Annotated in this window: 49 protein-coding genes (1 of these 49 running past the window's edge); 19 read left to right on the forward strand and 30 right to left on the reverse strand. The window is 48.2% G+C overall.

What is annotated here, in order from left to right; all coding sequences use genetic code 11:
• Positions 1-414 precede the first annotated feature (414 nt).
• The 3 genes from MJ769_RS07605 to MJ769_RS07615 form a co-directional block, all read right to left on the reverse strand.
• Positions 415-798 carry a PH domain-containing protein gene (locus MJ769_RS07605; RefSeq protein WP_239235884.1) on the reverse strand — a complete coding sequence of 128 codons (384 nt, stop codon included), beginning with the start codon at positions 796-798 and terminating at the stop codon, positions 415-417.
• A 354-nt stretch (positions 799-1,152) separates the two neighbouring features.
• The gene (locus MJ769_RS07610) at positions 1,153-1,560 is read right to left on the reverse strand and encodes a type II toxin-antitoxin system VapC family toxin (protein ID WP_239235886.1); all 408 of its coding nucleotides are present in this window, start codon (positions 1,558-1,560) and stop codon (positions 1,153-1,155) included.
• 9 nt (positions 1,561-1,569) lie between these two features.
• Positions 1,570-1,800: a ribbon-helix-helix domain-containing protein gene (locus MJ769_RS07615; RefSeq protein ID WP_239235888.1), complete on the reverse strand. Its 231-nt coding sequence runs from the start codon at positions 1,798-1,800 to the stop codon at positions 1,570-1,572.
• 984 nt (positions 1,801-2,784) lie between these two features.
• Between MJ769_RS07615 and egtB the strand changes: the two genes are divergently transcribed.
• The 4 genes from egtB to MJ769_RS07635 all read left to right on the forward strand — a co-directional run bounded on the left by egtB (position 2,785) and on the right by MJ769_RS07635 (position 6,302).
• On the forward strand, positions 2,785-4,065 hold the full coding sequence (gene egtB, locus MJ769_RS07620; RefSeq protein WP_239235890.1) for an ergothioneine biosynthesis protein EgtB: 1,281 nt from the start codon (positions 2,785-2,787) through the stop codon (positions 4,063-4,065).
• Positions 4,065-5,030: an L-histidine N(alpha)-methyltransferase gene (egtD, locus tag MJ769_RS07625; RefSeq protein WP_239235892.1), complete on the forward strand. Its 966-nt coding sequence runs from the start codon at positions 4,065-4,067 to the stop codon at positions 5,028-5,030. Before egtB ends, egtD begins: the two co-directional genes overlap by 1 nt.
• A 66-nt stretch (positions 5,031-5,096) precedes the next feature.
• Entirely contained in the window at positions 5,097-5,324 is a 228-nt protein-coding gene (locus tag MJ769_RS07630) for a hypothetical protein (protein ID WP_239235894.1), read from the forward strand.
• A gap of 81 nt (positions 5,325-5,405) precedes the next feature.
• Entirely contained in the window at positions 5,406-6,302 is an 897-nt protein-coding gene (locus MJ769_RS07635) for a recombination-associated protein RdgC (RefSeq protein ID WP_239235895.1), read from the forward strand.
• A gap of 147 nt (positions 6,303-6,449) precedes the next feature.
• Here MJ769_RS07635 and MJ769_RS07640 read toward each other — a convergent pair whose 3' ends face one another.
• Positions 6,450-6,914, reverse strand: coding sequence for a hypothetical protein (locus MJ769_RS07640; RefSeq protein ID WP_239235897.1), 465 nt, complete (start codon positions 6,912-6,914; stop codon positions 6,450-6,452).
• 556 nt (positions 6,915-7,470) lie between these two features.
• Between MJ769_RS07640 and MJ769_RS07645 the strand changes: the two genes are divergently transcribed.
• Positions 7,471-9,000 carry an HDOD domain-containing protein gene (locus MJ769_RS07645; RefSeq protein WP_239235898.1) on the forward strand — a complete coding sequence of 510 codons (1,530 nt, stop codon included), beginning with the start codon at positions 7,471-7,473 and terminating at the stop codon, positions 8,998-9,000.
• Between the two features lie 79 nt (positions 9,001-9,079).
• On the opposite strand, the gene MJ769_RS07650 is transcribed toward MJ769_RS07645, so the two are convergent.
• The 3 genes from MJ769_RS07650 to MJ769_RS07660 form a co-directional block, all read right to left on the reverse strand.
• A complete protein-coding gene (locus MJ769_RS07650) occupies positions 9,080-10,453 on the reverse strand; it encodes a sigma 54-interacting transcriptional regulator (protein WP_239235999.1) in 1,374 nt (457 codons plus the stop codon).
• Between the two features lie 5 nt (positions 10,454-10,458).
• Positions 10,459-10,911, reverse strand: a complete 453-nt coding sequence (locus MJ769_RS07655) for a dihydrolipoamide acyltransferase (RefSeq protein WP_239235900.1) — start codon at positions 10,909-10,911, stop codon at positions 10,459-10,461.
• 125 nt (positions 10,912-11,036) lie between these two features.
• On the reverse strand, positions 11,037-12,395 hold the full coding sequence (locus tag MJ769_RS07660; protein ID WP_239235902.1) for a HAMP domain-containing sensor histidine kinase: 1,359 nt from the start codon (positions 12,393-12,395) through the stop codon (positions 11,037-11,039).
• 810 nt (positions 12,396-13,205) lie between these two features.
• On the opposite strand from MJ769_RS07660, the gene trxB reads away from it, so the two are divergent.
• The 5 genes from trxB to MJ769_RS07685 all read left to right on the forward strand — a co-directional run bounded on the left by trxB (position 13,206) and on the right by MJ769_RS07685 (position 17,215).
• Entirely contained in the window at positions 13,206-14,165 is a 960-nt protein-coding gene (trxB, locus tag MJ769_RS07665; protein ID WP_239235908.1) for a thioredoxin-disulfide reductase, read from the forward strand.
• A gap of 7 nt (positions 14,166-14,172) precedes the next feature.
• The gene (locus tag MJ769_RS07670) at positions 14,173-14,733 is read left to right on the forward strand and encodes a Smr/MutS family protein (protein ID WP_239235910.1); all 561 of its coding nucleotides are present in this window, start codon (positions 14,173-14,175) and stop codon (positions 14,731-14,733) included.
• Between the two features lie 235 nt (positions 14,734-14,968).
• On the forward strand, positions 14,969-15,289 hold the full coding sequence (gene sugE / locus MJ769_RS07675; protein ID WP_239235912.1) for a quaternary ammonium compound efflux SMR transporter SugE: 321 nt from the start codon (positions 14,969-14,971) through the stop codon (positions 15,287-15,289).
• A gap of 167 nt (positions 15,290-15,456) precedes the next feature.
• Complete coding sequence (locus MJ769_RS07680) at positions 15,457-16,524, forward strand: PQQ-dependent sugar dehydrogenase (RefSeq protein WP_239235914.1); 1,068 nt, start codon at positions 15,457-15,459, stop codon at positions 16,522-16,524.
• A 337-nt stretch (positions 16,525-16,861) separates the two neighbouring features.
• Positions 16,862-17,215, forward strand: a complete 354-nt coding sequence (locus MJ769_RS07685) for a TusE/DsrC/DsvC family sulfur relay protein (protein ID WP_239235916.1) — start codon at positions 16,862-16,864, stop codon at positions 17,213-17,215.
• A 527-nt stretch (positions 17,216-17,742) separates the two neighbouring features.
• Here the strand turns inward: MJ769_RS07685 and MJ769_RS07690 are convergent.
• The 4 genes from MJ769_RS07690 to MJ769_RS07705 all read right to left on the reverse strand — a co-directional run bounded on the left by MJ769_RS07690 (position 17,743) and on the right by MJ769_RS07705 (position 23,785).
• Positions 17,743-18,381 carry a Clp protease N-terminal domain-containing protein gene (locus MJ769_RS07690; protein ID WP_239235918.1) on the reverse strand — a complete coding sequence of 213 codons (639 nt, stop codon included), beginning with the start codon at positions 18,379-18,381 and terminating at the stop codon, positions 17,743-17,745.
• A 460-nt stretch (positions 18,382-18,841) separates the two neighbouring features.
• Positions 18,842-20,041: a hypothetical protein gene (locus MJ769_RS07695; RefSeq protein ID WP_239235919.1), complete on the reverse strand. Its 1,200-nt coding sequence runs from the start codon at positions 20,039-20,041 to the stop codon at positions 18,842-18,844.
• 2 nt (positions 20,042-20,043) lie between these two features.
• A complete protein-coding gene (locus MJ769_RS07700; RefSeq protein ID WP_239235921.1) occupies positions 20,044-21,600 on the reverse strand; it encodes an MBOAT family O-acyltransferase in 1,557 nt (518 codons plus the stop codon).
• Between the two features lie 340 nt (positions 21,601-21,940).
• A complete protein-coding gene (locus tag MJ769_RS07705; protein ID WP_239235923.1) occupies positions 21,941-23,785 on the reverse strand; it encodes an asparagine synthetase B family protein in 1,845 nt (614 codons plus the stop codon).
• Between the two features lie 297 nt (positions 23,786-24,082).
• On the opposite strand from MJ769_RS07705, the gene MJ769_RS07710 reads away from it, so the two are divergent.
• Genes MJ769_RS07710 through MJ769_RS07740 form a run of 7 tightly spaced genes read left to right on the forward strand, consistent with a single transcriptional unit; the run spans position 24,083 to position 31,617 of the window.
• Positions 24,083-25,006 carry a sulfotransferase family protein gene (locus tag MJ769_RS07710; protein WP_239235924.1) on the forward strand — a complete coding sequence of 308 codons (924 nt, stop codon included), beginning with the start codon at positions 24,083-24,085 and terminating at the stop codon, positions 25,004-25,006.
• The gene (locus MJ769_RS07715) at positions 25,003-26,025 is read left to right on the forward strand and encodes a hypothetical protein (protein ID WP_239235929.1); all 1,023 of its coding nucleotides are present in this window, start codon (positions 25,003-25,005) and stop codon (positions 26,023-26,025) included. The genes MJ769_RS07710 and MJ769_RS07715 overlap by 4 nt, the downstream gene beginning before the upstream one ends.
• On the forward strand, positions 26,022-27,461 hold the full coding sequence (locus MJ769_RS07720) for an MBOAT family O-acyltransferase (protein WP_239235931.1): 1,440 nt from the start codon (positions 26,022-26,024) through the stop codon (positions 27,459-27,461). The genes MJ769_RS07715 and MJ769_RS07720 overlap by 4 nt, the downstream gene beginning before the upstream one ends.
• A 49-nt stretch (positions 27,462-27,510) precedes the next feature.
• Entirely contained in the window at positions 27,511-28,677 is a 1,167-nt protein-coding gene (locus MJ769_RS07725) for a hypothetical protein (protein ID WP_239235933.1), read from the forward strand.
• On the forward strand, positions 28,674-29,603 hold the full coding sequence (locus MJ769_RS07730) for a glycosyltransferase family 2 protein (RefSeq protein WP_239235935.1): 930 nt from the start codon (positions 28,674-28,676) through the stop codon (positions 29,601-29,603). Before MJ769_RS07725 ends, MJ769_RS07730 begins: the two co-directional genes overlap by 4 nt.
• 2 nt (positions 29,604-29,605) lie before the next feature.
• Entirely contained in the window at positions 29,606-30,748 is a 1,143-nt protein-coding gene (locus MJ769_RS07735; protein ID WP_239235937.1) for a glycosyltransferase family 4 protein, read from the forward strand.
• A 53-nt stretch (positions 30,749-30,801) separates the two neighbouring features.
• A complete protein-coding gene (locus MJ769_RS07740; protein ID WP_239235939.1) occupies positions 30,802-31,617 on the forward strand; it encodes a tetratricopeptide repeat protein in 816 nt (271 codons plus the stop codon).
• Between the two features lie 57 nt (positions 31,618-31,674).
• Here the strand turns inward: MJ769_RS07740 and MJ769_RS07745 are convergent, their stop codons facing one another.
• The 16 genes from MJ769_RS07745 to MJ769_RS07820 all read right to left on the reverse strand — a co-directional run bounded on the left by MJ769_RS07745 (position 31,675) and on the right by MJ769_RS07820 (position 52,057).
• Positions 31,675-34,782 carry a sulfatase-like hydrolase/transferase gene (locus MJ769_RS07745; RefSeq protein WP_239235941.1) on the reverse strand — a complete coding sequence of 1,036 codons (3,108 nt, stop codon included), beginning with the start codon at positions 34,780-34,782 and terminating at the stop codon, positions 31,675-31,677.
• A 59-nt stretch (positions 34,783-34,841) separates the two neighbouring features.
• Positions 34,842-35,261, reverse strand: coding sequence for a hypothetical protein (locus tag MJ769_RS07750; protein WP_239235943.1), 420 nt, complete (start codon positions 35,259-35,261; stop codon positions 34,842-34,844).
• Positions 35,258-36,184, reverse strand: a complete 927-nt coding sequence (locus MJ769_RS07755; RefSeq protein ID WP_239235945.1) for a glycosyltransferase — start codon at positions 36,182-36,184, stop codon at positions 35,258-35,260. Before MJ769_RS07755 ends, MJ769_RS07750 begins: the two co-directional genes overlap by 4 nt.
• Before the next feature lie 480 nt (positions 36,185-36,664).
• Complete coding sequence (locus tag MJ769_RS07760; protein WP_239235947.1) at positions 36,665-37,573, reverse strand: sulfotransferase family protein; 909 nt, start codon at positions 37,571-37,573, stop codon at positions 36,665-36,667.
• A 27-nt stretch (positions 37,574-37,600) separates the two neighbouring features.
• Complete coding sequence (locus tag MJ769_RS07765) at positions 37,601-38,599, reverse strand: glycosyltransferase family 2 protein (protein ID WP_239235949.1); 999 nt, start codon at positions 38,597-38,599, stop codon at positions 37,601-37,603.
• Positions 38,596-39,726: a non-hydrolyzing UDP-N-acetylglucosamine 2-epimerase gene (gene wecB / locus MJ769_RS07770; protein ID WP_239235951.1), complete on the reverse strand. Its 1,131-nt coding sequence runs from the start codon at positions 39,724-39,726 to the stop codon at positions 38,596-38,598. The genes MJ769_RS07765 and wecB overlap by 4 nt, the downstream gene beginning before the upstream one ends.
• Positions 39,719-40,639, reverse strand: coding sequence for a prenyltransferase/squalene oxidase repeat-containing protein (locus tag MJ769_RS07775; RefSeq protein ID WP_239235953.1), 921 nt, complete (start codon positions 40,637-40,639; stop codon positions 39,719-39,721). Before MJ769_RS07775 ends, wecB begins: the two co-directional genes overlap by 8 nt.
• Before the next feature lie 42 nt (positions 40,640-40,681).
• Positions 40,682-42,643 (reverse strand): CRTAC1 family protein, encoded by a 1,962-nt coding sequence (locus MJ769_RS07780; RefSeq protein ID WP_239235955.1) that lies wholly within the window; start codon positions 42,641-42,643, stop codon positions 40,682-40,684.
• A gap of 34 nt (positions 42,644-42,677) precedes the next feature.
• Positions 42,678-43,583, reverse strand: coding sequence for a glycosyltransferase family 4 protein (locus MJ769_RS07785; RefSeq protein WP_239235957.1), 906 nt, complete (start codon positions 43,581-43,583; stop codon positions 42,678-42,680).
• Between the two features lie 275 nt (positions 43,584-43,858).
• Positions 43,859-45,067, reverse strand: coding sequence for a glycosyltransferase (locus MJ769_RS07790; protein WP_239235959.1), 1,209 nt, complete (start codon positions 45,065-45,067; stop codon positions 43,859-43,861).
• Entirely contained in the window at positions 45,064-46,182 is a 1,119-nt protein-coding gene (locus MJ769_RS07795) for a glycosyltransferase WbsX family protein (protein WP_239235961.1), read from the reverse strand. The genes MJ769_RS07790 and MJ769_RS07795 overlap by 4 nt, the downstream gene beginning before the upstream one ends.
• A gap of 307 nt (positions 46,183-46,489) precedes the next feature.
• Positions 46,490-47,524 carry a glycosyltransferase family 2 protein gene (locus MJ769_RS07800; protein WP_239235962.1) on the reverse strand — a complete coding sequence of 345 codons (1,035 nt, stop codon included), beginning with the start codon at positions 47,522-47,524 and terminating at the stop codon, positions 46,490-46,492.
• Between the two features lie 106 nt (positions 47,525-47,630).
• Positions 47,631-48,740, reverse strand: coding sequence for a glycosyltransferase family 2 protein (locus MJ769_RS07805; RefSeq protein ID WP_239235969.1), 1,110 nt, complete (start codon positions 48,738-48,740; stop codon positions 47,631-47,633).
• A 3-nt stretch (positions 48,741-48,743) separates the two neighbouring features.
• Entirely contained in the window at positions 48,744-49,856 is a 1,113-nt protein-coding gene (locus MJ769_RS07810) for a DegT/DnrJ/EryC1/StrS family aminotransferase (protein ID WP_239235971.1), read from the reverse strand.
• Positions 49,849-50,787: a WxcM-like domain-containing protein gene (locus MJ769_RS07815; protein ID WP_239235973.1), complete on the reverse strand. Its 939-nt coding sequence runs from the start codon at positions 50,785-50,787 to the stop codon at positions 49,849-49,851. The genes MJ769_RS07810 and MJ769_RS07815 overlap by 8 nt, the downstream gene beginning before the upstream one ends.
• A 16-nt stretch (positions 50,788-50,803) precedes the next feature.
• A complete protein-coding gene (locus MJ769_RS07820) occupies positions 50,804-52,057 on the reverse strand; it encodes an ABC transporter ATP-binding protein (protein WP_239235975.1) in 1,254 nt (417 codons plus the stop codon).
• A gap of 229 nt (positions 52,058-52,286) precedes the next feature.
• Between MJ769_RS07820 and MJ769_RS07825 the strand changes: the two genes are divergently transcribed.
• Together MJ769_RS07825 and MJ769_RS07830 are read left to right on the forward strand one after the other, a co-directional pair.
• Complete coding sequence (locus MJ769_RS07825; RefSeq protein ID WP_239235977.1) at positions 52,287-52,472, forward strand: hypothetical protein; 186 nt, start codon at positions 52,287-52,289, stop codon at positions 52,470-52,472.
• A gap of 44 nt (positions 52,473-52,516) precedes the next feature.
• Positions 52,517-52,693 (forward strand): hypothetical protein, encoded by a 177-nt coding sequence (locus MJ769_RS07830; protein ID WP_239235985.1) that lies wholly within the window; start codon positions 52,517-52,519, stop codon positions 52,691-52,693.
• A gap of 47 nt (positions 52,694-52,740) precedes the next feature.
• On the opposite strand, the gene MJ769_RS07835 is transcribed toward MJ769_RS07830, so the two are convergent.
• The 3 genes in view from MJ769_RS07835 to MJ769_RS07845 are tightly spaced (at most 38 nt apart) and all read right to left on the reverse strand, a layout consistent with a single transcriptional unit that may run on beyond the window.
• Complete coding sequence (locus tag MJ769_RS07835; protein WP_239235987.1) at positions 52,741-55,920, reverse strand: sulfatase-like hydrolase/transferase; 3,180 nt, start codon at positions 55,918-55,920, stop codon at positions 52,741-52,743.
• Entirely contained in the window at positions 55,917-57,335 is a 1,419-nt protein-coding gene (locus tag MJ769_RS07840; protein ID WP_239235989.1) for a CDP-glycerol glycerophosphotransferase family protein, read from the reverse strand. The genes MJ769_RS07835 and MJ769_RS07840 overlap by 4 nt, the downstream gene beginning before the upstream one ends.
• A gap of 38 nt (positions 57,336-57,373) precedes the next feature.
• Positions 57,374-57,671, reverse strand: the 3' portion of a protein-coding gene (locus tag MJ769_RS07845) for a class I SAM-dependent methyltransferase (RefSeq protein ID WP_239235991.1). Its footprint extends 302 nt past the window's final position; only the last 298 of its 600 coding nucleotides appear in the window; its start codon lies beyond the right edge, outside the window — the gene reads right to left on this strand; the stop codon is at positions 57,374-57,376.

Here is a 57,671-nt window from a genome sequence, read left to right on the forward strand (position 1 = left end):
ATAATCAACCTCAACTCGTGGATCATAGCGCCACTACCGCGAAGCGGTTTAGTCCTAGGTCGAAAAGCAGCCATTCCTTTGGGGATTAATGAGCGTCTCAATTGCTAAAGGTCGCCAAAAGCGGCACTTGATAATGGCAACAACAGTACCGAATCCTGACTATTGAATTGATAAGAACGCTTATTAATTGACTGTTTGGCGGATTTGAGTTCGAAGAGCACCAGCTAATGCTGGTTCGGTGTAGCGCATATCTATCTCGAATAATACTTCATGCGGCGATCGAGAAATAAACCAAGAAAAGCTATCTGTATGCTTTGGCTGTCGGACAGAGGTTACTCGAAAATCATATTGCAAGTTGCTTCAGGCCAACTGGTGCAAGGAGCATTTGTGCGCACTCAAGCAGTTGATGCCGCTCTATGGAAATTCAGCGTGAAGTGCTTGTTGGTACTGTTTTCTAAATACTGTAGGTGACTGGATATTGTTGAACCCTTCACTAGAGCCACCAGTACCAATTACTTCAATATTTCCGTAACCAAGAATTCGACCGAGAATGCTCTGGTCAACTTTAATTGACTCGATTTTGGGTAAGTTCATTTCAAGAGTTCTTCTGGAAATAAAACCGACTTTTGCAATAACCCGCCTATTTGTAACGGCATATTCGCTTGTGTACATTTCAATTACAGGTGCAATGAAAAGCGAAAATAACCCACGCCAAGATAAGAAGATAATCCAGTGTGGCTTCGTTTCGTAGATTATATTCTCACCAACCGTTAGATTATCTTGAACGTATTTACCCATAGGTCACCTGTAGTTTTTACTTTGATTTAAAGTTTTGCTTTTGCTGATTTTACTCCGATGATTAGCAGTCTGTCGGACCTAAAGGAAATCGACTGCAAATTAAGCTGAGCGGTGTATATTTCGCCGTTTTTTGGGTTTATAGAATGACTATATACCCTGCAAAATCGTCAAGTGGGGTAAGCAGGCATTTCTCCGCAAGGTGAAAGCTCGGAAAATATACCCTCGCTCAGCTTAATTTTCGCTGCGATTCTTTAAGTCCGACAGGCTGCTAGACCAATGGATTGAAGTAATCGTTTAATAAGCTGTTGGGCAATGCCAGTGACCATGCGTGCGCACGCACTGTACTCGCTGCGCTCATAGGGCTTCATGCCAGTTCAGCCACTGTAAGCTTTGCACACGGGAAAATTCGCGTACATTGCGCGTCACCAGCGTGGCCTGATAACGCAATGCCGTAGCGGCTATCAACGTATCGTGCGGACCGATGGATATGCCTGCGGCCTCAAGCTCGGCGCGAATGCGGGCAGCGTGTACGGCACATTCGCTGTCAAACGATAAAATCTGCATCGGTCGCAGCAAAACGGCTAATGCTGCCAGACGGGGATTGGCAGCCTCCGGCGGTAAGCGCAAAAGACCGTAACGCAGTTCGTATTCCACAATGGCGGGCACACCGATATCGGCAGGGGAAAGGGCTTGCAGGCGCGGCACCACCTGCGGGTCGCCGCGAAAGTAGTAGCTGATGGTGTTGCTATCAAGTATCAGCATGGCTGTACATCAAAAATTTAAGCGCGGCACATCCGCTGGCAGTGAAGTTGAATCTTCTTCACGCAGGGGAAAATCGGCAAAACGTCCCGCCAGCGCCAGGCAATCTTGCGGCCATTCATGGGCGGCGTATTTGCGGATCATTTCTGCCACCCAACGGCTTTTCGATAGGCCATTGGCCTGCGCGGCCTGCTCCACCAGTGCCTGCGTGGCATCGTCCAGATATAGCGTGATTTGTGACATGGCAAAACCTCCTCATAATGAGTCAGAAAAATTATACTTCCAAGTATATGCTAATTTCAATATCAAGTAGAGGGCACATCTAAAAATGCCGTCGTCCCCGCGAAGGCGGGGAACCAAATGCTTGATAGACTGGATTCCCGCCTTCGCGGGAATGACGAAATGTGAATTTTTAGAGGTGCCCTAGCAGCCTGTCGGGCTTAAAGGAAATCGGCTGAAAATTGAGCTGAACGGTGTATATTTCGCCGCTTTTTTCGGCAATAGAACAACTATTACCCTGCAAAATCATCAAGTGGGGTAAGCAGGCATTTCGCCGTAAGGCGAAAGCTCGCAAAATCTACCCTCGCTCAGCTCAATTTTCGCTGCGATTCTTTAAGTCCGACAGGCTGCTAGAGACATCGTTTATGTTTTCTTCCCATCACCCTGTTTGGGCGGCTGGGGTGGGGTGTTTGGTCGCCGTCGTCATCTTGGAATAAAACTCAAACAGCTTTTCCAGCCGCTCGGTATTGTTCTTGAAGTGGGGACAGCTAGTCTGGCACAGGGGGTGACTCAGGGGGCCATCGTTTAGGGTGTTGAGGGCGGAGGTAATGTGTTGCAGGACAGCTTGAGCATTGGCCGCTGCGAGGTACGTCTCATCTGAACGTTTTGTGAGCGATGTACCTTAGATATTCGCGGACCACCTTTACTATCGGCTCATCGATATCCCAATCGAATTTGTCCTTGGTGTTCTCATCGTTGATATAAGGCATCGGCAGGTATTTCCGCCCAACCATATGAGGAGGCCTAGCGGGTAATTGTTTCTTGTCCATGATCCACCACCAATCTATAGTAAAGTTGCGTGAACCTTATATCGGCTTCAGCAAAACTTTACTTAGCAAAATCACTAATCAGGCATCCCGATAGTAGCCGTTAGGGAATGACCGCAATGTGCGCGGGGGAAAGTGTTGCAAGCTATTATGATTTCCTGGTTTCTGATAAGGTAAATAAATGAATATTGATTCCCTCAAAAATAATTTCGATAAGCTTGATCCCCATTTATTGGGAGAGCGGCTAAGATCGGTGCGCGCACGCACGGAGTCGTTCTGCGCGCCTTTGGAAAAAGAGGATTACTGTATTCAAGGTATGCTTGATGTCAGTCCGCCCAAATGGCATTTGGCTCATACCACATGGTTTTTTGAAACCTTTGTTTTATTGCCTTTTGCAGAAAATTATCGGGTTTTTCATCAAGCCTACGGGTATCTGTTTAACTCTTATTATGAAACGGTTGGTACTTTTTTTCCCAGGTCTCAACGTGGACTCTTGTCTCGTCCAACCGTAGCAGAGGTTTATAACTATCGTTGTCACGTAAACGCCGCTCTCGATCGATTGTTGGATAATTTTACCGGGCAGAATTGGCAAGAGGTTGCTGAACGAATTTGTTTGGGGATTGAGCATGAGACTCAGCATCAAGAGCTTTTGCTTATGGATGTGAAATACAATTTTTTCATTAATCCCTTAAAGCCGGCCTATCATAGTCAGCTTCCGATTCCATGCCCGGAGCCACTACCATTGGGCTGGGTGGAATACGGTGGCGGTATTGTCGAGATTGGGCATGATGGCCAAGGTTTTTCTTTTGACAACGAAAGGCCTCGTCATAAAATTTTTCTCAGAGACTTTCGCTTGGGCACAAGGCTAATCACCAATGCAGAATATTTATCTTTTATCGCCGATAAAGGTTATCAACGAGCCGAACTTTGGCTCTCCGACGGCTGGCGCACAGTCAACGAGCAGGGATGGCAAGCCCCACTTTATTGGATAAAAGAGGAGGGTAACTGGTTGTTAACGGGGCTGGCGGGCCAGCACCTTGTCGACTTGAATGAACCCGTGGCTCACTTGAGCTACTATGAAGCCGATGCTTTTGCGCGTTGGTCTGGCAAACGGTTACCAACCGAGGGCGAATGGGAATACGCCGCCGCAAAGTTACCGATAGCGGGAAATTTCCTTGATTCTGGGCGCTTACATCCTGATAGCGCTCGAAGTTCTGGTATGACTCAACTTTATGGTGATCTTTGGGAGTGGACTCAAAGCCCATATCAACCCTATCCGGGTTTTCACTCACTTTCCGGCGCATTGGGTGAATATAACGGCAAATTCATGTGTAACCAGATGGTGCTGCGTGGTGGGTCATGTGCCACAGCAGAGGATCATATCAGGGCAAGCTATCGAAATTTCTTTCCACCAGGGAGCCGTTGGGTATTCTCCGGTTTACGTTTGGCGGAGGATTTGTAATGCAAATGGAATCTCTGAAAGCTCCAGTAGACAGTGTCGACAGTGAAGGTTTTCGGTTGGATGTTTGTGCAGGTCTGCGCCAGCAACAGCGTTCAATTCCGCCGAAATATTTTTATGATGCGCAAGGAGCAGCTCTGTTCGAGCAAATATGTGAAACTGCAGAGTATTATCCGACTCGCACTGAAACGGCCATTCTGGAGCAGTATAGTGTTGAGATGATGGGTCTCATCAGTCAGCCTTGTGCGTTTGTCGAGTTTGGGTGTGGCAGCGCAGTGAAAACACCATTGCTTATGCGTCATTTGGATGCTTCAGCAGTCTGTGTGCTCATAGATATTTGCGAGCCGCAGTTAGAGCAAACCGAGGCTCGCTTGGCTGCGCAGTTCCCTAAGATTGAAATATTAGCTGTGTGTGCGGATTACACTCAGCTAGAGGCGCTGCCTTTGCCCGTATCAAATGATTTGCGCCCCGTAATCTTCTTTCCCGGTTCTACTATCGGCAATTACACACCTGAAGAAGCGCAACATCTTTTACGCAAAGCAGCCAAATTAATCGGGCCAAATGGCTCGATGCTGATAGGCGTAGATTGCAAAAAAGATCCGGCGGTTTTCAATGCTGCCTATAACGATAAGTCAGGTTTGACCAAGGCTTTTAATCTTAATTTACTTGCACGAATGAAGCGAGAGCTGGGGGCTGAGATCGAACCGGATGGATTCACGCATTATGCCTTTTACAACCCTGTGGCAGGGCGCGTTGAAATGCACTTGGTTAGCCGCTTTGATCAAATTATCCGTATATCAGGTGAGGAATTTCGGATAGGGGCGGGGGAAACTATTCATACAGAAAATTCCTATAAATATCGGCCTGATGAATTCCAGAAACTGGCGAAAAATGCAGGCTGGCATTCAGAGATGTTTTGGACAGATGCCAATAAATTTTTCAGTATCCACCTGCTTCGAGTTTTATGAATAAATACTTGCAGCCTTCGGCTGGGGTTAGAGAGAAAAATGCGCAAATTGAGTGAGTATGTCGAAATGGCTGCAACAGAATATTTGCAGGAGACGGGAAAATCTGAATTGGATGCACATTGGATTGCTGAATTTTTCCAGGACAATGGCGTGCAGGATGATTATCCACGGCAGGATTTGATCGCCTTTTGCGCATTGGTGCAAAAAGCATTAACAATAAAATTAGAGAGAATTCGCAAACAAACGCGTTTGCAATTGGATAAAGCGATTCGCCCCATCTCAAAGCCCCATTAAATGGCTAACTCGTAAAACTCATCATGACGTTTAAATCAGGGTGGTATTTGTTTCTTATAATTAAAAAGGTGAGTGCTAAATATGTGGTTTAAGAATCTTCAGATATATCGCATTACCAACTGGAATGTCTCACCTGCTGAACTTGAAGCAGCGCTTTTAAAACATACTCTACATAGTTGTCTCAGCATGGAAATGCAAAGTCGCGGCTGGGTTTCACCCAAAGCCGAGGATGAGCCTTTTGTGCATAGTCTGGGGCAGCAAATGCTAATTGCGCTGGGTGTGGAAAAAAAATTGCTGCCCGTTTCCGTTATCAATCAATTTGCAAAACTGCGTGCTACTGAAATTGAAGAGCAACAAGGATACAAGCCGGGCCGTAAACAAATGAAGGAAATAAAGGAGTTCGTCACCGCTGAACTTCTGCCACGCGCATTCGCACTCCGTCGCAAGACCTATGCATGGATTGATCCAGTCAACGGCTGGTTTGTCATCGATACTTCCAGTGCAGTAAAGGCCGATGAGTTGATTGAGTTGTTGCATAAATCAATGGAAGGGTGTTCACTTGCCTTGGTTAAAACTAAAAAGTCACCCGCTTCAGTCATGACCGAATGGCTTGCCGGAGGTGATGTACCAGCTTTATTTACTGTTGACCGCGATTGTGAGCTATGCGGCACAGGCGATGAAAAGGCGATGGTGCGTTATGTACGGCACTCTCTCGATTCAGCAGAAATAATCAGGCATGTTAAAGAGGGCAAGAAAGCGACCAGGCTGGCCATGACATGGAGAGACAAAATATCGTTTACTTTGACTGAAAACATGCAACTTAAACGCATTGCTCCACTTGATTTTATCAAAGAACAAGTTGATGCCAGTGAAGCAGACGATGTATTTGACACCGATTTTGCAATTATGACTGGTGAGCTACCGCAATTGTTGGCTGATCTCATGGATACGCTTGGCGGTGAGGAGCGCGTTGGATAGTTGTCGGGCCAGATAGTTAATGATCTGTTAATTGTTAAAAATGAACATTTTCAAACTGTCTGGATAAGTTGTTCAGTCATCCGCCATCTAAAAAATGTTGTGGGTATTCATCACTCTTCGAACAGGCTCTGGGTAAATCAGTCCAGTTTAATTTGCTACTTTAAGCTGCCAAATTGAGTGGCAGGCGACACACTTTGTTAGTGTATTCGACAGCATCTGCAAAATCTCTGGGGCTGACGCATTATTGTCGGCAGCTTTGGCTATTTCATCCATATCGCGGTGAACACTCATGCCTAGCGATTTTAATTCCATCGGCAGCTTTGTCATCAGTGCTGGGCTTGCATCAGCAGCAACAACCATACCTGCAGCACTTGCAGCTTTGATGACGTGCTGCATGTCGCCTTGATTTACGCCCTTTAGAATTCCTTGTGTTGCAGATAGCAGGCCACGCATTTCAGATAAGATCAAGTCACGTTCACTAACTTGCAATACGACTGCAGTTCTACCATCGGTTCCGGCGGTAGTATTTCCACGAATGAAGAACCATGCGAATACGGCAATAGTAAGAACCCATAACAATAAGGCAATTATGGCCAGTTTATTGGATTTCATTTTTAGCTCCGTTTGTGATTGATGAAGCTGTGAAATATAGAGGAAATTCGTACTCGTGTCAGTACTAGCAGCCTGTCGGACTTAAAGAATCGTAGCGAAAATTGAGCTAAGCGAGGGTAGATTTTGCGAGCTTTCGCCTTACGGCGAAATGCCTGCTTACCCCACTTGATGATTTTGCAGGGTAATAGTTGTTCTATTGCCCAAAAAAGCGGCGAAATATACACCGCTCAGCTCAATTTGCAGCCGATTTCCTTTAAGTCCGACAGGCTGCTAGAAGCCACATACCCACGACATGTTTTGTTCAAATAGACCTGCGGGCAAGCCAGAAAAGCAGTCGATGCCTGTCCATTTTAGAGTCTAAAACCACGTTTGGATGTTCAGCCGTTGGACTGGCTTGCTGTTGTAAGTTCTGCAGGCGTAAAGGTTGGTACCGTTTGGCCGATGTATAAAAATGGAAGTGATGGTATTTCATTTGCTGTTTTTCACCGCAGGACGCGCGGTGGAAGATGGATTTTGCAGATGCTTTTTTTTCGGAAATGCAGCTATGTCAGTTGATATGAAACAGTCACCTTGTGATGATGCGGAAATGTGTAATGAACGCGACGCGTTTGTGCAAAAACTGAGTAGCGATGCCGGGATATTCGCTCTCGGTTCCGCAGTGTCGCGCGTTGTGCAGCTCACGGCGTCCGATGATGAAGCGGCCAATAATCTCGCGCATTGTGTGTTATCAGATGTGGCGTTGACGCAAAAAATTTTGCGTCTATCGAACACGGTATCCTACCGCCGGGCGTCAAATGCTCCCGTTACGACCATCTCACGGGCGATTTTTATGCTCGGGTTTGATTTAGTAAAAACTAGTGCGCTGGCCATGCTGCTGGTCGATAGCATATCTAACCATACGCATGCGCGAAGTATTCGTGCAGAGCTTGCCGATGCCTTATGCGCCAGCTTGTTCGGCCGCGAATTGGCGCGCCGCAGCCAGTACCACGACGCAGAAGAGGCATCGATAGCGTCCTTATTCAAAAACCTGGGCCGCTTGCTGGTGGCATCGCACGAACACGCCTCTTCAAGACAAATTGACCTGCTCGTCGCAGCAGGCAAACACAGTCCGGCAGAAGCATCAGTAAAAGTGCTTGGCTGCAGCTATGACGCTCTGACCGAGGCGGTACTGACTGAATGGGATATTCCGAAAACCATAATTTACTCGTTAAGTGCTGTGCCTGCCGGTAAGCAAATGGCGGCTGGAAATCGCCATGAATGGATGCGGCAGATTGCCTCATTTAGTGCAGAGGCATCCAAGTTGGTCTCACGCGCTGACGGCGAAGTGGAGGCGGATAAACAAAAACTGCTCGTGCGTTTTGGTGCAGCCTTGAATCTCGACACTAAAAAAATGAGCGATTTATTTACTTCGGTTGTCGAGGAAATGCGAGACCTGTCCGAAAGCTTTAAATTAGGCGAAGTAAATAAGAATGTCGCCAACACTGGAAATGACATCCCGGACGTATTGTCGATGGTGACTATGGGAGCGGATGCGAACGTTGAAGGTTTTTACCCAAGTGGCAAGCCAATCAATGCGCGCGATTTATTGTTGGCCGGTGTGCAAGATGTAATACAGATGCGGGCGTTGGGTCGCAGCAAAGTCAATGAATTGATTTTGCTGGTACTGGAAACCATGTATCGAAGTATGGGCTTTCGCTTCGCAACCATGTGTTTAAAAGATGCCCAGTCGGGTCAGTTCCGCGCCCGTGTTGCACTTGGTGAAGACCATGCCTCGCGTCAATCGCACTTTGTATTCCAAATGACACCGGAGCGGGATCTGTTCAATCTGTCCATGGAAAATAACACTGATCTGATGATATCGGATGCCAGAAGTGAGAAGATACGTGATCTCTTGCCTGCATGGCATCGCGCCTTGTTGCCCGACACGCGCAGTTTTATCGTACTGCCGTTGGTGGTGAACAAAGTTCAAATAGGCTTGTTTTATGCAGACCGTGTTTTTCCAGCGCCCGAAGGCATGCCGCCCGACGAGACCTCGCTGATCAAAGCATTGAAGAGCCAAATATTGGCTGTGCTTAGCGGCACTTGAAGAGCAGCCGACTATTATCCTGGGTGGCAGCCTCGTTGGACTTTACTATTTTTTGAGGATAAGTCAGGCGGTTTAGTATCTAATTGTGTGACTGTTTAAAAATGGAGGGGTTGAGCTGATGTCTTTGGAGTAATTTATAGAACTCGGTTCGGTTGCGTTTGGCTATACCCGCAGCTTTTGTCACATTACCTGCCGTAATTTTTAGCACACGTACCAGATAGTCTCGTTCGAAATGTTTGCGCGCATCTTCGAACGAAACTAAACCTTCCTCTTCCTCTTTTTGCATGGCATCGTATATCAGCACGGGAGAAATGAGTGGGGCAGTGCTTAAAACAACACATTGTTCGACAATATTCATCAGTTGACGCACGTTACCGGGCCAAGAGTCACGTACCAGAATTTCCATTGCATCAGGAGAAAACCCATTAATGTCTTTATCGTATTTTGTGCAAAGCAAGCTAAGGAAATGGTTTGCCAGCAAAGGGATGTCTTCACGCCGTTGCGACAATGACGGGATTGTTAGCGCTACAACTTTTAGTCGATAATAGAGATCTTCGCGAAAACTACCTGCACCGATTTCTGCCAGAAGGTCACGGTGGGTAGCAGAGATAATGCGTACATTCACCGGGATTGTTTGCGCTGATCCTACAGGGCGTACTTGTTTTTCTTGGAGAACGCGTAATAATTTGACCTGAAGCGGAAGCGGCATATCGCCAATCTCATCAAGCAGCAGTGTGCCTCCCTCAGCTAATTGAAACAAGCCCTTATTATCTCGAACAGCGCCGGTAAACGCCCCTTTGACGTGCCCAAATAATTCTGATTCCAATAACTGTTCGGGAATTGCAGCGCAATTGACGGCTACAAATGGCCGATTATGGCGTTTGGATGCATCGTGAATGGCATGGGCAAACAATTCCTTGCCAGCGCCGCTTTCTCCGTAAATAAGCACGCTTGCATCGCCTTTAGCGACGAGTTCTGCTTTAGTGAGGACATCCTCCATCACGGCGCTTTGGGTGATGATTTCTTTGCGCCACGGTGCTAGAGATTCTTCTTTCGGGAGTGTCGTGCCCGGTGTCAGTCTGAGAGCCTGAACAACCTGGGTCAGCAGAATTTTGCTATCGAAAGGTTTGGTCAGATAGCCGAATACACCTCGCTGCGTCGCGGCAACAGCATCCGGTATAGAGCCATGTGCGGTCAGGATGATTACGGGTAAAGTAGGGATGGTGCGGTGTATATGTTCGAACAGTTTCATTCCATCCATGCCGCTCATCTGCATATCGCTAATAACCAATTGCGGGCGCGACACGTCCAAATAATTAAGTGCTATCTCGGCACTTTGTGCCAATTCTGTTTTATATCCAGCGGCCGTCAAACGAATGGAAAGCAGTTCTAGCAGGTCTGTATCATCGTCGACTATGAGAATTTTTATATTAGATTCAGTTGCTTTTAGCATTGTATTCAAGGCTTATCCCTTAGGATGAGATTTCTTTCCATATTTTTGATGTTATCAATCTGATTTTCTAAAACTTCAGAGTGCTTTTGCTCTTCTTTCAACTTTTGTGATAGCTCCTTCACATTTTTCAACTGTTGCGATTGCTCATCCATATTTTTCAGCTTTTGCGATAACTCTTTCACATTGCCGTTAATAAGTTGTTGTTCAGCAAGTAGTGCGGACAGTAAATGTTTGAAGCTAAGCATGCTGGCCGACAATTTTGCATCCTTCGGAAACCCATTGAGCAGATCAAGTGCCGCGCCGGTATCACGGAAGGATGTTTTGGGCATTATAAGGAGTAGTGCCAATTCTGCTCGAGCAGTATCACTCTTGGTCAATATTAAATTTTGTTTCGCTTTGTTATGTTCTTTAACCAGTTCTGCTACGGGCGCATTTCGGATGTATTCGTAATATTGCATTAATACTTCCAGTTGGCTGGGTGGTGTTATAGCAAGAGGTCGAGATTCCAATGGTATGGTTGAACAAGCGCTCAGAGTGATCAATATCACTATTAGAAGAAAGCATGATTTTTGGGGGATAGGGCTCACGAGTAACTTTCCGGATCATGGATAGGCAAGGTAAGACTGAAGTGGGCACCTGCTTTACTTGGTTGAACTAGATCAATGCTACCACCATGAGCAAGAGCGTACTCACGCGCAATGGATAGTCCCAATCCCGTCCCCCTGATATGGCTGTCGGGCATACTTCGCCCTTGATAAAATGGCTCAAATACTTTGTCCTGATCAATTTTGTCTATGCCCGGGCCGGCATCCATAATGTCCAGCTGTACTGAATCGTCAACCTTGTTTGTCCAAATTTTGATGCGACTGCCGAGTGGAGAAAATTTAATAGCATTTGATAAAAGGTTGTCAATAATGATTCTGATTTTTTGTTCGTCACAATCGATCATCAGTTCTGTGCAAGCTAGATCGATTTTCAGGTTTTTATTCATAATGGCGAGGTTCTGATCTTGCAGTACGACACTTAAAATACCCGCTAAATTCGTTTTTTGTTTTATAAGTGCAGATTTCTCAGTTTGCAACGCGCTGAAATTCAATAAGTCTTCGATGCGTTTTTGCAATTGTATACTGTTGCTATGGAGGATATTTGCGATCTGCTGTTGTTTTACGGTCAGCTCCCCAACGACGCCTTCTGCAAGCAAGTCAGCGCCTTCACGCATTGATGTGAGGGGGGTTTTGAGTTCGTGAGAAACGTGCCTAAGAAATTTGGTTTTTTGCTCTTCTAATTTTAGCAAGCGTCGACGCATCCAATCAAGGCGTTCGCCCAAGTACATTAAATCCTGTGGGCCATCGACACGTACTATTTTTGATAACTCACCTTGTCCCATGTTGCGGATAGCTTCGTCAATTTGACGAATTGGACGTGTAATCAACAAAGAGAATCCAAGTGCCAGAAAAATCGCGAACGGGACCAAAGCAAACAACTCCCAAACCATAACAGTGTGAGCACGCTCCGCCATATTCTGCATTTCATCTATCTCGAGTCCTATTAATGCATAACCGAAGTCAGAAAAGTTGCGCGCAGAATCCAGTAGCAGCGCGAAGCTTTGGAAGCTTTGAGTCAGCTCGCGTAATTTTTCTGGAGCTTGGCTTGCAGCTGTTACCTTTTGAGAAATATCGGCTTCCAGCGATTGCAGTTGCTCTAACAACTGCTTTTGCTCAGTGTGTAATGAGAGTTGGAAAAGGTTTGCGGTTGAATTTTTGAATTTTGTGTGTGCTTGAAAATATCCCCCAAGCAAGGATTCATCACCGAGAATAAGCGTCTGCCGCACGCTTCGTTCCATTGTATTAATTTCTTTTGTTAAAGTGTGACTGGCAAGCGTGATTTGCACCGACTGATAAACAGCCTTGCGACTATGCTCTGCTAAACGGTCGATGGACACAGCACTATTAATAAGCGCAAAAATGAGCGGCAGATTAACGAGTGTAAATCCGAGCAGAATCAGCTTGCGGAAGGATTTCGGATTGTGCCAAAAGCGTCTTAAGGCGGTGGCAACAAAGCCACTTTCCGTTCCCGCAGTCTCAGCGGTTATGAATATACCCATTATTTATTCGATATCAGTAAAATAACTATAAGATGATTTAAACATATGGTCGTAGTCGGTAGAGAATGATTAGGATATCAAATTTCAGGTAGCTCATTGTTCGACACTGTTATGTCCGCCATCTATTCATGCGAATCACAAAAGAGCCAAGTCGTCGTAATCGTCAGTTATTTTACCCTGTTTGTAACAAATGAGGCTGACTGGAGAGAATGGAATCTAACGGGTAAAGTCGCTGCTGATTTCGCAAGTAGTATTGGCTGCTAGAAGCGCATCATCACCTTGGCCGACCGGCTGACAGAAACGCCCCGGAACAGTGCATGCATGATCAGGTTTTTTGTAATCCGTCACCTTGCTAATGTGATCGGCCAGTTTACCGTTAAATAAATCCTTCGTGCTTGACCGATATTTTCAGTCATTGTCAGCGGTAATGCAGGCACCCTATAGAAACTTTGGATTCTATTTTTTCTGCTTCGCACGTGAAAAAATCGAGTCCCACAGACTAAGGGCTGAGTTAAATAGGACAAGTCATATGCTACAAGTACGGACAGCTATTTGATCGATACATGTTTGTATATTGCCCTCGACATTCAGGTGCACCGCTGTTAAATTTCGATTCCCGATTGTATTTGACTGGATAATTTTATTTTTATGGAAAAACCAACTCAGCATCACCGCCTACTCATCCTTGGCTCCGGTCCTGCCGGCTATACTGCCGCCGTTTATGCTGCGCGTGCCAACCTTAAGCCTGTGTTGATAACCGGCATGGCGCAAGGTGGCCAACTAATGACTACCACCGATGTGGACAACTGGCCCGCCGATGCGATGGGTGTGCAAGGTCCTGAGCTGATGACACGCTTCCAGCAACATGCGGAACGCTTTGATACACAAATTATTTTCGACCACATCCATACCGTCAAGCTGCAACAAAAACCATTCGTTTTGATTGGTGATGCTGGTAGTTATACTTGCGATGCACTTATCATCGCCACGGGCGCTTCGGCTCAGTATCTGGGTTTGCCTTCTGAAACAAAATTCATGGGTAAGGGGGTGTCGGCTTGCGCCACCTGCGACGGTTTTTTTTATCGCGGGCAGGATGTGGCAGTAATAGGGGGCGGCAACACTGCAGTGGAAGAAGCGCTGTATCTTTCTAACATTGCGCGCCATGTCACGCTTGTGCATAGACGTGATAGCTTCCGTGCTGAACGCATCACAATAGATCACTTGATGAAGCAGGTTGAGCAAGGCAAGATTACGCTGCAATTGGATCAAGTCTTAGACGAAGTGTTAGGCGACGAAAGTGGTGTGACTGGTATGCGTCTCAAACATATGCTAACCGGTAAAACGCAAGGCATCTTGCTGGCTGGTGTATTTATCGCTATCGGCCATAAACCTAATACTGACATTTTCGCAGGTCAGTTAGAAATGGAAAATGGCTACATAATCACGCGCGGTGGACTGAATGGAAATGCTACAGCCACTAGCATTCACGGCGTATTTGCGGCAGGTGATGTACAGGACTATATTTACCGCCAAGCAGTAACCAGTGCAGCCACTGGGTGCATGGCAGCGTTGGATGCGGATAAATATTTAAGCGAACAGAGCCATTGAATGAGTAATGAAGAAAGAGAAGGAACAGCCAGCACCTATTAATGCCGAGTTATTTCAGCAGGCACTGGATGGTGTTATTCCATTGCCGCCATCCAATCGCATCTCCTTGGTTCAGCCATTACGTCGCGTACCGCCACGCAGCACTGCAATTCCCGCCAATTTAATTAAGGACACTCTCTCTGACAATGATGCCGGGGGGGATGTTCCGACCGAATTTGTTCGTGCGGGTATGTCGCGCATGGCCCTGCGCAACTTGCGGCGTGGGCGATGGCCGATGCAGGATACCTTGGATTTACACGGTCTTCACAGTGATGCGGCACGCAAGCTGTTGCTTAAATTTTTACACGGTGCGATGCAGCATAATTTACGCTTTGTGTGCGTGATACACGGCAAAGGATGGCAGCCAGGCGGTAAAGACGGTGTTCTGAAAAGCCGTGTGCGTCATTGGTTGGCCCAATATCCTGAAGTGCTGGCATTTTGCGAAGCGCCGCAAAATGCCGGTGGTAGCGGCGCGGTTTGGGTATTGCTCAAGGCAGGTGGCCAAAGCAGTATAGCCTTGGGTAAATAAAATTCGGCAGATTATAAGAATTTTAAACAAAAAATTAGCGATATTTGCGAACGTGGCTGCGCGATCCTTTTATTTTTATTAGCTTATTGGAACTAATTTTTGACTGCTCACCGTTTTTGAACAATTCGTTAGTGAGATGCATCTCAGTTTTTAGGGTGAGCATTAAATGTAAGTGAGGACGACCTCATCGCTATCACATCAATAGGGACGGCACTAGATACTGAAGGAGCGGCTGATGACTTGGGTTATTCTTATTCTTGCCGGATTATTAGAGGTGGGTTGGGCGATCGGGCTCAAATATACGGAGGGTTTCACACGTTTGTGGCCCAGTCTTGGAACAATCGCTGCCATGATTGTAAGCCTTGGTTTGCTTGGTCTTGCTTTAAAGACACTCCCAGTCGGGACAGCTTATGCAGTTTGGGTCGGAGTTGGTGCGGTTGGTACGGTCATCTTCGGGATTGTTCTGTTTGATGAGCCTGCAAGTGCTGTCAGATTGATTAGTGTTGCATTTATTATCGCAGGCATTGTTGGCCTTAAGTTGGCCACGCCGGGCTAACCAATTAAATGCATCGATCCAGTTAGCGAAAAGCAGTGTTTGAATGATGAGGGGAAATTTTGAACATCCTTATGTGCGGCTCACTGAATGCCACTTTAAAGAGTAAAGTTACACGCAGATTACTGTCCCTTTGCCTTGTTTTACTCGGATTTCCATCAAATTTAACCTTGGCCGATAGTCTGCAACTCGATAAGCTTCACCTCCCGCCTGGTTTTCAAATTGAATTGCTGACTGACGCCGTGCCGAATGCGCGTCAGATGGCCTTGGGGCGATACGCGGACGGGCAGGGTGTACTTTACGTAGGTAGTATGGCTGCCGGAAACGTCTACGCAGTTGAGCTGAAGCAGGATCGAGCTGCTGCGGTACACGTTATTGCTTCAGGTCTGGCCAAGCCCGTAGGCGTGGCTTATCGCAATGGTCAGTTATATGTATCCGCCATATCCAGAATTCTTCGCCTGGTTGGAATTGATGATCGATTAACCAGTCCGCCCAAACCCATTGTTGTCACTGATCGCTTTCCTGACGAAGCCCATCACGGCTGGAAATTCATTGCCTTCGGTCCAGATGGCTGGCTGTATGTGCCAGTCGGCGCGCCGTGCAACATCTGCAATCCAGATGAACGCTTTGCCAATATCCAGCGGATGAAACCTGATGGTAGCGCAATAGAAGTTGTGGCGCGTGGCGTGCGGAACTCAGTCGGTTTTGACTGGAGTCCGGTCGATAGTTCGTTGTGGTTCACCGATAATGGGCGGGACATGCTGGGTGATGATATACCGAGCGACGAACTCAATCATGTCTTGAAGCCCGGTCAACATTTCGGCTATCCTTACTGCCATCAAGGTGATACGCCAGACCCGGAATTTGGGACCAAGCGAAAATGTGAAGAGTTTGTGACGCCGGTAGTTAAACTTGGGGCACATGTCGCGTCTCTAGGTATGCGGTTTTACAGAGGTACGCAATTCCCGGATGTATATCATAACAACGTGTTTATCGCTGAGCACGGTTCATGGAATAGAAGCAAAAAAGTTGGCTACCAGATTGTCAGGGTGGCGTTTGATAACCAGGGTCGAGTCGTTCGCCATGAACCTTTCATTAGCGGTTGGTTGCAAAAGGATGCCACTGGCAAAGAATTGGTTTGGGGTCGTCCTGCCGATGTACTGGTCATGCCTGACGGTTCGATGCTCATTAGTGACGACTTTGCAGGGGCAATTTACCGCGTAAAGTATGCGCTTTGAATATTTACACTGTTGCGCGCTGCAGGTGCTCGGATAGACGTTCGAGGAAATCACTCGGATTTTGATCGACAGTAGGGGTTTGCAACGAGCTCCCGTTCACAATATGGAACTCGCTAAATCCGAAACTAAGAATTGACTGTTGTGGTTTGTTCTTGTATCCATCTATATAAGAAACTGTACACATTTTGAAATAGATATGTGTTTTTATTGTCTTGACTGATGGTGCCACTTTACATAGACTTCAGCGGCTTCGACGGCCTTGTTGCTATTCAGCAAAATGGCCAATGCTTGTTTTATTAATTGTTTTACTTTGAAACTGCCAAACAGGAAAAATATTATGCCCACCATCGATGTTAATGGAAAAACCTATGAAACCGACAAGGAAGGTTATCTCGTCAGTTTTGACGAATGGAACCTGGACATCGCTAAATTCATTGCACAGACCGAAGAATTGGAAATGACAGATAATCACTGGGAAATTATCCTATTCTTGCGCGCGTACTACAAACATCACAAAAGCACCCCAAATATTCGAGAATTAACTCAAGCAGTCAGCGAGGAAGTCAGCGAAGAAAAAGGCAAGAGTCCGTATTTGTATGATTTGTTTCCGTCAGGTCCGGCGGAGCAAGGATGTAAGATTGCGGGCTTGCCCAAGCTTTATGTAGATCCAAATGAACATACGGTTATTTAAGCTGTATGTTGCTCATAAAACAATGGCCGACTATGCGTGTTATAGACCCTCAGAGTTTTAGTAGTCAATTCAAAACTAATATAGTTTAGAGGATGGCTGAACCCTTGATTCAGCTGGCCAGTTGTTTTTTCGTTATATGGCTGCTACGCTTGACTAGTGAGCTTACGGGCCAAGCGTAGCCCCTACATAAATCTTATCCAGTCCAGTCTGGTAGTGTCATTGATCATCTATTTCTTGCGGCTTCCAATGATCGAAGATAGACAAATGAACTTTTAGAGGCGTCCATGAGTGATTTTTCGTAATGGGAGTGATGACAAGTGTGCTGTTTTGATATCCAGCTCGAGTTGAGGTTGTGTGTATCGTTGAGTCGGCTGAAACGAAGTGTTTTAATGTTATCTTAAAGCGACGGGTAAGTGTGGCCGCAGAAAATCATTGCGGTTGAGCATAGCTCTTGGAAGTTGGAGTATTTGCGTCAGATTGATTCCGACGCAAATACTTTCTTTAGATTTAGTTATGATATTCAATCACTAGCGTGCTGCATGGGCCAATGCAGCCAGCGTGTCGGCTCCTAAATCTGCACTGTAGTAGCCCAAATTTGCGCCAGTTTCATCTACACTCACCTTCGGCAACAATCCAGCGGCTAGTAGCGATTCATTTTTGGCAATACGATGCACGTCGTGAGGATCAACGATGCCAGCATTGCTGTAAACGTTAGAAACTGCGCTATTATCGTTCTTATCTATGTCGTCGAGCTTGTATAAGGTGCGCTGGTTAAGGAGGGATACAGCATAAGAATCATATTCATTAAGCATGAAAGCCAGAATATTTCTGCCGAGTACTTCTTTCTTGTTAGTTGATTTTACATGTAGGATTGCGTTTTGAACTACGCGGTGAAATGCAAGTGTAGGTTGCGAATTAATTTCGTCACTATCGGGTACGGCAAGTGTATTTTTATCTATAAAATCAATCAGTAAGACGCGCAACTCTGCAATGTTCACACCGCAGGACTGCAATACCTCTATCGCCGAAGTATTATCCAACATGGAAAGCAGCAAATGCTCCACTGAGAGAGCTTTATGCCGCTTTGTGCGTGCATCGATAATTATTTTCTGTAGGTTGGTTTCAAGTTCTTTTCCGAGCAAATCTGCCCGATAGAGTTTCCACATTTATGTTTCCTCCAGTTGATTTATAGCGATTGTCATTCTTGGCTTATGCCTAACCTTTATTACTATGATTTCGATTAATGCCTATTTTTTAAGTATATTATGAAAAATATGTGACGGGCAAATAAAATGTCGAACGAATTAGGAATAGATCGTGCGCGCGAAGTGTAGCCACGATCTTAAGCGTTTGTTGGACAAGCCGGATTCCCTGAGTGCGAGTCGGCTATCAAAGAAAATATAATTTTTGGAGTTACCCTGGATTGAAGTCTTTCCACGAAGAAGAGGGCTTGCGAGCTCGTGTTTAGACAAATTAATTTGATTTGCTAGTTTGTGTAGCTCATGGGGCTGATTCAGTATCAGTCGAAATATGCCCCCCAGAGAGTTTTCTTCCAAGTAATTAAAATGCATGAGTAGCAGGGCAATACCACTCTTCCTACTACATTATCAATCGTAGTGTCGTCGCTTATTGAGCTAGCTTCTCAAGCTGGATAATCTCTGCGGATTGCTCTAACCTATATTTCATGCCATTTTGGCGTATGGCTAACAAATGAACATTGACATTTGCTGGTGTCAGCGCTATGCCAAAAGTCGGCTCCCCCTCTCCTGACAAGCGTGCCAATATTTGATGGCCCAATTCTTTCTTGAAATGCCCAGCTTCCCAATAATTATGCACGACTGTCTGCTTATCGCCAGCAGGTGGGACAGTCTCGCGTGCGAAATGGTGATAACCGCCGAAGTCCCAAAGGGTTGCCTGATCAGGGTTATGAGTTGCGACAATGTGTGCCAGTTCCCGTTTCCAGTCTTCGAACAAACCCCAGCAATTAGAAATGCGTAAAATCTCTAGTAAATGAGCATGATAGGGATAGATAACCACTTTAACCTGGATCCCATGGGCACGTGCAAGATCCAGTATGGCTGTCACGTCCTCGAAGGCGGGTGAGGTATGAGTGCCTCGGGAAAACAAGTTTTTTGGACGCTTCTGATAGACACGCATATTCTCGATATCCCGCTGCCGGAACAAGTTGAAGTATCCTTCATTGTGCGCAATTCGCGAGTAATCGCGCATGGGATTAAAGCCAGCTGCAGTTACATGTGCCACCTCTGGCTTGCCGTGTAATCGCACGGTGTCTATGCTATGCATCACAGCATCCAGGGAAGCCAAAGTGACTGTGCCATCGAGCATCATCTGAAACCAGCGATCATTATTGATTTGCCTATCTGGCGTAACCAAAAGCCGATGAATAATTTCTGGCTCCCACTTGCTTACATCGGGCGAGACCAGAAAATCCATGAAGTCCACTCCCAATACGATTGTTTGGGGAGAATGGGCTGCCAAGACGTGTTCGAAGAGGCGACGGGCAACACGGGTACCCGTGCCCGGCAGTGCCAAATTGTATATTGGTTGAGCTGATTCAGGCCAAGCCGCATCTTCGGGGTCGAAGCCCACTTCTGATCGAGAGTTACCCAAAATAAGTGTGCGTGGTAAATGCTTCAATACTTGATAAGGCTTCACCAATTCGCCTTGTGTAGCAGCATGAGGCTTCCAGTCACCGTCGCTATATGGTCGATAAAGTCCGTAGGGATCGACCCAGTAATTTAATGTCATACCCCCTATCAGCAAGATTAGTAAAGAAAAAAACCAGATTCGCAAGTATGTTGCCATGATCAGAACTGGTAATAAAGAAATTGCGTAGCCTGAGATAACGAAAGTACGCCAGCTATTGCAAGTATTGCCATCGCCAGTCCCCAAATATTGGTTGGTCGCCATTTCAGGCGTGTTGTAACTGCTGCTGGATCGAAGTCGAGTCCCGGGCGATGGCAGCGCATCAGCTCTTGGGTGTTCGGCAGAAATAGCGCGATAGCTAATAGGCAGATAACCCACCCCCAAGTCAGTATGAAACGGCTACCGCCCCCGAGAGAGAACTGCATGCCCATATTTTTCAGCATATCAGCTGCACTCCCCAAACTTGACTGAAATACGACAGGCAAGCTGATGCCATGCAACCCTATCATGCCGGAGAGTAAGCTCAGCGCACCTTCAAGCGTGGTTGCACGAAAGAACACCCATGCCACTACAACGGCAATGAAAGTGAATGCCCATGCCATCAGTTTGCCCCATATCCCAGTATCTCCGAGACTGGAAAAATATCTTGAGCACAGGGAACGCCAGCCATGGTTGATTGCCAGATACAAACCGTGCAGCCCACCCCACAACACAAAATTCCAGGACGCTCCATGCCATAACCCTCCCAGGAGCATGGTAACCATCAGATTAATTTGTCGCCGCATGGGCCCCTTGCGATTGCCTCCTAAGGGAATATATAGATAATCCCGCAAAAAACGCGATAGTGTCATATGCCAACGTCGCCAAAAGTCGATGATATTGGCCGCTTTGTAGGGTGAATTGAAATTCAGTGGTAGTACGATGCCAAACATCCTTGAAAGTCCAATAGCCATGTCTGAATAGCCGGAAAAATCGAAATACAACTGTACGGTATAAGCCAATGCACCACCCCATGCGGCTAGAAAATCCAGCTTTTCTCCTGTATCGGCAGCAAGAAAAGCGACATTGGCATAGGGTGATACGCCATCGGCCAATACAGACTTCTTAAATAAGCCTATCGTGAAGATAGTCAGGCCGATGGTCATATTGTCCCAGGAAAAACGGTATGTCTCGGGGCGAGCGAATTGAGGCATCATTTCTTTATGATGCAGCACTGGGCCGGCGATCAAATGCGGGAAATAAGTGACGAACAACAGGTAGTGGATGAAGTTGTATTCCCGTGCCTTACCCGACCAAGCATCCACCAAGAAAGCTATCTGTGTAAAAGTGTAAAACGAAATACCCAACGGCAAGAGTATGTCCTGTAAAGTCCAGCCCGTATTTAGAAGATGGTTGGCGGTATCGAGAAAGAAATTAGCGTACTTGTAGTAGCCCAATAGCAGCAAGTCAGCAATTATGCCGATCGTTAGAATATAATTTTTACGTTGATTCCGGTTCGTATTGTGTCCCTGGGCGAGAGCGTAACCCATCCCATAGTTGAAAAAAATTGAAACCAGTAGCAAACCTACATAAGCAGGGTTCCAATAGCCATAAAAAATCAGGGAAGAGGCACCCAGCCAAGCAGCAGCAAGCTGTCGACTAAAGGAGCCTAAACGAAAAAAAACAATCGCCGTCACAGGTAGGAACAACAGCAGGAATGGATAGGAATTGAAGAGCATTGTTAGTAACGGAGATTGCTACGTATGTTTCATGGTGTTGTTGCATATAGCGCAAAATACATAGTTTGCGCGAGCAAATATGCTGACCATAAAAGCCAACTTAATGGATACGAAGTGCGCTAACGAATGCAAACCAAAGTCGCGCCTTCCGAGAATCGAATCTTTTGAATATCGAGTATCGTGTTTCGATCAACCATTTAAAGTAAATCACCATAATCGATTCTGTTCGTCGCTCGTAATGCAATAGAGCTGTCTATTAAGAGCTGGCTGCCTCAGTTGTGAAGGTAGGGAAATCTCATACCAATTTAGGTGGCCCGGTTGCAAACTTTGCATATATCCTCTATTTTTCATGGTGCTGCAGCCATTGCTCCAGCATCATCAGCACCCAAATCATCACGCCGTAATAAGCTGCATGTCCCGAGCGGTGCTGTTCTATCAATGTATCAATGTACTCTGGTCTGATATAACCGCGCCCGCGCAAGGATTTCAAGCTGTCGTAGGTTAATTCTTGTAGTGGGAGATAAGTTTGCATCCAGACGCCAAAAGGTAAACCAAATCCCTGCTTGCTCTTTGTGAGTGTCTCTTGGGGCAAAAAATCTTTGAGCGCTTCCTTGAAAAAATATCTGAGCTTCAACCCCTTTACTTTAAGTGAAGGAGGCAGTTGCGCTGCGAACTCGACAATATCTTCATCTAGCAGAGGGTAGTGAACTGCTACCCCCGCCAATTCACACATTCGGTTCACCTTGCGCAAGTCATTGTCTGCCAATGTGAATTTTAAATCTAGATTAAGCAGGCGATTGGTGGAGGAAGTGGAATCAGTACGCCCATATTCTGTTTGCAGCAGTTCATCCGGTTCTTGGTTATTCACTTGAGCCAAGAAATCAGCAGTGAATATCTCGTTCGGCGAAGTGCGATGTAAAAAATTATAAGTTTCCAAGCGACCTGGCAATGGAACTCGGGCTTGTGCGATGTAGCTTTTTAATTTTCTCAATAATGGGATGCGCTCTATGCACGGCACGCCAAACATTGCAGGCTCTAGTATGCTATGCCGTAGCATTGCAGGAATAAGAGAATAAGCTTCAAATATTTTTTGTTTGGCATAGCGCGCGTTCCCACCAAAAATCTCGTCCCCGCCGTCCCCCGCCAGCATCAGCCGAATGCCTTGCTCTTTGGCCAATTTGGCACAGCAATATGTAGGGACTGCCGATGCATTTCCAAAAGGCTCGTCATAAGCTCGGGCAATCAGCGGGATTGTCTCCACAACATCTTGTGCCGTAACATAGTATTCGTGAGCATGGGTACCAAAATGCTTGCTTGTAATCCGTGCAAACTCCATCTCATCGTAGCCTTCGGCTGCAAATCCAATTGAAAAAGTATGTGCCGTTTTAGTAGATGATTGGGCGAGTACTCCTGCGATAGTAGAGCTGTCTGTGCCACCACTTAGAAAAGCACCAACTTGTTCATCAGTTACCGACCTTCTCAGAGCAGTTTGGAGCAGTTTTTTGAGAGTTTCCTGGCGTTGTATAAAGTGACTTTGACCCGAATCAGCATACTTCAGGTGCCAATAAAAATTCGTTTCAACTTTTCCATTTTGGTATAGCGCATACTGGCCGGGCAGTAGCTTGCGTACATTTTTATATATACTTCCTGGAGCAGGGACTGCATGAAAAAATAAATAATTAAATATCGATTGAGGATCAATCACTCGCTCCATATCGGGATGGGCGACGACCCCATCTGTGCTGGTCGCGAAAATAAAATGGCCGCATGGTGCGGCATAGCAAATGGAATAAATACCCAGTCGATCAATGGCGGCAATGACCGTGCCGTCCTGCGAATTAAAAACAGCAACGCAAAAAGTTCCATGCATATCCTCAAGAAAGGCCCTCCCTGATCGAGAATAAGCTTTAGCCACTGCAGCGGCTGGACTTTCCTTTTGGGCCAGCTCATTTAACTCAGCGTTTTCCCAATATACATTACCGACAACAGCTACTTTAAGTGAGCCTACTTCATGGCAGCTAGCCTGATCAATTTTTGACCAAGCTGCTATTCCTTCACAACGACTATAACGCGGCAGCATGGTGTCGCCTTTTTCGTCAGTCATAGCATGTACCATGGCATCGGTTATTTGTTTAGCAAGAAGGGGATCCCTCTCGCCACCGATCCAACCACACATTCCCTTCATGCAATCTCCTTGTTAATGCTCACTATAGAATCTCACATGTCAATGCAATAACCATGTAGTTCTCCCATGCAATTATTTTGTTATTTATACTCATGCCAACATGTTACTTTATAATATTCGGTTATGGGAAACGTCGATTAATGATATTAAAAAGCTACGGGAGATTATTTGAATACGCCTAGCTTTCCCATCACCTATAGGGCGACTTGATGATAAGGGCATGCACCTTGAGTTTCCTGTTCCAGTTTAAGGTTCTAGATTTAATGATAAGTCATAAACATTTTTCAGGGATTTCAATTGAGTGAGTTCTGGATAAAAGTCGATAAAACGCTTCGCTATCATGGGAGGCAGACTCTACGTTCTATACGCGGCGCATGGTGGGGTATGCGCAGCTTACCTGTAGAACGCCCTATTTTCGTCATCGGCTGTAGCAGAGCGGGCACTACTTTGGTATACAAAACATTTTCTGAATCAAGGAGTTTAGGCACGCTTCAGCGTGAAACGCATGATTTCTGGACGGAAATGCACCCTCTGGCCAATAAGCACTGGGATACCCATGCATTGAATGCTCAAGACGCCACTCAGAACGACAGAGATGTGGTGGCTCGCTATTTTTATACCCATACTGGTAACACGAGGTTTGTTGATAAGAATAACCAGAATGGCTTATGCGTATCCTATCTATATTCCTTATTTCCTGATGCTCATTTCGTTTATGTAAAACGCAATCCCGGTGACAACATCAACTCTCTGATTGAAGGTTGGGGTAAGCCTGAAGAATTCGCCACCTGGTCAAATTTATTGCCGGAAAGAATCACTGTGGAAAACGGTCGTTATACGCAATGGTGTTTCTTTCTTGCTAATGGCTGGCGTGATTACATAAATGCATCTATTGAGGAGGTCTGTGCATTCCAATACAACGCCATAAACCAGGCTATCCTCGATGATCAGTGCGTTATTCCAGCTGCACAGTGGAGTGAAGTATTCTACGAAGATATAGTGCGTCACCCGGCGCAGAGTTTTCGCAAACTATTCGAGGCGAGTGGCTTACCTTTTGATTCGCAACTGCAGATGCATTGCGAGAACGTTCTAGACACTCCCTACAATGCTTTCTCCGAAATCCGCCTGGATAAGTGGAAGGATGGCCGCAATCGCGAAAAAATTGAGCGAGTGTTAGCCAAAATTGAAGTTACCGCTGGTGCCATGGGGTATAAACTTTGAGTCGTTTCACCCGGGTATTTCATTTGTTCGGCTGGGGCAGTGTAATCGGCTTGCTATTGTTGGCATTGGTGGAAACCTGGCTACACACAGATGATTTTCTATATCGCTACCGCTCAGTGTTCGCCACAGGTCGGGCCATGGATAAGCTGCAGTATGTGGGCTCGCATACCCCGGCCTTGCTGGTGTTAGGAAATAGCCGTATAGATAACGGTTTTATCCCGCAAGTCTTGCTGGAAGGCGGTGTTGCGGAGGCCTCTGGCTTCAATATGGGTATGCCGGGCGCTAACGCGGGCATTCTTTACGGCGTGGTGAAACGTTTGGCGAATGATGGCAATTTAGGCGCAAAAGGTATACGTGCTGTGCTAATTGGCCTGGATGAGCATTTGTTACAAGCCGAGGACAGTCTAGGGTATGGTGTGTTTTATAGTGACCCCGCATGGCTATGGCAGAATCGCGACTGGCGCGGGATGCTGGCGCACAGTTTTCGCCTGTGGGGGTATTCTTCTAATTTGAAGCAATTGCGGGAACCGGCCAAGGCACTGGGATTTTTTCAGGCAAGCTTTGCCAGTATGGAGCCTATTGGTGGCGGTGCGGCAAAGCATTTTGGCTATCGAGCTGGTTTTGGTGGCTTGCAGGATGCGGGGCAGGTGCGCCGGCAGCAGGAAAGCTTTGATGAGCCCCCCGACGATATTCAGATCAAAGCACTGTTTGCGACCGTGGCTCTGCTGCAACGGTATGGAGTAGAGGTGGCAGTGATATATCCACCGTTGCTGAATCGTGAACTTTTGTACCTCACGCCGCAGCTGCCGGCAGCACGTCCCTATCTCGCTGTAGCTGAACGCCTGGCTGCCGAGGGTGTGCCGCAGTTGACACTAGAGATGGCTGCACAGCGCAACCCGGAAATGTTTGTAAATTCCGGTCACTTGAATGATCAGGGCGCTCAATATCACAGCCGCTTGCTAGCACGGCAATTGAGGGCAATCTGGCCAACCTTGTATGCCAAAGAGGGGGGCGCATGATCTTCAGCAGCATGAGCTTCATAGTGTTCCTGGTAGCGGTGTTATTCCTGTATGCCGCCACCAACAACTATCGCCAGCGTGCTGCCATCATTCTGGTAGCGAGCTTGGTGTTTTATGGGTCGTGGAATCCTGCCTACCTATTGTTGCTGACAGCTTCGCTTACCCTCAACTATGGCTTCTACCGCATCCTCCAGCAAACGCGTTCCCGTGCTTGGCTCAGTCTGGCTTTGGTGGTCAATTTAGGTGTATTGATATTTTTCAAATATTTAGGGTTGTTTTTCCAGTCTCTCATTACCTTGGGTGGCTATTTCCAATTTTCTGTGCCCGTCGAAACCCCCAGTTGGGCGCATTGGGCACTTCCACTGGGGGTGAGTTTCTATACCTTTCATATGCTCTCGGTGATGATAGATGTGTACCGGGGAGACTGGGTGCGGCCCATCAGCTTCCGCGCCTGGAGTATGTACGTCACCTTTTTTCCGCACATGATTGCCGGCCCCATCTTGCGTGCCAGCGAGCTGGTGGAGCAGCTGGAAAAACTCGAACCGCTTAAGCTGAATGAGGTGCGACTGGGCGCGCTGATTTTTATTGGCGGACTTATCAAAAAAACGCTGTTTGCCGACAATCTGGCAGGTATAGTAGAGCCGCTGTATGCTCACCCTGAGCAGCTCACTTTTTACACCGCTTGGCTTGCCACGACGGCCTTCGCCTTGCAGATTTATTTCGATTTTTCCGGGTACAGTGAGATGGCCGTTGGTCTCGCCCGCATGTTTGGTGTTACTCTTCCGCGCAACTTTCTCTACCCCTATGTTAGTCGCAGTGTGAAGGAATTCTGGCAGCGCTGGCACATTACTTTGTCACGTTGGCTCAGAGATTATCTTTATATTTCGCTGGGTGGTTCGCATTGCTCCTTTCCACGCAATATGGGCAATCTTATGATTACCATGGTGCTGGGGGGGTTGTGGCACGGCGCAGGCTGGAATTTTGTATTCTGGGGTTTCTTGCATGGCAGTTATCTGATAATACATCGTTTGTTGCTGCATGCTTTCACTTGGGCAGGCGTTACGGCGGGTTCTGTTATTGATCGAACTTTGTCCTGGCTGGGCTGGCCATTTACTTTTATTTTAGTGTGCTTTACTTGGGTGTTTTTTCGCGCTAATTCTTTTCCTGATGCTTGGCATATTAGTGCAACTATGCTTGGCCTGGCTCAGCACAGCGGGGCAATTCAAGTTATTCGCCTCTCGGAACAAGCTATGATCGCTTCGGCGCTGTTATTAGCGTTGATGGAACCACACATTGTGGCATGGTTTCAGCGGCAGAATCCCCTCAACTGGTGGCGGGTAGCTGCTCCGGTGCGCGGTTTTGCATATGCGACGCTGGTATTGACACTGGTATTGTTCGGTGGCGATACCCAGAAATTCATATATTTTGATTTTTAACATTACGATGCAGATTTGGCTAGGTGGAATAATTATAGTTTGGCTGTTCGTGCAAGTTATGTTGTTGTTCGTCTATCGTCATATGCTGGCCGCTTATTGGCGGGAACCGGTGCTATGCTGCCCGATACTGGTTTTTGAGAGTGACGATTGGGGTGCGGGGCCGCTGGAGCAGGCGCACGCACTAGATGCACTGCGACAGATACTAAAAGGTCACCGGGATCAGTCTGGTCATTACCCGGTGATGACTTTGGGCGTCATTTTGAGCATCGCGGATACGGAGACCATGCGCGCAGAAAAAGAGTCAGCGTACTCTCGGATTGCTCTTGATCTCGCGCGTTTCGAGCCTGTGTTGGCTGCACTGCGCGCGGGAATCAATGAAGGCGTATTCACCCCCCAATTGCATGGCATGGAGCACTATTGGCCACCTGCGGTAATGGCGGCGGCAAAGACAGATGCTCAAGTATCTGTGTGGCTGCAAACAAATGGGTTAGCGCATAGTGAAGAGCTGCCTCCCCGTTTGCAAAGTCGCTGGATTGACGCTGCTTCACTTCCTTCTCAGCCGCTGCCAGAAGCAGAAATTTATGCGGCTGTAGTGGAAGAAGTTAAAGTGTACATGCAAATTTTCGGCGCAAAGCCAGTCATTGCTGTGCCCACCACTTTTATCTGGAATAACATAGTGGAGCGTGCCTGGGCCGCCCACGGCGTGAGCTGCGTTATTACTCCGGGCACTCGTTACGAAAGTCGTGATGGGCAAGGGCGGCCGAAAGGAGACGGCAGGTTAATACTGAACGGCGAGCGTGGCCAAGGTGATGTGATGTACCTGGTACGCGACAAATATTTTGAACCTAAACTGGGTCATCGTGCCGAAAAAGGCTTGGATGCTTTATCGTTGCAAACTGCGTGTGGTCGTCCGACTTTGCTGGAAACCCACCGCTTCAATTTTCTAGGTGATCCGGCTCAGTCCACGGCTGCACTGGCAGAGCTGAACCGACTGCTGGTAGAAGCACGTGCCCACTATAGCAAGCTGCGATTTTTGTCCACGCAAGATATAGCTGAGGCAATTGCGAACCAGGATACGTCACTGATTATCACTGCTCCGCGAGCCCGTGTACCTGCTTGGCTTACGCGCATTAGTCGAGTGTCGCGTTTTTGGAAGCTTGCGCGGCTTACTGGATTGGTCTTGCCGCTGTGGATGTTAGGCAAATGGACTGCATGAGCGCGCCACGTTTCTCTGTCATTATTCCCGCTTACAATGCGAAAGATACTTTGGCGCGCGCAGTTGATTCAGTGCTGGCACAAATTTGGCCAGCGTTTGAAATTATTGTGATTGACGACGGCTCCATTGATGCTACTGCTACAGTGGCTGCAAGCTATGGGGAAAAAATTCGTTACCTGCACCAGGACAATGCCGGGGTGTCTGCCGCACGTAACCATGGTGCACGCATAGCGAGTGGCGACTGGCTGGCTTTTCTTGATGCTGATGACTGGTACTTTCCCAACCGATTAAAACGGCATGGCGAATGGATCGTCCGTGACGAAAACCTGGATTTTCTCACCGGCGATTATGAATATCGTGATGCCAGCGGTGCATTGATGGGTCTTTCCATGGAAAGCAAGGTGTCAGGTTGTGTCATGCTGGCCAAGGCTGCAGATAGCCGTGAAGTGGTTATGCAGGAGGAAGAGTTTGAGGTTTTTATTGCCGATCATTTCGGCGATACCCATACCCTAAGCTTGCCACGTGCCACTTTTCTGGAATTGGGCGGTTACCCACTGGGATTTAAGGTCTGTGAGGACGTACACCTTCTTACACGACTGGTAGCGCGCAGCCGCCGTGTGGGCGTAATTTGCGAGCCGTTGGCGGTATATTCCGTCCACGCTGCCAGTGCAACTCGCGCTGACCCGGTGCGCGCGCAGTTCGAAAATGTACGTACCCTGATTGCCCTAGGTGAACAGGCCGCCAACTTGCCTGCCGTGGTGCGTCGTGGATACACCACGCGACTGCGCCAGGCACGCCTGAATCTGGGCTATGCGCTGAGTAGGACAGGTAACCGTGTGGGTGCGGTACGTGCCGTGTTACCTTCGCTAATTGAAGCGCCTAGCCTTGCTAGCGTGCGCAATTTACTGTCCATTCTTAAAGGCTAAACATGCCCCGTTACTTGGTACTTACCGAATTATTTTTACCTACCAAAGGCGGCACCGCAGTCTGGTTTGCCGAGGTATACCAGCGTTTGTCGGGTAAGGAAACCCACATTGTTACTGCCGATGTGCCGGGTGCGGCAGCGGTGGACGCGGCGCATTCCAACACAGTACATCGTATCCGCATGCATCGGGTGACTTGGCTGCGACCGGAATCGTTGGGCATGTATGCTAACCTGTTTATCAAGTCCTTATGGTTGGCGCTTACTCACAGATTCACTGCTATCCATGCCGGTCGTGCCCTGCCGGAAGGTATCACAGCCTGGCTGGTGGCACGGCTGACTTTTCATCCAGTCGTGATATACGCTCATGGCGAGGAACTTACCACATGGGGGTATGGTCGCAAATACAAGGCAATGCGCTTTGCTTTGCGCCACGCTGACCGGGTTATTGCCAACAGCGAATACACTCGCGATGCACTCATTAAAATGGACGTGAATCCTGCCGGCATAACACTTATCTATCCTGGTGTGGACGTGACCCGCTTTCGCCCAGGTTTGGCGTGTGCTGAGTTGCGGCAATCAGTTGGCGTAACGGATGTTAGCAAGCTGGTTTTGTCGGTAGGGCGTCTGTCACGGCGTAAAGGATTTGACCAAGTGATCCAGGCACTACCTGCACTGATTAATGCGGGGTTGGATGTACAGTACGTACTGATTGGCATTGGCGAAGATTATGATTATTTATTCGATCTGGCGCGCGAACATGGCGTGACTGAACGAGTTCACTTGTTGGGGCACGTGAGTGTTGATGACCTGCCGCGTTGGTACAATGCTTGTGACGTATTTATCATGCCTAACCGTGAGATTAATGGTGATACTGAAGGTTTCGGCATGGTATTTATCGAAGCAGCAGCATGCGGCAAGCCCGCCATTGCGGGGCTGGCTGGCGGCACTGGGGCAGCCGTAGTGGACGGGGTGACGGGTTTCAGAGTGGATGGCACGAATACCGTTGCGGTCACTATTGCATTGCAACGAATATTGGAAAATGCGCAATCTGCGCAGCAGATTGGAAACCGTGCATTAACAAGAGCGATCAAACGATTTGACTGGGCTATCGTGGCTAAAGAAACGCAACAATTGCAAACGAAATAATGCCTGATCATTGGCCGTTGTTGCGTTTAAGTCGAATTTAACAGGAGAAAAGGATGAGGCTAATAAAATTACGCAATGCTTTTACACTGACAATACTGGTGGTGTTTGGATTGCTTGGAGCGAAGCAAGCATTAGCTGTGTTGCCATATAAAGCTACTGCGGCAGAAATATCAATACTGCCACGCATTTGCCAAGCAAAATTGAATTTCAATCCGGCAACCGACAGACAATATCCCGGAAAGGTAGGGCCGGATTGGCAGCACTTCCACCATTACTGTTATGCGCTGGTTTTTTTTAATCGGTATAAAGGATCTTTCAGTAACAAAAGTGACCAGCAATTCTATTTTCAAAGCGCAATAGGTGAATTTGAGTATATATTTGAACATTCGTCGCCCACTTTCTGGATGCGGCCGGAGATGCATGTTCAGAAAGGCAAGTTGTTTGCTGCCGTAAAACGCAATTTCGAAGCGGAAAGTGAGTTTCAGCAAGCGCTACAAATAAATCCAAACTATGTTCAAGCATATGTTGCACTCAGTTACTTTTATAAGAATACCGGTCAGAAATCGAAATATATTACGGCATTGGAACAAGCGTTACAGCTTGCGCCAAATAGTAAATCCATGCAAAGACGATATAAACAGGTAACAGGTAAAACCTTTACGCCACCCCCACCCACAGTCGAGCGGGCTGCACAGGACGCTCCTACGCCAATGCCTGTTGTGCAAGCCGCTGAGACAAGCGAAGTTAACTTGCCCACTACGCAACCTGTTTCTGCTTCACCGCCAGTTGTCGTGCCCGAAAAGATTGGCACCCCTACCAATCCATATTGCCGTTTTTGTCTGCCAGAGGAACTCATGATCAATCACTGATCTGTGGAGGTGTTACTGACAATATATTTGAGTCTAAATTATCATTTAATCCAGTTATTATTTAGTCTTAGCGCATTTTCCCACCCAAGTTAGTAGCTGCAGCTTCATGGTTTCTGCCAATTCAGGATTGTCGGCAATGCGGTTGTGCTGGCAGCCTGGGTCAGTTTTTAAGTCGAACAATTGGTATCGCGCGCCATCTACAGCAGGCTGGTAAACCAGCTTCCAGCGGCCAATACGGATCATTCTGTCCTTTGCCTCAAGCACAATGTCATGGTATTGCGGCTTTATTACCAGCGTGCCGCTGGCCTTGTCGGGAACTTCCAGCAGTTCTAGTAAATTTGGGTAGCGCAAGTGGTCTTCGTGCATACCCGGCAGGTCGGTAATCCAGATACCGGTTTCGTTGAAGGCTGGTAGTTCTAGGTCATTGTTTTTACCACGTATGATAGACGCCAGAGATACGCCCTCCATTGCCTCTTGAATAGCTAGCCCGGCCAGTTCCAGCAAGGTCGGTGCGATGTCAACGCTGCGCACAATCTGTTGTTGTATGCCATTACTGGGAGTACGTGGGTCATGGATGATGAGCGGGATCCGGGCTGAAAAATCGCCCACCGCGCTGTTTCCTTGTCCCCAAGTATTGTGCTCGAAAAACTCCATGCCATGGTCCGAGTAGACAACGACAATAGTGCTGTCTGCCAAGCCACAATCATCGAGATGGCGGAGCATCTTGCCTACTTCATCATCAAATTCAGCCGCGCAGCCGTCGTACAAATCAATGATTTGATCGAGATCAAATTCCTCTTTAGGTGCGCCCTGACGACGGATGACCTCGAATGGGTCAGTCAGTCGTGCCATGGCGAACTTGGATTCGCCGTTATAAGTTGGGTCAGAAAATCGTGTATACCATGGCCATTCCGAGGTAAATGGAGGGTGAGTGGTGGAGTAAAATATATTGAGGAAAAATGGCTGAACGCTATCCGCTAGACGCGAAACCAGACGCCGAGCATATTTACCCATCGATTGGGTCAGCGGCACACCTCCGAGGTAATAAATTTCTGGTAGCAGCAGCCGCCCCAACCGGTTGTGGGTGAACAATGACACAAACAGGCGTAAATCCTTTGGTCCCTGTCGTATCAGATATTTCAGGTTCCACTGGTCTTCCGGTAGATCGGTGTAATCGAAACCGAAGGAAAATTTGCCCATGTCGCCACCACACCAGTCAGACATCGCCGCTGTACGATAGCCTAGTGGCTTGAGCAGCTGTGGCAAAGCATCCACTTTGAGTCGAGTTTCCGCGTCACTGACAAAATTGTCGCGGATGCCATGGGTGTGCGGCCAAGTGCCGGTGAGCATGGAAATTAGACTCGGTGCGGTGCGTGCGCAAGGCACATAGCAATTGGCGAACAGTGTACCTTTTGCAGCGAGAGCATCGATGTGAGGTGTGACCGCGCGATGGTAGCCAAGTGCGCCCAAGCGATCAGCACGCAGCGTATCCGATCCGATCATCAGAATATTCGGTGGCGAATCGCTTGGCCGTCCAAGCGAGCGACCTCGATGTTGTGCTTCTGGCAGCCAAGCCGCCCAAGTGATCGTCCCCACGTAGAACAGTACGGTCGACCAAAAAGCCATGAGCTCTGCCACTTTATTTTGCTGTGACAATTGCCACGAAGCGGCGATCACTAGAAGCATGGCAGAGATCCCGAGCATACTTTGTATCAAATGGATGCGAGCAGGGGTGGCCCAATGCCACAGCGAATAAAACCGACTCATGCGATAGTGCATTGAGGCGACCAGTAGCCCCGGATTGAAGCGCAGCTTGCGGATGAATTGGAGCGCACTTGCACCGAGCAGCCCCAGTATGGCGGCTAGAATAGCCAGTTTTGAGGACCAGGTCCAACCCAAATTAATATTCAGCGAATAGTATATAAGCACGCCGCCGCCGCCCATATACAGCATCAGTCCAAACGCCCACAGACTGAGGCGTGCCAAGGCGAACACGATATAGTGCCGGTAATAGGTGCGGATTTCATCACGCATGCGCGGCCCGGTTTGAGAAAAATCAAACAAAGATTTTGCTAGCAGAGCCATGGTTCCGATGCCTGCCACAGCCAGCGCAGGAAGCACGCCCGCCCAATGCGAATTGCCGCTGACAAACCATGCGATCAGCCCGCAGATGACGGTCAAAAGAGCTAGTATCCCGGTAAGAAATGTGCTGAAATCAGAAGGAAGCGAAAGATTTTTGCCACGATGCCCTGATTCCCGACGGCCTTGCACTTCCCCTAAGGCGGCAGCGGTTCGCATCCAGTAGAAACGCCGCTTAGCCCATGAGTGGCTAAACACGCTGTGAAACCCATATTCCGCCAGCTTGCGCCACATATAGAGCGGAATTCGACCGTTGCCCTGAATACGTGAGATTGAGCGAGTGCGCTGAAAACTTTTTTTAAGCAGATAACTGAGTTTCAGACGATCAATATCCACATAATGATGCTGAACGATGCCCGGCACGTACTGACAACGTACACCGCGAATCATGGCGCGCAATACATATTCGCTGTCCTCGCCACCACCCAAATCGTGACCGTGCGGCCCAAGCTCGGTTGAAAACTGCCCGGCAAGGGCGAACACGTGGTGTCGCACCACGAGATTGCCACCTCCGGGGATAGGGCCTTCTTCCGCCGTGATCGTTTTGGGTTGATTGCCCTGGTTATAGCGGGGCACTGGTAGTGGGTAAACCCGATACGGTCCTTTGTCGTGCACCCACTCGGGTTCAGTTCCATCCCAGTCGGGCAGAATGCGGCCACAATACAAGCCCGCATCCGGCCAGGCCTGTGCAGCCTGCTCGATAGCGATTAGATAATTTTCATCGACCCGATGATCGTCATCAACAAAAGCTGCGAGTTCAGTGTCGATTTCTGGAATGGCTCGATTGAGTGCATGCGACTTGCCCGGCGTGGGTACTTCAATCAGACGTAGCGGTAAACAACCATTAGTTGCTTGTTGCATCTCATATATCTGCATGCGCGCTACCGTATCGTCGGTGCAGGCATTTGCTGCGACCAGAATCTGTACGGGCATTTCTGGTCGCTGTGCTGTATTCAATGAAGTCAACACCCGCTCAAGCAAATTGGCGCGATTGTGGGTGCAAATCAAAACAGTCAGTTTGAGCATGGGACGCTATGGATGTGTGTGAGCATTGATATGGGTGGGCATCAGGATTGGAATGGGCCCTACAATGCTGCGAGGACGGTACGCCAAGCTGGAATAATCAATCTAGGGGGCAGGCGATCCTGAAATCGCCAAGGGAGCTTGCTACGGATATTTCGTGCCCTCCCAGCTTTTATCATCCTTTGTCGCGCATTAGACAATAAACCGAAAAACTTGCTCGTACCACCCTTGCCGGTAACACCTCTTCGCTGGCGGTAATAGCCGTACTGTGCGATCTCAATGAATCCGGCATTTGCTGCGCTCTTTAGATGGGGGAGGACATCCGCAATAAGCGCCACCATGTCTCTATCCATCAAGGAATAGGGGCTGACTGCAACGGTTGCATTCGGACCGTGACGCTCCAGCGCGGCCAGCGAATCAGCCTCGACCTGCCAATGGCCGTGAGGGGATGGATCATCAAAACGGAACGGCACCTGTGTCATTTTCCCCGCCCTTGTCGGTTTTGCCATAGGCCTTGGAAGGTGCCGAGGAAATGACACACAACCATTTCACGATTGAAAGCCTCGTCTCGGGGTTGAGTTACATGCCCACCGATGACCCGCAGAACCGCCCTGAAGAACTGCGGAAACAGGTAAAAGGGGATATTGAAGATGCGCCGCGTGCCGGGCATTCCCTTCGTGATGGCTAAATTCCGGCTGGTTTGCAACCGCCAGCGGCGGAAGTAACCCTTGGTGAGGCGAAACGTTTCGACTTTGTGGTGAACCCGTGATCGCCCCAGAAAAACTGCTTTCATATTTGCCTTCAGAATTCGTTCAAACATCTCGCCGTCTTCGCCGCTAGCCAGTACTTTACCTTTGCGCCCGCGTAAGGTATCGAACCCTCCCACTTGATCGAAAAGAGATGCTCTAAAAGCCATGTTTGCACCGAAAGGTGGCTGGCTTGTTGGTGTGATTACGTAGTCGTCGATACGGTCAGTACGAACTGCGAGAAAGCCATAAAAGCGCTCGGTGAGCCACGCGGGCGGCGGCGTTTCCCAGATCGGCGCGATGTAACCGCCGCACGCGTCTGCGTTGAACTTCTCCAGTCCACTTAGCGTTACTTCCATCCAGTCCGGTTCAGGTAGCACGTCATCGTCGGTAAAAAGAAGGACGTCTCCCCGCGCGGCGGCGATGCCGTGATTGCGCGCGTGCGATAGTCCCTGAGCCGGTTCGAACTCATAGCGCAGTAGAGGCCATTCGGACTGCATCTCCTCCACGATTTTGCGCGTGTGATCTTTGGAGTTATTGTCGACGATAACAACTTCCCACTCGCGCGACGGACTGGTTTTTTGAGTGTGCAGCGCGCCCAGCGTGTCACGCAACGATTCGGCGCGATTATAGGTGCAGACAATAATTGTGGCGTCCATGATCGTAGATTAACTCTTATTAAAACTTAAAATAAAAGACTTACATTATTAGTCACAAAGTTTAGCTACACAATTTCTTCGTCCGATATGGATGAGAAACCTTAGCGATTACACCTTGTGAATCTAAATTGCACATCGCCGTTCGGCGAAATGCTCATACTTTGCTGTTTCTTCAGGCTTGTCGATTGTGCTGGCTAAATTTCGTCGCTAATCAGAAAAACTTATTATTACCTTCCTCTCTCACTTCGAGGGAGAGGAGGGTAATGGGGCGGAAAAACAGACCGGCTGTTGAAGAGCTTATATTTTGACTTCGGTACGTCGAAACTGCATCCTCCGTGTAGCGACTTCATCCAACGCCCCTTTTGGAAAGGGATGCACCCCAGGATGCTGCTTGAAACAGGCTCTTTCTTTAGTAAATGGGGCGGGGAGGGATACGCGTGACCAAGTTGATGCACCATGATTAATGAACAGATCAATAAGTTACCAGTCATATCCCAGTTTCTTCGCCACCGGCGACACGGCCCGCTTGAGCAGCCATTTTTCGAGCGCGCTAAGGCGAACTTTCTTGCCACCCCGTTCTGAGCTACCCACTTTGCCGTCTAGTACTGAATGATTTATGCGGATACCAAGATATGCTTCAATTTCTTTAAGTGGCGGGCACTCCCCAACGAGATCTTCGTACGGCACCAGCAGCGCATCGAGTTTTTTAGCGTCTCTCAAATATCCTTGCATCAACTGACGCCAGTGCGTGCCGAACGCGGTGGGTGTGAACATCGGTTTGTTCGGAAAAATATCGTACCAGCTGCGGCCATATCGTGCATAGGAACGGTATGCGTCCAGCGGGTTGCGATACAAAAAAATAAATTTGGCTTTTGGGTAGAGCCAACGCAGATAGAAGGCATGCTCGCTGCCCAGCCGCACTTCCTTGATACCCCAGCGCGCGGCACCGCCACGTTTGGATGGCTCGGAGAACATAACATCAAAGAAAGCGCGGTGCCCTTTGCGTAAATCCTCAAGAGAGGGGAATAAGTTGGCAATCCAGTTACCGGACAGGTCGGCGGGCGGTGTGCCGTCGTAGTAATATTCGGCGGGTGGCCAATCGGTCCGAAATGCCTTCATGCTGTCCGCGAGCGCCTGAATCATGCCGCATTCGTCGTACGGCTCGCCCCAGATGAGTACCCGCGAATCCGACATGATGAGTCGCTGCAGCAGGGTTGATCCGGAACGCCAGCCGGCAGACAAGAGAAAAATCGGCTCTGCGTCATCATTTATATCGGCAACCAGGCTGGCGCTTTGCAACTGCTCAATACCCGAGATTATGCACGGGCGTCTTGACAGAGCCTGTCGATGAGCCGCACGTGCCTGGGCGGGGCCTCGCAGTGCTGACATTAAATATTGATGTATACGTAGCATTTCTTACTTGGTTTTAGGCTGGATATACGCAATTGTCCCCAGCTCTTTCATTAAGCTGCATAGCACATCCTTGGCGGTGCCAAAGGTGATGCGTTTCAAGCGATAGCTTTCTAGCAGTGACGCTACACGGCTTTTAAGTCGCCACCGTAGATATTCGGTAAGTATTTTACGGTGTGAGGTGGTGAGCCTGAACGATACCTTGCGGACTGCCTGAGCGCTCAAGCGCAGAATTGGATTTTTCAGCCCATCGGTGCTTTGTAAGAGCAGTGTCACGATGGCTTCCACCACGTCTGCCTCGTTGAGCAGGCCATTTTTATAGCGTACCAATACATCGGAAGCTTTTACTTCGCAATAGCGCGAAATATATAACGTGTTGTCGTCTCGCCTGAAATAATAGAGTGGCTCCGGGATGTGGCACAACCGGAAGCGCGTTGCAATCCGCATGAAATAGTCATAGTCCTCCACCAAGAACAATTCCGGGTCGTATTCCCCAACCGTTTCATAAACTTTTCGCGTGTACATGAAGCAGGCGCCGATATGATTACCCTTTTCCAGTTGAACTTTGCTCGGAAGCTTGTCGTGATGAATATCCAACGGACTGCCGTCCGGGTTCAGGTCGGCGAAAAGGTAATAGTCCGCATAGACGAAGTCACAGCCCCCGCCGTGCAATGCCTCGACCATAAGCTGAATCGCATTTTCGCCGTAAAGATTGTCGTCGGAAGTCCACGTTAGATACTCTCCGCGCGCGAGCGAAAATCCTCGGTTCAGTGCGCGGGGCAGTTTGAGATTTGGCTCGTTTCGCACATAGCGAATTCGCGGGTCTTCGAACGAAGCCACCACCTCGCGCGTGGTGTCAGGTGAATTGTCGTCGACTATGATCAATTCCAAATTCTTGTAAGTCTGTTTCAACACACTGTGGATCGCACTTTTCAACACATGCGCCCGCTTGTAAGTGGGCAGCACAATGCTGACAAGCGGTTTGTCGGTAGGGCTATCGATCATCTGCCAGCTATGCCCGCATCTTGCAAAATCCGCTGCACAATCTTAATCCGCGCCGTGCCATCACCGTAAGGATTCGCTTTTGACGCCATAGCATGGTAGGCACCCTCATCCTCCAAGAGCCGAGACGCCTCCGCGACAATGGTCGTCGCGTCCATTCCGACCAACTTCAATGTACCAGCCTCTACGCCTTCCTGTCGCTCGGTTACCTTGCGCAGCACTAATACCGGCTTGCCCAGGCTGGGTGCTTCTTCCTGCAAGCCGCCCGAGTCAGTCAACACCATGTAGGACTTTTTCATCAGATGGACTAGCGGCAGGTAGTCCAAGGGGTCAATCAGCAATACATTGTCGATGCCGGAAAGAACACTGTTCACGACTTGGCGGACATTTGGATTACGATGTACCGGATAAACCAGCACGATCTCATCATGATACTTGAGCGCCAGTTCCTTCAGACCACAGCAAATTGATTCGAACGGACCGCCAAAGCTTTCCCGGCGATGGGCCGTTACCAGCACGATTCGCTTCGTATCAAATGGTAGCGCTTCCAGCGGCGTACCCGCGAAGCTGTAAGGACGGCTGGAAACATCGAGCAAGGCATCGATCACGGTATTGCCTGTTACTTCGATTTGCGCTTCTGGAATCCCCTCGTTGAGCAAATGCTGTTTCGCTTGGTCACTATGGGCGAAGAATAAATCTGCCATAGCGTCGATAATTTTTCTGTTGGATTCTTCGGGGTAAGGATGAAATTTGTCGAAGGTTCGGAGACCGGCCTCAATATGGCCAATTTTGACGCCGCAGTAAAAGGCCGCCAACGCCGCCGCCATTGATGTAGTCGTGTCGCCCTGCACCAGTAGTAGATCAAAGTGTTCCCCGCGCAAAATCTGACTGACTTCCCTCAAAACGCTGATGGTGATGTGTTCCAGAGTCTGATTCTCGCGCATCAAGTTCAGGTCATAATCGACTCTGATGTTGAAGAGATCAATCAGTGGTGCCACCATGTCTTTGTGTTGGCCGGTCAAGCAATTTTTGTTTTCGATCAACGTTGGATACTTTTCCAGTTCCGCGATGACCGGTGCCATTTTGATGGCTTCGGGGCGGGTGCCGAAAACCGTGAGAACCTTAAGCATGTTTGCCTTCCCCGCGCATTTTCAAGAGGTGCGCATCAAGAAAGTACTTCACCGCCCAACTGATTTCCGCACCCGCAATGTATTTCGCGCCTTTGCCGTAGCTGCCATTGAATCCACCCGATTTATTTTGAATTTTCTCAAGGTAATGCATGGCAAGGTCAGCCTGTTGCTTCTTGCCCAGCGTGTACCAGACGATTGCATATTGTGCTATACCGGTGGAGCAAATCCAGTCCACGTCCGGATAAGCTGGAATGCTGCCATCTTTCCGTTGGCATTTTTCTACATCCGCCATACCTCGAGCGGCCAAATCAAGCTCGCCCATTTCGCACAATGCCTCCATGGCATAGGCATGAAAATGTGACAACCGATTAAAAGGCACCAGCCCTTCCTGCTTCTTGTAGTAATCAAGCACGAAATGCGCCGCTTCTTCATATTCCTTCACGCCTAGTAACTTGCCTGCCTGAACCAGCGGCGGCAGGGCGTAGGTATGGATCAGATCGCTGGCGATATCGGTCCACAGCTCGGTCGAAGGAGTTTTGAGACGGCCGCTTGGATCTACCTGCGTCAGAGTCCAGTCGCAGGCATTTCTTAACGCGGTTTCCACGCCCTCCACATCACCGAGCGCTGCGCACAGCCCACGCATGATCTGTGCGGTATCGAAAGTGTAGGGAACGCCATCAGGTGCTGGGAAAGCGCCATCCGGAAACTGGATCGAAAGCAGCCACTTGGTGCAGGTGCGCGCCAGCTCCTTCTCGTCCCAGTTGTAAAGCGTGGGGATGAAATATCCCGTGACCTCCGGGTAGGGTACCGGTTGCTTCGTATGCACGATGATGCCTTGACCTGGCACCATATGCTGTTTGAACCAGTCGATCGCCCGTTCGTGGCTGGGTTTTTTCTTTAGCCAGTCAAACATTCTCTATTCCTAAGGTTATTTGCATCGTCATTTATCGTTGTTCTACTCGGGCAGCGCTGCCGATTTTGTCGGCTCCTTGATGCGCAGTACCTGATCGGCTTTGGTCCCGCTCAATTCCTGAATATGACCGCTCGGCCAGTGTACCGTAATCTTCTCGATCTGCGTATGCTTCGCCAGCCCGAAATGCAGGCGCTGGTGATTCTGGCTGCGGTTGTGCGTACCGCCATCCTGAAGTCGCATTTGGGTTACGCCGCCTGCCAAAATGCGAACCACCGCGCCAATGCCGTCGCGGTTGGAAGTAGTGCCCTCCAGATCGATCTCAATCCAATGGTTGCCATTGCCAACATTGCGAAAGAGTTGGTAGCGGCCATTGTCCGACGGCAGGCCAAGGCTGCGGCCCATACTGCCGCCACTGGCGGTGAGCAGATCCAGAAAACCGTCGCCGTCGATGTCCGCCGTGGTGACCGAGTCGCCCACACCGACTAGCCAGCCGGATGCGCCACCGGCATGTCGCACTATCTCGAATTCGCCTTTACCATTGTTCAACAGCAGCATATTTGCAGTCTTGCCTGCATCGCTTGAGCCGAGCACGAAGATATCCAGATACATATCGTTGTCGAAATCGCCGGCGACCGCATTCACGGCCGTGATCGGAACAGCGTTAACGCCGCGTTTGTTGCTTTCTTCGACCAGTTTACCGCCGCGATTCATGAACAATCGCGCGGGTGCGGTTTCATCCTTAGCCGCGTCGCCAAGCGCTTCGACATCGTTGATAGACTCCTTTGATTGCACACGGATGGTGAAATAGCGGGATTGTGCTTTGCCACCAAACAGTTCGGGCCGTGCGTGGAAGTCGACCTGCCAGTGGCCTGGTTTTGGACTGCCGATCAGCACGTCGAGGCGGGCGCCGTCGCGCGGCTGGGGTAGGCCGTGCGCGCCATTGGCGACAAGTGCGAATGTCAGACCGACCGGTTGGGTAGCCTTCTCACCCAGCCGGATATCGGCGGGCGTCAGATCGACAGGGTTTTGACTGAATAAAGTGATGTCGAGTGCGCCCGTGTTCTTAAAACGAAATGAAGTTGGCTGATCCAGGGTTCGCGGTGACAGCTCGATCTGCGCTGTCAGCACGTTTTTGCCGCTGTGCGCCAGTGCGACGCGTCCGCCGGGATTTTTGCGTGCGAGGAACAGGTCGATTGCGCCGTCGTTGTCGAAATCGCCCGCGATGATGTCATCGAATGCGGAGTTTGGCAGCAGGTCGAGCGAGAGTGCGGGCGAAGTGCGGGTATCGAATACCTGCACCGGTCGGCCTTTGCCCATCAGGCGGCAGACAACTTCGGGATAGCGGTCGTTGTTGAGTTCGGCCAGCACGCAAAACGGTGCCGAGCGTGAATCGGGTTTGAGCCGAGGTGTGGCGTCGTCAAAATGTCCGTCCTGCTGGACGTACATGAACGGCGGCGTCAGATCGTCGAAGCGGGCCTCCGCACCCTGGAAAAGATCGAGCTTGCCATCCTGATTGATGTCCAGCCAAAGCGGCATCCGGGTGCGTCCGGGTGGGTTGTCGACGCCGAGTTGCGCCGCGCGTTCGACCAGCTTGCCGCTATCGTTGACGAACAGCCGCTTCGGTTCAACGCCGACACCCTGAATCGCGCCGGTCAGTTGTACCAGATCAAGTTGCCCATCGTTGTTGAAATCGGCCCAAGCGGCACCGTGCTTGTCACCGCCGAGATCGTTTGGACTCAACACGCTGGCTGTAACATCGGCAAAGCGGCCGCCGCCCAGATTGCGAAACAGCATCGCCTGCTTGAGGTGGTTGGGGAGATATAAGTCTGGCTGTCCATTGCCGTCATAGTCGCCCCAGGCGGCGCCGTGGGTCATCCCCACGTAAGCACCCAGCCCGGATTTAGCAGTGATGTCCTCGAACACCGTGAGATCTTTTTCGGCGGGCGAGCAGCCTGCCAATACAGCAGCTAGGCATATGGTGAACAGGCGTGTGGGCAAAGTCATCGAAGGTTCCTCAACAGCATTAAATGAGTTTAGGTCAGCCTTCCAGGCGACGGATAAGGCGACCAAACAGTGGCAAGTTGCGCGCGCATCGCTGCACGGCAAAAACGCTCTGTGCCAGCCAGCTTGGACGCACGGGATAGCTTTTTGCGATGGCATACAAACGACGTGCCAGCGCATCGGGGGAAAAAATGTCGGATGCAGCATGGCGGCGGGCACGCTCCGCGAAGGCAAGGTAACGAGAAGTATCGGTCAGCACCGTATCGATTGCATGCACCCAAGCGTCTACGTTTACATAGTCGTCGATCAATAGTCCCCCGTCACCGACCGCCTCGGGCAACCCGCCGCGTAGGCTTGCGATCACCGGAATCCCGCAAGACTGTGCTTCCAGCGCGACCATGCCAAAACCTTCCTCCCAGCGCGAGGGCGCGATCAGCAGCCGAGTCTGGCAATATACGCTTCGCATGTCGGACACCCGATGTGCGAAGTGTACGTTGGGCAGTTTGGTCAGCCGCTGGTGCAGCGTGTCAAGCGAGTCTTTGCCAAGCTTCCACGATTCCTGCAGTAGAAAGTTGACAGCAGGCAGCCGCCGCGCGACTTCGATAAACGTGTCCAGCCCCTTGACCGGGTGCGGGTTGATCATTGTTACCAGCCCATCGGGGGCGGCCGGTGTATCGAAATACAGTTCGGCCGGCGGATAGACCACCTCGGCCAGCCGCCCAGTGGCACGCTGAACCTTGTTAGCGAGAAAGCTGCTGCTTGCCACCAGGTGGCAGTCCAGCGCGGCGATCTGGCGCATTTCCACTGGATCGAACTCGGCGTCGTGTACAAAGCACAAGCCGCGTACACCTAGCCGATTGGCGGTTAGCAGTACCGGCAGCGCACCTTCCAGTTGAGCCCACACAATATCGGGGCAGAAGTGTTGGATTTCAGCGGAGAGCATGGGGTAAAAATCGTGCAGTAACCGGATCGGGTAGCCGCAGTCGAGCGTGGCGTTGGCCTCGTCGACCGCGCGCACACCGAGGGTGGCGTATTCGGCAGTATCGGGATAACGCCACGAACTGACTGCGTAGTCGCGTGAGCCGACCGCTGTGCAGGCTACATTCGACATTGCCGCCATACGAACCAGCAGCATGTGCGCCGCGCGCGCAGCTCCCCCGAGAAACAAAGGGTAGGGCGGGCGTTCACTGGCGTAGAGGATGCGCATGGAAGAAGCTTCTAGTTGGAGCCAAGCCGCCAGGCAATATGCCTGGACCATGCCTGCTTTAACTTGCTTTGCATCCGTATTGCGAGGGACAGATGTTTTACTGGATGGTCGTCTAGCCGGTCGAATAAATCATTGACGCGTTTTTTAAGCGCAACGTCCGAGTAATTTTCGCGAATGAACTGGTAACCGGCCATACGGATCCGATCCAGAAGAGTACGATCCTGCAGCAGTTTAATGACCGCATCGGCGAATTCTCGCGGCGTGTCGCCCACCAGTGCATGTGTGCCGGGGGTCAGACCAAAGCCTTCAATACCAGTGGTGGTCGTAACTACCGGCAGACCGTAAGACATTGCCTCGCCGATTTTGCCTTTCATGCCCCCCCCAAAACGGAGCGGCGCGATGGAAATCGCGCTAGTTTCGAGAAAAGGCTTGGTTTCAGGGACGAAACCCATGACGTCTACATGATCGGACACGAGTTCGGCAATCTCAGGTGTCTGTGGCCCACCAATGATACGAAGCTTCACGGATGGCTCGGCTGCGACAATAAGCGGAAGAATTTCCGCACAAAAATAAAGCATGGCATCGATATTGGTTTCGCCACCTGGTCGCACATAGCTACCAATAAAGAGCAGGCATTTGTCACTAGTTGCGTCAATTGAAACAGGCTGCTGCAGGGGGTGGATATTTGGGATGGTGCAGATGCTAAGTCGGGAATTTTCATGTTGAAGAATGACAGCGTCAGCGTCTGTGACAGTAATCACGATGTCTGATTTGTCGTAGAGGGACAGCTCGTCATGCTTGGTCTGGGCGGCTCGGGCGGAATCCTCGACTGCCCCCGTGACCCGTGCTTTTGCCTCCAATCGGTTGAATACCACATCCACGCTGTCGATAATTACCCGAGCATTCGGTTGAGCTATCCGCACTTCGTCGATGAGTGCCATGGCGGCAAAGTACCATTCGAACAGGACGGCACCGTAATTGTGGGATTGCAACGCCCGTCCGATGCCGTCATCCAGAACCTGGACCCCTGCTTCGATCATCGCTGAGCGGTAGCGTGCCGTTTGCTCGCCCCCCATTTTTTCTATTTGCCGTTTTTCACCCAAAGCACAAAAGAAAACCTCATGTTCTTCAGCGATCATTCCGAGCAGCTTGGTGAAGCGAAAATCCGCTGAATTGCGGTCTGGTGCAGGATAAGTGTCAGCCACGATCAGTACGTTCATTTTTCGCCCCCACCGCACAACTCTTCACGCACCACCTCGAGATACTGGCGACCGAAACGAAGATCCGGTTCCAAATGGTTTCCCTCGGCCCATTCGTTCCATGATTTTACGAATACGAAGCGGCGCTCTTCTGGCAGGCCACCCACGTTTTGCACAGCTTTTCTCAGCATTTTTCTGAACAGCTCCGGCGTCGAACCCTGAAGAACCATCCCATTGGAACCGCTACGTGGCGTGTTGTCCCAATTCGGAATTGCACAGGGATAGCTTTCGATACCAGGCTTTGATTCCCGGATCAGCTGTTCCGATATGTATTTGTACTGATGAATAGTGGGTAGATTGCGCCAGTCGGCATACCAATAGCGAAGCTTATGCAACGGATGTTTCCACGATGCCCAGGCCTGTAGCGTGCGGCGACGTGGTGGCAGGCGCACGCTAATTCGGGCATCAAACCCCGCATCCTTTGGATTCCAGTCCGACGACCAGTGCTCAGCAATCAAAAACAAACCCGGTAGCCCCGCGCGTGCCGCCATGTCTCGCCACAGATCGGTGACACGCTTCGAATCGGGCAATTCATCCGGGTTATAAACGATGAATACCGGCTTACCGTCGACGCGAAGATAACGCTTGTCTTTAAACGCGCGTAGCAGATAGTCAAAGTGACGGCGGTGGTCGTCTTCCCCCGGATAGGTTTGTTCAATCAGTACCTTGTTTGGGGCGCCGTGCCAGATACCGGTCCAGGTCTGGTTTGCCCAACACAGGCAGAATGGGAAATCGGGCTCGCCCGATTCAAGAACCTCGTTAAACGGACGTTCCAGCAAGCGCTTGCCTCCAAACCAGTAATGATAATAGCAGAATGCCTCGATACCATATTCGCGAGCCATCTCGGCCTGAGCATTGCGCGTTTCCGCGACGCGCAGATCGTAGAACCCAAGGTCAGCAGGGACGTGTGGCTGGTAATGGCCTTCGAATAGCGGCTTTGCTTTTGCCGTGTTGGTCCACTCGGTAAACCCTTTGCCCCACCATTGGTCGTTCTCGGGGACAGGGTGGTACTGTGGGAGGTAAAAAGCGATGAGGCGCGCTTTGTTATTATTGGTAGACTGTGCTGTAGCTTGCATTTTTTTAAATGTTAATGTTTAGTGCCCCAACGGGCCATCACTTACGGAAAGCATTTCTGATTAATTATGCCTGCGTCTTCTGTGCCACGGGCAGGCGTAAATCGTAAATGCCCAGATTGGATGGTAAGTGTAATTGGTAGTCACAATTGAAATGGAGCCCCGCTTTGACAACGTTAATTCATTCATTAAAACCCTTCGTCCACCATGCATCGTCCACTGGCATGGGGTGGTATCGGAGCAAATGAATGGAAATGAATTTAAACTGGGACATGGCGTGCAATCAGTTATTTTTTGCGTTTTGATGTTGTTAAAAAAATCTGGAAAGCCGATCCCGCCAAATATCTAGCAGATTATTACCTTGGTGAGAAGACGTTGTACTTGTAAGCTTTGCAAGATGCGGGTATTTTATTACCACCTGATCCCATTCTTTAATCAGGGTGCTGTCTGGATTATCCTCCCTATTTGCGGCGTCGACAGCTAACCATTTTGCACCACGCGCTTGCTCAGAGAGCTTTTTCAATAGATCGACGGGCGGTTGGCGGCTACTGGCAGCCTCTCGTAGCGGGGCATAGTTCGACGCATATACGATGTCATGCAGAATGATGAGCGCATCCAATACTTCCATTCGATATTGGCGATGAGATCGGTTTGTTGCGCTGGTTGCCCCTTTATGCACTCGAAAGGTTGCCAAGTTTTCCGATACATAGATTAAACCAGTATGGATTGCAACCCGTGTCCAATACTCCAAGTCGCAGGACATAATTAAATTAGGGTTAAATAACCCATACTGCTCAAAAACATTTTTTTTCAACATGACGCTTGTAGGCTCACCTATGAAATTCATACCGATTCGATTAACCGCCAACTGACAATATTCTTGCGCGGAAATCCACCTGGAATCAGGGAAAATGCTGTCTATCAAAATCTGATTGTCAAAATAAAACTGTTGTACATTCTCGCTAGTTTCCGCGTCAAGTAAGTAGCCGCGTTTACAAGCAATAAAGGAGCACCCCTTTTTCGACTCTGCAATAAGCCGTTCTAGACAAGTTTGTGAGATCAGATCGTCCTGAAATACGAACTTGATCCACTCACCTTGGGCTAGTTCAATGCAATGGTTCCAGTTACCTACCAGTCCAAGATTGTGCTCGTTGCGGACCAGTCGGATTCGTTGGTCGCTGGCTGCGTAACGCTCAAGGATTTCAAAAGTGGTATCCGTTGACCCGTCATCAACGACAAGTATCTCAATATCTTTGTATGTCTGGTTCAACACGCTGTTTAAACAAGCCTCCAGATATCGGGCGCCGTTATATGTGGGAATGCATATGCTTATAAGGGGCGTCATACACTATATCTCAAATGATGAGAGGAAAATCTGGCTGAGAAGGCACTTTGCAGAGTCGATCGGGCTAGAATAATTGGTAATTATTATGCTCATCTTTTAACAATGGTCATTGTTTCTTAAATCGCCAGAGCAGGTGTCTATCTAGGAACTGAAGTAGTTTTGGTTTTCCTCGGATTTTCGTCTTCTGGCCGTGAATTCCAAGCCAACTTTGTAACGGGATACTCTTTTCACCAAGCGAACGTGGGCCATCTCCTAAGGCTGCATATACGTCATTGAGAAGGGTGGCAACCATTGGATTCTTAGGGGCGATTTCCAGTGCCGCAAGCGCGAGTACGTATGCCTTTGCGGTGCATATGAAAGGTTTGCCAAAGTATCGCCTATCCACATCAAGGCAATGACTCGCAAGACGAATCTGTGCATTGGATTTTTCGATGGTACAGCCCGGTGAGCCAACAGGGAAATTGAAAGTGACCAATTTTTCCAAAGGCCAACGCTCGATTGCGCGCAAAATAGTTATAACTGTCTCGTAATAGCTACCAAATCTTGGCCCATCTTTTTGCATACTCAAATTTTCGCCATGGATCCGATAATCAGTTAGGCGCTCTGGCAGCACATAAATTTCATAATCATCAAGAACTCGCAGCCAATAGTCGTAATCTTGAACATAAAGTAATACAGGACTGAAAAATCCCACGCGATTGATTACATCCCTTCGGATCATCGCCGAAGGGGCATTGAGAATATTCTGATGCAATAATTGCCAGCGAATATCTGTAATGGGGGTGTCGAAAACATCACCAGCATGAGCATCAGCGGCAAGCTGCCCGTCCTCGTCTATACAATTCACCCTGGTAAAAAGAGCACCAATCTCGGAGTGGTTTTGCATGAATTCAAGTTGTTTTTTCAAACGGTTTGGCCTCATGCGGTCGTCTGAACCTAGAAGTGCAATAAACTGACCCTTTGCATCTTCGAAAGCCAAGTTCAGAGCCCCTGAAGGCCCGATATTTTTTTGAAGGCACATCACACGGACACGATCGCAATTATTGGACTGGTAATTCCGTAATATTTGAGGGCTTTGGTCGGCAGAGGCATCATCCACAATTATCACTTCCAGATTTTGATAGCTCTGTGTAAGCACGGATTCTATTGTCTCTACAAGATATTTTTCATGGTTGTAGGAAGCGATGCAAACGGAGATCAGCGGGTCAGCAATCATAATCTAATCCTGTTGTCCTAATTGCCGCATGATGGCTGTTATTGTGTCTTCCTGCTGTTCGTCAGTAAAGTGAGGGCCAATTGGCAGGCTTAACACCTCATCCGCCATATTTTTGGCAACTGGAAATGCGTCCGGTTGCAGATACATGTCCGCATATGCTTGTTGCATGTGTGGAGGAATCGGATAGTGGATCAGTGTTTCGACCCCGTCCTCTTTCAATGCTTGTTGCGCGTTGTTACGATTGCGGCATCTCACGACATATAAGTGCCATACTGGTTCTGCCCATTTCGGGGTATACGGAAGCTGCCAATCCATACTCTGGAGCGCTTGGCTGTACTGTTTGGCTTGATGGGTTCTTCGGGTGTTCCATGCGTCGATATGCCGGAGCTTGACCCGTAACACTGCCGCCTGCAGTTCATCGAGCCGACTATTGAACCCTCTTACCTCATTAACATATTTAATGCGTGAGCCATAATTGCGCAATGTACGCACTGCATCCGCAATCTGATCGTCATTTGTGGTGACAGCACCTGCGTCGCCAAACGCGCCAAGATTTTTACCAGGATAAAAGCTCCATCCGGCTGCGTCTCCGAAGCCCCCAACTCTTTTGTTCTTGTATTTGGCGCCATGCGCCTGTGCGGCATCTTCCAGTACACGCAACCCATTGTGTTGAGCGATTGCAAGGATGGGGTCCATGTTGGCGGGTTGACCATAGAGATGAACCGGAAGAATTGCTTTTGTTTTTGGTGTAATTGCCCTCTCAATTTTATTGGGATCAATATTGTAAGTGCGTTCATCAGGCTCAACGGGGACAGGAATCGCGCCGCATTGACTCACCGCTAACCATGTTGCAATGTAGGTATTGGATGGGACAATAACTTCATCTCCGGGGCCAATATTCATGGCGAGCAAGGAAAGATGGAGCGCGTCTAACCCATTGCCAACGCCTATGCAATGTTTGACGCCAATATAGTCCGCATACTCCTCTTCAAACGCGCGTAGCTCAGCTCCCAGCAGATACCAGCCGCTATCTAGTGTTCGCGCTACGGCGGCGTCTATTTCCATCTTTAGTTCGCGATAAGTGGCGCCGAGGTCGAGGAAGCGCACGCTATTCATGTTCGACCTTCTGTTCAAGCAAGCTTAGAAATTCGTTATAGTCGCGGATGTAATCGTCAGCACAATATACATCGGATGTAAGAACCAAGAGTACTGCATCTAATGAGTATTTGTATTGGATGCCCCAAACCATGGGTGGGATATGTAGGCCTAAGCACGAGGAATCCAGCTTGATTTCGTCACGTGATTGCCCATCATCTAACACGACAGAGACACATCCTTTTACACAGATCAGGAACTGATGTAAGGTCTTATGAGCATGCTCACCGCGAACTTCCTGGCTAGGTACATCAAAAACCAGAAAGTAGCGCTTCGGTGAGAATGGCAGGTGTTGTTCTATCTCGCCAAATGACAGTTTGCCTCGGAGGTCTTCAATAAGAGGGAGGCGAATCAGCCGAGCAGATTTTACTCTTAAATCGGGTGCAGCTCCTTCGCTGCCAATTAATGGATTTGGCTGGAAAGGTGTATCAACATAGCCCGTAATGCGTGCAGGATTGCCTATGACAATTGCATTCGGCGGGACGTTCCGGGTGACTACCGCGCCAGCCCCGACCATTGAATTTTGTCCAATGTTTAAACCAGGCAAAATGGTCGCATTTGCGCCAATGGAAGCTCCCTTGCGAACATACGTTTTAGGGAATTCGGCGGGATACTGTCGGCTGCGTGGAAAAGGGTCGTTGGTGAATGTGGCGTTAGGCCCGACAAAGACATCATCCTCAAGAATGATGCCATCCCAGAGCTGCACACCACATTTGATAGTGACACGGTCGCCTATGGTTACATTGTTCTCGATGAACACGTGGTCGCAGATGTTGCATTCACTGCCAATCATTGCGCCCGGGAGGATGTGGGCGAACGCCCACACGCGGGTTCCTTTTCCAATGGTTTTTGTCTCAACTACTGCTTGAGGGTGCTGGTAATGCTGTTCCATGACGATTGACCTGCTGTTAGTGTTGACCGATTGTTGGAGTGGCATTCGCCAGTGAAGAGTCGATCTCAAATCGGCTCTTCATATAAAAAAGCCCCATTTCTTGTTGGCGAGTGATGAGGTGATCATCCGAATAAACCTGGAAAGAGAAAAGATTTTCCCCATAAAACGATTCGCGGCCTTCTGGGGTACCTATCCATGCGCGCATTGAGTAAACGCCTGGCAGAAGAGTCATGGATTCGAAATGTAGTTCAACTGCATGTTCGCCAATCTCAAAATTTCGCGGGTCCTCAACATTGTTATTAGCGGTCAGATACACAAAGTCAGTAGTGTGCGCACCTATAAGAAAGCAAATGCGTTCGAGTGGCTTGTTGATTGTGAATTGAACACGTATGCGAAATGGCGAGAAGAAATTAATCGAATCCACGGAATGGCAATGCTCATCGTAGAATTCTATGGTCTTAAAGGTTAACTCATCTGACGTTCTAGATTTTCCACTATGGCTATTTAAAGCATCTGATTTTATTTTTTTGTTGCTGTAATCGAAGAAAAGATTGCTTACCTCTGTTGGGTCACCATCAGCAACAATCTGGCCATGATCCAACATAATGACTCTACTGCATAGACGCTCCAATTGCCTGATGTTGTGAGAAACAATCAGAACGGTTTTGCCTTGGCGCTTGATTAAATCCTCCATCCGGTCAAAGCATTTTCGCTGAAATGCCAAGTCTCCTACCGCCAGCACTTCATCCACGATCAGAATGTCCGATTCCACGCTTGTGGCGATGGAAAACCCCAGCCGTACTTGCATGCCAGAAGAGTAGCGCTTGATCGGGGTGTCGATGAATTCTTCCAGTTCGGCAAAGGCGACAATCTCATCAAACTTGCTATTGATTTCGCTCTTTGAGATACCGAGGATCGCACCATTGAGATAGATGTTTTCGCGCCCAGTGAGGTCACCCACTAGGCCTGCGCCGACCTCGATCAGTGGAGCAATTTTGCCTTTTACGGTGATGCTACCGCTGGAGGGTTTTGCAATGTTGGCGAGCAGCTTGAGCATAGTGCTCTTGCCGGCGCCGTTATGGCCGATGATGCCGACGACTTCGCCTGGCTCGATGCTGAAGTGGACGTCGTCCAGTGCCTTGAACGGGGCACGCTCTTCACTTGGTTGGCCGGTGAGTCGCCGCCATTGGTTGAGAGCATGGCTCTTCAGGCTTTGCATTGTGCCGAGCTGGTATTCTTTGATGACGTGGTTGACTTCGATGATGGGCATTTTTTTAGTGGTTAACGAGTAGCGATTTGTGGTTAGCAGTATCAGTTGCCGTGATAGCAGCCTTTACAGCTCGTCCTCGCTGATTCCTGCTAGTTTTATCAGGTATTGCTGCAGGCCGGAGTTTGAACTGGAATCTCCATATGCGGCGTCACTTAAGCTTAATAGTGCCTCGCATTGATTTCGACGTTTTGGCCAATAACTTGAGCATTTTACACTTAACGGCGCCATTGTGGCCAATTATGCCAAGCGTATCACGGCAAATTATGCCAAGCGTATCACCTTGCTCAACGGTGAATGTGACTTCATCAAAGGCCTTGAACGGGGTGCGCTCTTCAACCGCTTGGCCCGTGAGTCGTCGCCTGAGTGCATGGGTCTTCAGGCTCTGCATCGTGCCGATGCTGGTATTCTTTGGTGATGTGGTTGACTTCGATGATGAGCACGGTCATGGGGAAGGTATGAGTGGCCGTAAGGTATCACATCAGTTGGATGATCGCGTTGTACGATAGCGAAGAGCTGGAATATTCCAAGCCCCCTGGTTATCGGCGCTCTGCTCTAGCGAAGCGTCCGAAGCTGGATGGTTTCACCCGTATTATCGATCAGAATCTGGGCGAAGATAAAAGCCGTTCGCGCAAGTGACCTTTTGATCTTCTAATTAATGAATTTACCCATATGTTATCGTCAGCTTAATGGCGAATCTCTATATCTTTAATGATAATTGTATTAGCTCCCCTCCTATCTGTATTAATTCTGAAAGGACCAACAAAATCCTTCTCAGGAATTTTAATATAAATAGAGTTCGTGCCCTTGATAAGCCGGTTAACTAACCTTTGAGACTCGTCAAATTTTGGCTTATGCGTAGTTTGATAATAAAAGCTGATTAGTTGCTCTCGGTCGCTTTCAAGCCTGATATGCAATATCGGCTCAGCAATTGTATTCTGTGAAATTCCTTTAAAGTCAATAAAAGAATCCTTATTTTCACTAGACAATGCCTCGATACCATTTATATCGATACGCAAAGCTTCAAACCCGTAATTTTCCAGAACTGATTTTTTCCAGTCGTAAGAGAGCCTCTGTTTGCTTTCAGAAAATTGATGTTTCAGTACTTTCTGCAAGGTTGTCGTTTCGATTTCTCTGAATCTAAATGGTTCTTGTCCCTCAATTTCATAAAGTGACATATTAAAGTTAGTTGGCATGGCTTCTTTTTCGGGAAGAGAAAAAGCAAAAAAACCATCCTGATCGCCAGCCTTACCGGATTTAGTGACCGCTTGAATTGCACCGCCTACAACAATAGCAATTACTTTATTATTTACGGGTCGACTCTCCTGATAGATTGTCCCAAAATATGAAATTTCTTTTGTTATCAATGATTTTTCAGAAAAAGAATAATGAAGATCACTTGGGGGCCCTACTATTAAATCTGCTATATTGATCCTTGGTAAAGTAGCATAGGTCGGGTCTTCAGTAAAATTTACAGCAATGGTATGAACAGGGCTTTCCTCACCGAATAGGTGTTTTTTTCTAATTCGCACGCTCTGAAACAACGACTTTATATTATGGAAATATTCTTCATATCCTGGAATTAATTCGACTGACCGAGTTTGTGAATTATTTTTAATTCCTTTTAAATTCTGCCCAACAGACTCCCACGGGCTATCTAATCCAATTACATTTATGATGGTAGTTGAAATATCTAAAGTGGTAACAAATGACGAGTTGACATTTCCTTCCTTTTGATATGGATATTTTATAAATAGTGGTACGGATATAATATTTTTCCAGGAATCTTCATTAATCAGGTACCTTCTGTTGAAGCCCTTTTTGTTATAAGAAACACCGTGGTCTGAGGTTATAACAATCAAGCTCTTGTCATACAAATTCTTTTTTTTGAGTATCCGAATAAAATCTTGTAACAAGCGATCAGTATATGCAGACTGCTGCATGTAATTATGATATGCAACATTCAAAGGAGACTGGTCTGCATTGAAATTCTCGCTGCGGGGTTTCAGCAACTCCTGAAGCATTGACACCTCATTTTTGAGTTGTCGACCCAGTACTGTAGTATGGGCATTGACATCGACATGCGGAAATTGGCTGTGCACAAAATTAAACTGGTTACTTACTTCAGAGTTATTTACCTCTTCTAGCCAATCAACAAATTGTTGGACATGCGGATTCAGGATTTTCTTGTCCAATTGATGTTCTTCTTTTTTAAAAAAAATACCAAAACCTTTCCATGTTTGCGGTATAGCTCCAATTTTCTCTTCAATCCAATCTTGATGACTGATAATGTGTACATACAAGGTTATAAAATCAGAGATAAATAAACTTGGGTTTGTATTTTGTTTGGACATTAAGTCTGCCGGTAATACAGTACTTTGCGCATAGACAGAACCGGTGGATTGGAATAGTTCGATCAAATTTTTTCCCGGCGCAAGCCCAAGCCCTTTTTTATCTTGAACACGCAAATTTCCAGAAGCAATACTCGGGACAGAAATATCTGTGGCGTAGTGAGCTGTTAATGCATTGGGGAAATAATCTGCCTGCGCAGCCAGTTCTGCAAAGCCGGGATATCTAGATGTATCCAATTTCCCTTTCACATTCTGGAGAGTCAAACCGCTAAACTCATCAAAAATCAACAGGAATACCGGCGTGTCATTCATTCCTGCAATTTTGGAAGACGAGATATTCTCAGAATGCTTGAATAAGGTGGATGCGGGAGAAACAAAAATAAAGTTTAAAAATACCAGGAAAATTATCAATGATAGGTACGACAGGGTTCTCATTAATTGATTTTTGATAATGATCAGAACGGCGGCAGTTGTGATTACGAGAGTTAGGAAAAATAGAATATAAGGTTCGTACTTGGCTGGAAAAAACCCATAGCCAGCCTTGTTCAAAGAGTAAAATAGAAATAGTCCCAAAAATGCGAATAGGACAGCGCCATCAAATACTTTTACCATTCCCACTCGTTTGCTCGCCCAGCGTAGAATAGTTAAAATCAGCGGTGGTGCAAGGCTAATAGTCAACAATAGCGTAATAATAGATTTGCTTGATAAGCTGTGGGCTGTAAAGAAATTAAATTGATCACCCAGCACCCCTAAAAGAGGGACTAAAATAGCCAAATTGGTTACGAAAAACAGGTAGGCGTACTCCTCAAAGCTACGACCCACAAAGGTGTTTTTAAATTGCCCCTTTGGTTTTCTTAAATTTAGTTTTCCGCTTATGGCGGGAACAAGGTTTGATATTAATGAGAACAGATTGCTTGTTGTCCAATAGATGAGTAATGCAAGCGGAGACGCATACAGTAAAGCAAGAAACATCAGTGATATCACTAAGCCCTGAATTAGGCTTTTACGACTAAACCCTGGTGCTGTGACCAATGCCAGAACATTCACCAGAGTCATTACAAATGGCATCAGGTGAGCCTTGCCGAATAAGAGTGTGTCCGGTTTTCCCAAATCACCCAGAACAGGAATCACGATTCCGTTCAACTGCGAGTAACCTGAGAGCATAAAGTAAGCGGCAATGAAGAAAGGCAGCTGAACCCCAAGACCTGCGAGAGAACGAATAGCGTAAACAGGGGAATATGCGTATCTTGCATAGAGGCGTTTCATGGCCTCATGACGCTGTACTCCGATATATATGTGTTTGATCGCATTAATTTGCGGTGCTAAAACAGACTCTATTTCAGCTTGAGTAGTGACGGCACGGCTGGCATACTTTTCCAGTGGTTTTGTTACAAGCCGAACCAAAATCGCTAATAATACAAGGGACAAAAAATAAGAATTACTAACGCCGATCAAAATAACAAAAACAGATTCCAGAATGGCTTCGATCGGAGCCAGTGCATATTGGTATATCATTCAGAAAAGTCCTTGAACTCGGCAATCTCAGGCTGGTTCAATCGTTTACGAAGGTCGGCCATCTCATTTTTCAGCGTATCCACCTGCTGTTTCAACGACCGCTCACCGGCAGTCATAGATAGCAATTCAACTTGCTGATTCAAGTGCGCTACTATAGCAAAGGCTGAGTTACCGAAATTTGCAACCGACGTGTCTCTCAATTCCTCCAGTTTTTCTGAGGTAAAGTGGCTGATTGTCTCTTCAACAACTTGGTCAATAATATGAAGCCTATCTGAATTGACTGTTACTCCAATCTTCTCAGACATGGTGTCTGCCCAGGTTTCTGGCATGTAATCACTTTCAAAAATGCTGCGGCTCTGCTGTGATATAGGCAAAGTGATGACAGGTCTTTGGTATAAAAAGGCAAAATCAAAGCGAATAGATGAGGCATCGGAGATAAGGATATCTGCTTGAGACATGACGTGTGTTCCAAAGGGATTGCTGTCCCAAATTACATTCTTTAAATCTTTTGTTTGAGCGAACCAGCTTTCAACAGAGTCTGGTTCAAAAATATAGGAATGTGGATGCAGTCGGATAATGACTCGATAGTTCGCCGCCGCTAGGGTTTTAACAAAATCCGTTCCATACTCTGAAAAACACCCCTTTGCTCCCCATGAAGGTGCAACAAGTACTGTTTTCTCAGTCAATTTTTTTGAATCTATTGATAGCTCAGCTTCCTTTTTCTGGCGGTTTAAGTCATCGAGGCAAGGTAGCCCCACCACAATCAACGACTTATTCTTTAGTTTCCTGGCTTTTTCAACTAGCCGAATGTAGTGCTCTTCATGCGCTCCAGTCATCAAAACAGTGTCATAAAAATCCAGACTCCCTTTACGATAGCAAGAAAGATCAACCATCGCATGAAACACATGAACCAGGTTTTTAACTCTAGCTGGGCGATTCATTGGATACCCTACTGATCCTATGTTAGGTGTAGTGCTCAACATGACGGGAGATTCAATATTAGCTATCTTGGCAAACCCAAGGCGACTTTTTTGAACTCGTTTGGAATGCATGAATACGCTATCAATCTCAAGCCCTGGGTCGTGTACATCTAATGTGATATAGCGGAAATGTATCTTTTGATTGATAAGCTCTTCAACAATAGGTCTAAATGTTGTCCAGTAGGTTTTACCCTCACTGAAGAGTACCGCCATAGGCTGCTCACCCTTATTCCCATTACCAAGCTTGGTTTCAGAAGATGATCTGGAAAAAATCTTATAAAATAGTGTCTTTAGAAAAAATATGGCGGAGCCAAAAAGCGCGATGAAAAAAGAGGCGATAGCATTTCCCGATGCAGGGTCGATGTATGCATAAGCATTTTCAGGAACCATTGCGGCTAGTAATACAACCAGCATCACAGGTTTTGTATTTTTCATAGTGGATCGATCAGTAGAACAATTAGGAACGATTACTATTAAAGCTTCTTAGCTACAATCCGCATTAAAAAAGGATCTTCTTCTTTATAAGGTGATAACCCTTGGCTTTCTATTTTTTCCAACACTTTGAAGTTCAATCGTTCTATTTTGTTCACCGTTGCCTCATAATCCAAATATCTTCTAAAGTGATCTGTGCCAAAGGTTTTTGCCAATTTTTCATCTTTTAAACTACGCGCTTCTAGAAGAAACAGCCCGCCACTCTTGAGAACTTTTGGCAATTGTTGAAAAACCATATTTTCTGATTCATCATCGATTGAGTGTAGAGTGAATCGAGAA

Origin of the sequence: Candidatus Nitrotoga sp. BS (genome assembly GCF_927797785.1) — a bacterium.
Taxonomy (GTDB): Bacteria; Pseudomonadota; Gammaproteobacteria; order Burkholderiales; family Gallionellaceae; genus Nitrotoga.

Excerpts from the sequence above, each read along its gene's own strand:
- MJ769_RS07810 (WP_239235971.1), bottom strand. The coding sequence starts at position 49,856 with ATGAATAGCGTGCGCTTCCTCGACCTCGGCGCCACTTATCGCGAACTA.
- egtD (WP_239235892.1), top strand. The coding sequence starts at position 4,065 with ATGCAAATGGAATCTCTGAAAGCTCCAGTAGACAGTGTCGACAGTGAA.
- wecB (WP_239235951.1), bottom strand. The coding sequence starts at position 39,726 with ATGCTTAAGGTTCTCACGGTTTTCGGCACCCGCCCCGAAGCCATCAAA.
- MJ769_RS07815 (WP_239235973.1), bottom strand. The coding sequence starts at position 50,787 with ATGGAACAGCATTACCAGCACCCTCAAGCAGTAGTTGAGACAAAAACC.
- MJ769_RS07605 (WP_239235884.1), bottom strand. The coding sequence starts at position 798 with ATGGGTAAATACGTTCAAGATAATCTAACGGTTGGTGAGAATATAATC.
- MJ769_RS07635 (WP_239235895.1), top strand. The coding sequence starts at position 5,406 with ATGTGGTTTAAGAATCTTCAGATATATCGCATTACCAACTGGAATGTC.
- MJ769_RS07805 (WP_239235969.1), bottom strand. The coding sequence starts at position 48,740 with ATGATTGCTGACCCGCTGATCTCCGTTTGCATCGCTTCCTACAACCAT.
- MJ769_RS07745 (WP_239235941.1), bottom strand. The coding sequence starts at position 34,782 with ATGCTCAAACTGACTGTTTTGATTTGCACCCACAATCGCGCCAATTTG.
- MJ769_RS07645 (WP_239235898.1), top strand. The coding sequence starts at position 7,471 with ATGAAACAGTCACCTTGTGATGATGCGGAAATGTGTAATGAACGCGAC.
- MJ769_RS07735 (WP_239235937.1), top strand. The coding sequence starts at position 29,606 with ATGCCCCGTTACTTGGTACTTACCGAATTATTTTTACCTACCAAAGGC.
- MJ769_RS07650 (WP_239235999.1), bottom strand. The coding sequence starts at position 10,453 with ATGCTAAAAGCAACTGAATCTAATATAAAAATTCTCATAGTCGACGAT.
- MJ769_RS07785 (WP_239235957.1), bottom strand. The coding sequence starts at position 43,583 with ATGCTCTCCGCTGAAATCCAACACTTCTGCCCCGATATTGTGTGGGCT.
- MJ769_RS07685 (WP_239235916.1), top strand. The coding sequence starts at position 16,862 with ATGCCCACCATCGATGTTAATGGAAAAACCTATGAAACCGACAAGGAA.
- MJ769_RS07610 (WP_239235886.1), bottom strand. The coding sequence starts at position 1,560 with ATGCTGATACTTGATAGCAACACCATCAGCTACTACTTTCGCGGCGAC.
- trxB (WP_239235908.1), top strand. The coding sequence starts at position 13,206 with ATGGAAAAACCAACTCAGCATCACCGCCTACTCATCCTTGGCTCCGGT.
- MJ769_RS07820 (WP_239235975.1), bottom strand. The coding sequence starts at position 52,057 with ATGCCCATCATCGAAGTCAACCACGTCATCAAAGAATACCAGCTCGGC.
- MJ769_RS07740 (WP_239235939.1), top strand. The coding sequence starts at position 30,802 with ATGAGGCTAATAAAATTACGCAATGCTTTTACACTGACAATACTGGTG.
- MJ769_RS07705 (WP_239235923.1), bottom strand. The coding sequence starts at position 23,785 with ATGAAGGGAATGTGTGGTTGGATCGGTGGCGAGAGGGATCCCCTTCTT.
- MJ769_RS07780 (WP_239235955.1), bottom strand. The coding sequence starts at position 42,643 with ATGACTTTGCCCACACGCCTGTTCACCATATGCCTAGCTGCTGTATTG.
- MJ769_RS07840 (WP_239235989.1), bottom strand. The coding sequence starts at position 57,335 with ATGAAAAATACAAAACCTGTGATGCTGGTTGTATTACTAGCCGCAATG.
- MJ769_RS07720 (WP_239235931.1), top strand. The coding sequence starts at position 26,022 with ATGATCTTCAGCAGCATGAGCTTCATAGTGTTCCTGGTAGCGGTGTTA.
- MJ769_RS07835 (WP_239235987.1), bottom strand. The coding sequence starts at position 55,920 with ATGATATACCAATATGCACTGGCTCCGATCGAAGCCATTCTGGAATCT.
- egtB (WP_239235890.1), top strand. The coding sequence starts at position 2,785 with ATGAATATTGATTCCCTCAAAAATAATTTCGATAAGCTTGATCCCCAT.
- MJ769_RS07760 (WP_239235947.1), bottom strand. The coding sequence starts at position 37,573 with ATGTCAGCACTGCGAGGCCCCGCCCAGGCACGTGCGGCTCATCGACAG.
- MJ769_RS07730 (WP_239235935.1), top strand. The coding sequence starts at position 28,674 with ATGAGCGCGCCACGTTTCTCTGTCATTATTCCCGCTTACAATGCGAAA.
- MJ769_RS07690 (WP_239235918.1), bottom strand. The coding sequence starts at position 18,381 with ATGTGGAAACTCTATCGGGCAGATTTGCTCGGAAAAGAACTTGAAACC.
- MJ769_RS07765 (WP_239235949.1), bottom strand. The coding sequence starts at position 38,599 with ATGATCGATAGCCCTACCGACAAACCGCTTGTCAGCATTGTGCTGCCC.
- MJ769_RS07775 (WP_239235953.1), bottom strand. The coding sequence starts at position 40,639 with ATGTTTGACTGGCTAAAGAAAAAACCCAGCCACGAACGGGCGATCGAC.
- MJ769_RS07750 (WP_239235943.1), bottom strand. The coding sequence starts at position 35,261 with ATGACACAGGTGCCGTTCCGTTTTGATGATCCATCCCCTCACGGCCAT.
- MJ769_RS07630 (WP_239235894.1), top strand. The coding sequence starts at position 5,097 with ATGGCTGCAACAGAATATTTGCAGGAGACGGGAAAATCTGAATTGGAT.
- MJ769_RS07655 (WP_239235900.1), bottom strand. The coding sequence starts at position 10,911 with ATGCAATATTACGAATACATCCGAAATGCGCCCGTAGCAGAACTGGTT.
- MJ769_RS07615 (WP_239235888.1), bottom strand. The coding sequence starts at position 1,800 with ATGTCACAAATCACGCTATATCTGGACGATGCCACGCAGGCACTGGTG.
- MJ769_RS07790 (WP_239235959.1), bottom strand. The coding sequence starts at position 45,067 with ATGAACGTACTGATCGTGGCTGACACTTATCCTGCACCAGACCGCAAT.
- MJ769_RS07795 (WP_239235961.1), bottom strand. The coding sequence starts at position 46,182 with ATGCAAGCTACAGCACAGTCTACCAATAATAACAAAGCGCGCCTCATC.
- MJ769_RS07670 (WP_239235910.1), top strand. The coding sequence starts at position 14,173 with ATGAAGAAAGAGAAGGAACAGCCAGCACCTATTAATGCCGAGTTATTT.
- MJ769_RS07640 (WP_239235897.1), bottom strand. The coding sequence starts at position 6,914 with ATGAAATCCAATAAACTGGCCATAATTGCCTTATTGTTATGGGTTCTT.
- MJ769_RS07695 (WP_239235919.1), bottom strand. The coding sequence starts at position 20,041 with ATGGCAACATACTTGCGAATCTGGTTTTTTTCTTTACTAATCTTGCTG.
- MJ769_RS07755 (WP_239235945.1), bottom strand. The coding sequence starts at position 36,184 with ATGGACGCCACAATTATTGTCTGCACCTATAATCGCGCCGAATCGTTG.
- MJ769_RS07700 (WP_239235921.1), bottom strand. The coding sequence starts at position 21,600 with ATGCTCTTCAATTCCTATCCATTCCTGCTGTTGTTCCTACCTGTGACG.
- MJ769_RS07800 (WP_239235962.1), bottom strand. The coding sequence starts at position 47,524 with ATGACGCCCCTTATAAGCATATGCATTCCCACATATAACGGCGCCCGA.
- sugE (WP_239235912.1), top strand. The coding sequence starts at position 14,969 with ATGACTTGGGTTATTCTTATTCTTGCCGGATTATTAGAGGTGGGTTGG.